Annotated in this window: 45 protein-coding genes (1 of these 45 running past the window's edge); 22 read left to right on the forward strand and 23 right to left on the reverse strand. The window is 54.4% G+C overall.

The genetic code is table 11. From position 1 onward, the window contains the following. Positions 1-305, reverse strand: a 305-nt coding sequence (locus D6C13_RS20425; protein WP_208642924.1) for a transposase, incomplete at its 3' end; no start/stop codon positions are given. Between the two features lie 453 nt (positions 306-758). On the opposite strand from D6C13_RS20425, the gene D6C13_RS20430 reads away from it, so the two are divergent. Beyond that, positions 759-1,457, forward strand: a complete 699-nt coding sequence (locus D6C13_RS20430; RefSeq protein WP_120134495.1) for an oligogalacturonate-specific porin KdgM family protein — start codon at positions 759-761, stop codon at positions 1,455-1,457. Between the two features lie 75 nt (positions 1,458-1,532). Here the strand turns inward: D6C13_RS20430 and D6C13_RS20435 are convergent, their stop codons facing one another. Beyond that, a complete protein-coding gene (locus D6C13_RS20435; RefSeq protein WP_120134496.1) occupies positions 1,533-2,009 on the reverse strand; it encodes an Lrp/AsnC family transcriptional regulator in 477 nt (158 codons plus the stop codon). A gap of 131 nt (positions 2,010-2,140) precedes the next feature. Between D6C13_RS20435 and D6C13_RS20440 the strand changes: the two genes are divergently transcribed. After that, positions 2,141-2,557: a DUF2000 domain-containing protein gene (locus D6C13_RS20440; RefSeq protein ID WP_120134497.1), complete on the forward strand. Its 417-nt coding sequence runs from the start codon at positions 2,141-2,143 to the stop codon at positions 2,555-2,557. 63 nt (positions 2,558-2,620) lie between these two features. Here D6C13_RS20440 and D6C13_RS20445 read toward each other — a convergent pair whose 3' ends face one another. The 4 genes from D6C13_RS20445 to D6C13_RS20460 form a co-directional block, all read right to left on the reverse strand. After that, positions 2,621-3,805, reverse strand: coding sequence for a sugar transporter (locus D6C13_RS20445; protein ID WP_120134498.1), 1,185 nt, complete (start codon positions 3,803-3,805; stop codon positions 2,621-2,623). Positions 3,806-3,967: 162 nt separating this feature from the next. Then, complete coding sequence (locus D6C13_RS20450) at positions 3,968-4,522, reverse strand: GNAT family N-acetyltransferase (RefSeq protein ID WP_120134499.1); 555 nt, start codon at positions 4,520-4,522, stop codon at positions 3,968-3,970. A gap of 51 nt (positions 4,523-4,573) precedes the next feature. Further along, positions 4,574-5,119: a M15 family metallopeptidase gene (locus D6C13_RS20455; RefSeq protein ID WP_120134500.1), complete on the reverse strand. Its 546-nt coding sequence runs from the start codon at positions 5,117-5,119 to the stop codon at positions 4,574-4,576. Further along, positions 5,116-5,946 (reverse strand): gamma-glutamyl-gamma-aminobutyrate hydrolase family protein, encoded by an 831-nt coding sequence (locus D6C13_RS20460; RefSeq protein WP_120134501.1) that lies wholly within the window; start codon positions 5,944-5,946, stop codon positions 5,116-5,118. Before D6C13_RS20460 ends, D6C13_RS20455 begins: the two co-directional genes overlap by 4 nt. A 470-nt stretch (positions 5,947-6,416) precedes the next feature. Here D6C13_RS20460 and D6C13_RS20465 point away from each other — a divergent pair, with 470 nt between their 5' ends. From D6C13_RS20465 to D6C13_RS20480, 4 genes are read left to right on the forward strand one after another with little or no spacing between them, the layout of a single operon-like run. After that, positions 6,417-7,760 carry an MdtA/MuxA family multidrug efflux RND transporter periplasmic adaptor subunit gene (locus tag D6C13_RS20465; protein WP_120134502.1) on the forward strand — a complete coding sequence of 448 codons (1,344 nt, stop codon included), beginning with the start codon at positions 6,417-6,419 and terminating at the stop codon, positions 7,758-7,760. Next, a complete protein-coding gene (locus D6C13_RS20470) occupies positions 7,757-10,948 on the forward strand; it encodes an efflux RND transporter permease subunit (protein ID WP_120134503.1) in 3,192 nt (1,063 codons plus the stop codon). The genes D6C13_RS20465 and D6C13_RS20470 overlap by 4 nt, the downstream gene beginning before the upstream one ends. Beyond that, the gene (locus D6C13_RS20475) at positions 10,949-14,074 is read left to right on the forward strand and encodes an efflux RND transporter permease subunit (RefSeq protein WP_120134504.1); all 3,126 of its coding nucleotides are present in this window, start codon (positions 10,949-10,951) and stop codon (positions 14,072-14,074) included. Positions 14,075-14,108: 34 nt separating this feature from the next. Beyond that, complete coding sequence (locus tag D6C13_RS20480; RefSeq protein WP_244212735.1) at positions 14,109-15,515, forward strand: efflux transporter outer membrane subunit; 1,407 nt, start codon at positions 14,109-14,111, stop codon at positions 15,513-15,515. A 72-nt stretch (positions 15,516-15,587) separates the two neighbouring features. Here the strand turns inward: D6C13_RS20480 and D6C13_RS20485 are convergent, their stop codons facing one another. From D6C13_RS20485 to D6C13_RS20515, 7 genes are all read right to left on the reverse strand, one after another. Continuing rightward, entirely contained in the window at positions 15,588-16,766 is a 1,179-nt protein-coding gene (locus tag D6C13_RS20485) for a c-type cytochrome (protein WP_120134506.1), read from the reverse strand. Further along, positions 16,763-18,673, reverse strand: a complete 1,911-nt coding sequence (locus D6C13_RS20490; RefSeq protein ID WP_120134507.1) for an NAD(P)-binding protein — start codon at positions 18,671-18,673, stop codon at positions 16,763-16,765. Before D6C13_RS20490 ends, D6C13_RS20485 begins: the two co-directional genes overlap by 4 nt. 227 nt (positions 18,674-18,900) lie before the next feature. After that, positions 18,901-19,824, reverse strand: coding sequence for a nucleotidyl transferase AbiEii/AbiGii toxin family protein (locus D6C13_RS20495; RefSeq protein ID WP_120134508.1), 924 nt, complete (start codon positions 19,822-19,824; stop codon positions 18,901-18,903). Beyond that, positions 19,824-20,348: a type IV toxin-antitoxin system AbiEi family antitoxin gene (gene abiEi, locus D6C13_RS20500; RefSeq protein ID WP_120134509.1), complete on the reverse strand. Its 525-nt coding sequence runs from the start codon at positions 20,346-20,348 to the stop codon at positions 19,824-19,826. The genes D6C13_RS20495 and abiEi overlap by 1 nt, the downstream gene beginning before the upstream one ends. Positions 20,349-20,565: 217 nt before the next feature. After that, the gene (locus D6C13_RS20505) at positions 20,566-21,969 is read right to left on the reverse strand and encodes an efflux transporter outer membrane subunit (protein ID WP_120134510.1); all 1,404 of its coding nucleotides are present in this window, start codon (positions 21,967-21,969) and stop codon (positions 20,566-20,568) included. Beyond that, positions 21,962-25,111: an efflux RND transporter permease subunit gene (locus tag D6C13_RS20510; protein WP_120134511.1), complete on the reverse strand. Its 3,150-nt coding sequence runs from the start codon at positions 25,109-25,111 to the stop codon at positions 21,962-21,964. The genes D6C13_RS20505 and D6C13_RS20510 overlap by 8 nt, the downstream gene beginning before the upstream one ends. 9 nt (positions 25,112-25,120) lie before the next feature. Next, positions 25,121-26,254, reverse strand: coding sequence for an efflux RND transporter periplasmic adaptor subunit (locus D6C13_RS20515; RefSeq protein WP_120134512.1), 1,134 nt, complete (start codon positions 26,252-26,254; stop codon positions 25,121-25,123). 616 nt (positions 26,255-26,870) lie between these two features. On the opposite strand from D6C13_RS20515, the gene D6C13_RS20520 reads away from it, so the two are divergent. Beyond that, positions 26,871-28,472, forward strand: a complete 1,602-nt coding sequence (locus D6C13_RS20520; protein ID WP_120134513.1) for a PTS transporter subunit EIIC — start codon at positions 26,871-26,873, stop codon at positions 28,470-28,472. 6 nt (positions 28,473-28,478) lie between these two features. Here D6C13_RS20520 and D6C13_RS20525 read toward each other — a convergent pair whose 3' ends face one another. Together D6C13_RS20525 and D6C13_RS20530 are read right to left on the reverse strand one after the other, a co-directional pair. Continuing rightward, positions 28,479-29,219, reverse strand: coding sequence for a GntR family transcriptional regulator (locus D6C13_RS20525; protein ID WP_120134514.1), 741 nt, complete (start codon positions 29,217-29,219; stop codon positions 28,479-28,481). Positions 29,220-29,392: 173 nt separating this feature from the next. After that, positions 29,393-31,147 (reverse strand): ABC transporter ATP-binding protein/permease, encoded by a 1,755-nt coding sequence (locus D6C13_RS20530; protein WP_120134515.1) that lies wholly within the window; start codon positions 31,145-31,147, stop codon positions 29,393-29,395. Positions 31,148-31,276: 129 nt separating this feature from the next. On the opposite strand from D6C13_RS20530, the gene D6C13_RS20535 reads away from it, so the two are divergent. Continuing rightward, positions 31,277-31,993 carry a tetratricopeptide repeat protein gene (locus D6C13_RS20535; RefSeq protein ID WP_120134516.1) on the forward strand — a complete coding sequence of 239 codons (717 nt, stop codon included), beginning with the start codon at positions 31,277-31,279 and terminating at the stop codon, positions 31,991-31,993. 113 nt (positions 31,994-32,106) lie between these two features. Here the strand turns inward: D6C13_RS20535 and D6C13_RS20540 are convergent, their stop codons facing one another. Continuing rightward, the gene (locus D6C13_RS20540) at positions 32,107-32,976 is read right to left on the reverse strand and encodes an MBL fold metallo-hydrolase (RefSeq protein WP_120134517.1); all 870 of its coding nucleotides are present in this window, start codon (positions 32,974-32,976) and stop codon (positions 32,107-32,109) included. Positions 32,977-33,091: 115 nt separating this feature from the next. Here D6C13_RS20540 and D6C13_RS20545 point away from each other — a divergent pair, with 115 nt between their 5' ends. Both D6C13_RS20545 and D6C13_RS20550 read left to right on the forward strand, forming a co-directional pair. Then, positions 33,092-34,009, forward strand: coding sequence for a LysR family transcriptional regulator (locus tag D6C13_RS20545; protein ID WP_120134518.1), 918 nt, complete (start codon positions 33,092-33,094; stop codon positions 34,007-34,009). A 217-nt stretch (positions 34,010-34,226) separates the two neighbouring features. After that, positions 34,227-35,390: an MFS transporter gene (locus D6C13_RS20550; RefSeq protein WP_120134519.1), complete on the forward strand. Its 1,164-nt coding sequence runs from the start codon at positions 34,227-34,229 to the stop codon at positions 35,388-35,390. A gap of 65 nt (positions 35,391-35,455) precedes the next feature. Here D6C13_RS20550 and D6C13_RS20555 read toward each other — a convergent pair whose 3' ends face one another. Then, positions 35,456-36,379 (reverse strand): LysR family transcriptional regulator, encoded by a 924-nt coding sequence (locus tag D6C13_RS20555; protein ID WP_120134520.1) that lies wholly within the window; start codon positions 36,377-36,379, stop codon positions 35,456-35,458. A gap of 133 nt (positions 36,380-36,512) precedes the next feature. Between D6C13_RS20555 and lysA the strand changes: the two genes are divergently transcribed. Further along, complete coding sequence (lysA, locus tag D6C13_RS20560) at positions 36,513-37,772, forward strand: diaminopimelate decarboxylase (protein WP_120134521.1); 1,260 nt, start codon at positions 36,513-36,515, stop codon at positions 37,770-37,772. Positions 37,773-37,908: 136 nt separating this feature from the next. Here lysA and D6C13_RS20565 read toward each other — a convergent pair whose 3' ends face one another. Continuing rightward, entirely contained in the window at positions 37,909-38,229 is a 321-nt protein-coding gene (locus D6C13_RS20565) for a PTS lactose/cellobiose transporter subunit IIA (protein ID WP_120134522.1), read from the reverse strand. Positions 38,230-38,507: 278 nt separating this feature from the next. Between D6C13_RS20565 and D6C13_RS20570 the strand changes: the two genes are divergently transcribed. From D6C13_RS20570 to D6C13_RS20590, 5 genes are read left to right on the forward strand one after another with little or no spacing between them, the layout of a single operon-like run. Then, positions 38,508-39,851 carry a PTS sugar transporter subunit IIC gene (locus D6C13_RS20570; RefSeq protein WP_120134523.1) on the forward strand — a complete coding sequence of 448 codons (1,344 nt, stop codon included), beginning with the start codon at positions 38,508-38,510 and terminating at the stop codon, positions 39,849-39,851. 23 nt (positions 39,852-39,874) lie between these two features. Beyond that, on the forward strand, positions 39,875-41,311 hold the full coding sequence (locus D6C13_RS20575) for a glycoside hydrolase family 1 protein (protein ID WP_120134524.1): 1,437 nt from the start codon (positions 39,875-39,877) through the stop codon (positions 41,309-41,311). Positions 41,312-41,325: 14 nt separating this feature from the next. Then, the gene (locus D6C13_RS20580; RefSeq protein WP_120134525.1) at positions 41,326-41,643 is read left to right on the forward strand and encodes a PTS sugar transporter subunit IIB; all 318 of its coding nucleotides are present in this window, start codon (positions 41,326-41,328) and stop codon (positions 41,641-41,643) included. A 37-nt stretch (positions 41,644-41,680) separates the two neighbouring features. Continuing rightward, complete coding sequence (locus tag D6C13_RS20585) at positions 41,681-42,454, forward strand: FCD domain-containing protein (RefSeq protein WP_120134526.1); 774 nt, start codon at positions 41,681-41,683, stop codon at positions 42,452-42,454. A gap of 5 nt (positions 42,455-42,459) precedes the next feature. Next, on the forward strand, positions 42,460-42,909 hold the full coding sequence (locus tag D6C13_RS20590) for a GNAT family N-acetyltransferase (RefSeq protein ID WP_120134527.1): 450 nt from the start codon (positions 42,460-42,462) through the stop codon (positions 42,907-42,909). Here the strand turns inward: D6C13_RS20590 and galR are convergent. Together galR and D6C13_RS20600 are read right to left on the reverse strand one after the other, a co-directional pair. Further along, a complete protein-coding gene (gene galR, locus D6C13_RS20595) occupies positions 42,906-43,913 on the reverse strand; it encodes an HTH-type transcriptional regulator GalR (RefSeq protein WP_120134528.1) in 1,008 nt (335 codons plus the stop codon). The two genes, D6C13_RS20590 and galR, sit on opposite strands and share 4 nt — an antisense overlap. Positions 43,914-44,017: 104 nt before the next feature. After that, positions 44,018-44,938, reverse strand: a complete 921-nt coding sequence (locus tag D6C13_RS20600) for a LysR family transcriptional regulator (protein ID WP_120134529.1) — start codon at positions 44,936-44,938, stop codon at positions 44,018-44,020. A gap of 241 nt (positions 44,939-45,179) precedes the next feature. On the opposite strand from D6C13_RS20600, the gene D6C13_RS20605 reads away from it, so the two are divergent. The 4 genes from D6C13_RS20605 to lplT all read left to right on the forward strand — a co-directional run bounded on the left by D6C13_RS20605 (position 45,180) and on the right by lplT (position 52,564). After that, positions 45,180-46,418 carry an MFS transporter gene (locus D6C13_RS20605; RefSeq protein WP_120134530.1) on the forward strand — a complete coding sequence of 413 codons (1,239 nt, stop codon included), beginning with the start codon at positions 45,180-45,182 and terminating at the stop codon, positions 46,416-46,418. A gap of 166 nt (positions 46,419-46,584) precedes the next feature. Next, positions 46,585-48,843 carry a molybdopterin guanine dinucleotide-containing S/N-oxide reductase gene (locus tag D6C13_RS20610; RefSeq protein WP_120134531.1) on the forward strand — a complete coding sequence of 753 codons (2,259 nt, stop codon included), beginning with the start codon at positions 46,585-46,587 and terminating at the stop codon, positions 48,841-48,843. A 347-nt stretch (positions 48,844-49,190) separates the two neighbouring features. Continuing rightward, the gene (gene aas / locus D6C13_RS20615) at positions 49,191-51,356 is read left to right on the forward strand and encodes a bifunctional acyl-ACP--phospholipid O-acyltransferase/long-chain-fatty-acid--ACP ligase (protein ID WP_120134532.1); all 2,166 of its coding nucleotides are present in this window, start codon (positions 49,191-49,193) and stop codon (positions 51,354-51,356) included. Next, the gene (gene lplT, locus D6C13_RS20620) at positions 51,353-52,564 is read left to right on the forward strand and encodes a lysophospholipid transporter LplT (protein ID WP_120134533.1); all 1,212 of its coding nucleotides are present in this window, start codon (positions 51,353-51,355) and stop codon (positions 52,562-52,564) included. The genes aas and lplT overlap by 4 nt, the downstream gene beginning before the upstream one ends. 73 nt (positions 52,565-52,637) lie before the next feature. Here the strand turns inward: lplT and D6C13_RS20625 are convergent, their stop codons facing one another. The 3 genes from D6C13_RS20625 to mutH all read right to left on the reverse strand — a co-directional run bounded on the left by D6C13_RS20625 (position 52,638) and on the right by mutH (position 54,866). Beyond that, positions 52,638-53,678: an NADP(H)-dependent aldo-keto reductase gene (locus D6C13_RS20625; RefSeq protein ID WP_120134534.1), complete on the reverse strand. Its 1,041-nt coding sequence runs from the start codon at positions 53,676-53,678 to the stop codon at positions 52,638-52,640. A 177-nt stretch (positions 53,679-53,855) separates the two neighbouring features. Further along, a complete protein-coding gene (locus D6C13_RS20630) occupies positions 53,856-54,074 on the reverse strand; it encodes a YgdI/YgdR family lipoprotein (RefSeq protein WP_162940790.1) in 219 nt (72 codons plus the stop codon). A 105-nt stretch (positions 54,075-54,179) separates the two neighbouring features. Further along, positions 54,180-54,866 (reverse strand): DNA mismatch repair endonuclease MutH, encoded by a 687-nt coding sequence (gene mutH / locus D6C13_RS20635; RefSeq protein ID WP_120134535.1) that lies wholly within the window; start codon positions 54,864-54,866, stop codon positions 54,180-54,182. A 695-nt stretch (positions 54,867-55,561) separates the two neighbouring features. Here mutH and rppH point away from each other — a divergent pair. Further along, positions 55,562-56,089, forward strand: a complete 528-nt coding sequence (gene rppH, locus D6C13_RS20645) for an RNA pyrophosphohydrolase (RefSeq protein WP_120134536.1) — start codon at positions 55,562-55,564, stop codon at positions 56,087-56,089. An 11-nt stretch (positions 56,090-56,100) separates the two neighbouring features. Continuing rightward, positions 56,101-57,671, forward strand: the 5' portion of a protein-coding gene (gene ptsP / locus D6C13_RS20650) for a phosphoenolpyruvate--protein phosphotransferase (protein WP_120134537.1). 676 nt of this gene lie beyond the right edge of the window; only the first 1,571 of its 2,247 coding nucleotides appear in the window; it begins with the start codon at positions 56,101-56,103; its stop codon lies beyond the right edge, outside the window.

Raw genomic sequence — 57,671 nt, forward strand, 5'->3', positions numbered from 1 at the left:
GACCTGGCCCGTCTGCTGACGCAGGAGTAATCTGGGCACCGGAGTGGGAGCTTCATCAGGGTAAAAATGGAATCAATCAATCCCTGCGCGGCGCGCAGCGTGAGGCGAAAGATGCGTTTGAGCATCAGTACGGTGGTAATAGCGAGCTCAGAATAACGTTGCGGACGACCACGTGAAGACGTGTTGGGCTCGTCATACCAGGCCTGGATGGCTGACTCATCAAGCCAAAATGTCAGTGAGCCCCGGTTGACGAGCGCCTTGTTGTACGTAGCCCAGTTGGTGATTTTGAACTTTTGTTTTGCCACGTGATACCGCTACAGGATTGGGAATATGGTGATCTGATCCTGATTACGGCCAAAAGTTCGATTTATTCAACAAAGCCTCATTAATCGAGTAATTCCCTCTTTCCTGCGATGAACTTACTGTAGGAACTTTCAGGCTATTTATTGTATTAATGGTTTCATCTGTCGGGCTTGCGCAACTGATAATAAAAAACACAGATGAAATCAGCGATTTCTTTAACATTTCATTTCCATAATGACTGAGGCTTGAATACAAGGCTGGGTATAAATCATCCAGCACGGAAATATATCAGGGCTTAATAGACAGATGCCAGGGGTGACGAATTCATTTTTGAACTGAAAAACACGAGATGATATTGAACGAATAGATTTAAATGTGCTGAGTCATTAAGGGTTAAATATCAGTTTATTTACTTTTTTATAAACTCTCACAAGCTCAACGGACCGAGGCTTAGCATGAAAATTATATTCAGCGCATTAGCATTATTAGTGATCTCCACATCAGCATCAGCGGTCACTCTCGATTATCGCCATGAGTACAAAGCCGACAGCAAAACCAATGCTGACCGTCTGAAAATGAGTCACACCACCGAAGGGGGATATTATGCTTCGGTGGAAGGTCGCTTTGCTGAAGGCAGCGAACGACAAAATGACGGTTTCTCAACCGGTTCAGGACATTTTAGCGGCAGTGGCAGCGAATGGGAATTCGGCAGAAACTTTCAGGTGACCGATAAATTAATTCTGGCACCGGGTGTGAATCTGGATATGGGAGATGACTACGTCGGTTATCGCGTACAAATTAAAGCGATTTATAATATTACTGAAAACTGGATGACGACTTTCCGCTGGCGTCCGGGCGTAGATGTTTCTGAAAATCCAAATGAAGATAACCGCAACTATAACCAGTTCAACTGGGAATTCGGTTATGTCAGTGAGAAATTCTCTGTCGTCAGTGACTACGAATATCGCTTCACCAATTATGATGACTATCAGGGTGACCACGATTACTGGCTGTATAACATCGTGGCTTCCATGCCAATAGATAAACACTGGACGCCATATACCGAAATCGGTGTGGTGCCGCGTTATAATATTAATCCGAGCCGGGATGACATGGAAATGCGTTACCGCCTAGGTATTCAGTACAATTTCTGATCTGACCCTAATCTGGCTTTGATCTGACATTCCCCTGCCAAATTGCACATTGGCCGGGAAGTATCGCGAAAACCTTCACATCCCTTCCAGCGGCAGCACATCCAGTGGTTTTACTTCCCTGAGCACAAACGACGTTTGCATCTCTTTAATGCCCGGTAAACGGCGTACGACTTCCATCGCGAAGCTGGAAAAACTGTCGAGATCTTTCGCTACCACCTGCAACAGAAAATCGGCATCACCGGCAATCGCATAACAGGCGATCACCGCAGGCAATGCGCCAACTTCCTGTTCGAAACGCTGCGCATCCTCCTCGCTGTGGCTGTCTATTTTGACCCGGATAAAGGCCAGCAGTCCCAGACCAATCTTTTTACGGTCAATAATCGCCTGATAACCGGTGATCACGCCGCTGTCTTCCAGCTGTTTTGTGCGCCGCCAGCAGGGTGACGCCGCCATACCGACCTTATCGGCGAGCTCCTGATTGGTCATCCGTCCCGAAGTCTGAAGTTGTTTAAGAATGCGAAGGTCTGCCGGTGATATTTCGGATAGAGACATAATCTGCCTTGTTGACGTGTTTTTTAGAAAGGGTTACCCAGATTAGTGCATTTTACCCCGTTAAAAGAAAGCACCTTTCAGCCGCCGCTCTTTATCATGGTTCTCTTACTGATGAACGAAAGGGCGCAAAAATGGCAGACACACTCCGGGTGGCAATTATCCTCAATCCTGAGCTTCCGCCGGGATTACTGGCAAATACGGCGGGCGTGATTGGCATCGGATTAGCGGCAAAATTCCCGATGCTGGCAGGCATTTCGCTGACCGATGCGAAGGGGGTTACGACCGACTCTATCTCGAAAACTCCGCTGCCCATTCTCCAGGCAACGCCTGATCATATTAAGGCACTGATGTTTAAAGCGCTGGACGCCGCAGGCGAGCGCAGCGTGGTGGTGTTTCCGTCCTTTGCGCGCACCATGCATCAGTTCGGGCAGTATGAAATGACGTTTCCGCAGCGGGATTTATACGATGAAGTGCTGGATGGCGTGGGGCTGACCGGGCCGGAGAAGTGGATTAAATCACTGACTGGAAATCTGAAGTTATTGCGATAGATTGCTGAATCTCAGAGTAAAAAAACCGGCAAACGCCGGTTTTTCTGTATCTTCAGCGGGTGACTAGCTCGTCACTTTCAGCTGCGGATAGCGTTTGAAAATCGTCAGACACCAGACGAACGCGACGCAACCGATCAGGCCACCCGCGTAGCCGACATTGCTCATTTCCAGATGCAGACTGACCTGATTGCCGATCAGCGCCCCCGCGCCGATACCGATGTTGTAGATACCGGAAAGCAGCGCCATCGAGACATCCGTGGCATCTGTCGCCAGTGCCAGCACGCGCACCTGCATCGCCAGCCCGATAATCATCATCGCCAGCCCCCAGACGACGCACAGGATGGAAATGCTGATTGGGTTCATGACCGCGACAAACAGCAGCAACATGCTGAGCGTGACCATCAGGATCGGGCCACCGAGCATCGCGGCCGGAAAACGATTCCCCAGCACACTAAAGGCAATACTGCCGAGAATCCCCGCGCCGCCGAAAATCAGCAGCAGGAAGGTGGTGAAATTTTCACCCATATTGGCGACAGTCTGGATAAACGGCTCGATGTAGCTGTACGCCGTGTAGTGAGCAGTCACTATCAGTGCAGTCAGCACATACATACCAACCAGCGCCGGACGGCGGAACAGCATCGGCACACTTTTCAGTGAGCCGGTATGCTCGCTCGGTAACGGTGGCAGCAATTTTATCAGGCAAATCAGCGTCAGCAGCGCGACAACGCCGATACTCATAAACGTAGTGCGCCAGCCGAGGTACTGACCAATCAGACGGCCAAGCGGCAGACCCAGAACCATCGCCAGCGCGGTGCCGGTGGCTAACATACTCAGCGCCTGCGTTTTCTTACCGGCAGGTGCCACGCGGATGGCCAGCGAGGCGGTAATCGACCAGAAAATCGCGTGAGCCAGCGCGATACCGACACGTGAAGCGACCAGGCTCCAGAAATCCCAGGCCACGACCGAGAGAATATGGCTGGCGATGAATATCACAAAGATGATGATCAGTAAGCGCTTTCGCTCGACATTACGGGTGAGCAGCATCAGCGGCAATGACATCAGCGCCACCACCCACGCATAGATAGTCAGCATCAGTCCGACCTGCGCGGTCTGCATGTTGAAACTGGCGGCGATGTCAGACAGAAGTCCGACGGGCACGAATTCAGTGGTGTTGAAGATGAACGCGGCAATAGCCATCATCACAACGCGGAGCCAGGCTGTCCTGCGCGAAACGGTATCTGATTGCATTGAAATTTATGACTTATAAGAAGAGGTGGAAATCAGGCCTCTGTCTGGCAGACGCCTGTTGAGCGCATAGTGTGTTTTATTTGTTCTAAAAATGAAACAGAAAATTGGCCTAACAGATAAATGTTCCGGGGACAATTTTAGTTATGGAAACTGAGACCGGCATCACGGCTTGTTATCGGGGCTGACCAATGATGTCAGAACGTGATCCTGCCACCGACCGGCGATTTTCAGATATGACCGCGCATATCCCTCGCGTTCAAAGCCTAATCGCTGAAGTACACGCTCACTTTTATGATTGTCAGGAATATAGCTGGCCATAATGCGGTGCAGTTTCTGCTCACTAAACAGGAAGTTAATGGCCGTTTCCAGCGCCCGGTGCATCACTCCCTTTCCCTGCTGGTTCTCTGCCACAGAATATCCCAGATGACAGGCCTGAAAAGCGCCCCGGACGATGCCGGTAAAATTGCAGGCACCGAGCATGTCACCGGTTTCCCGACAGATGATGCCAAACTGGAATGCCGTCCCGCAGGCCGCTTCATCAAAGGAATTTATGAGGCGCTGACGAAGCGTTTCGCGGGAATAAAAATCTGCCGGACGCAGGGGTTCCCAGGGAGCGAGATGGTGGACGTTTTCACGAAAATACGCATGAACAATGCCAGTGTCTTCCGGGCCCAAAATCTTGAGGTAAAAACCGGCACCCGTAACGGCGAGTTCCATTGTGATCCCTTAATGCGTGAAGAAAACAGGGCGGTAAGTGTAGAGGATTACTCAGGAATTGGAATGCCAGCACCAGTGCCACGGCTCATAAATAAAGCCCCACGGATTATTCATTGGGAAGGACATCACGAAACCGAAGCGGGCGGCGTGAGATTGCAGCCACTGAAAAGCCTCTGTTTCGCCAAAAACGCCGGTCACTTCGTCGCAGCCGGGGGTATTGATATCCACCGCGCAGCCGGTGTGGTGCTCGCTGCATCCGGGAGGCGCCAGCGAGGTGAAAAACGTTTGCGGCGCGATGCCTGCTTCCTGTTTAGCGCGGATAAGCCCCGCCTGATAATCCAGACTGCGAAAAGCAGAGACCAGATAAATGCCCACCCCGTCGGCGGCAGCCTGCTGTTTCATCTGATGCCAGGCGGTCGCAGCAGGGGAGATCAGCCGGTAAACTTTGCCGGTTTCAGCATCAGTTTCCGTGTCCTCCAGTAAGTGCTCACTTACTTCTTCAAAGTAGGGTAGCGTACGGTGGGCAATGACCTGCGGGTCGATGCCCAGATCACGCAATATCCTTTCAGTTCTGGTTTTCAGCGCGGCCTGATTCATGCCTGTTCGTTTCCCGGACGGGCAATCACGTCGTTCATGGCTTCCGTCATGGCTTTACCTGCTGTGCGCATCGACAGCTGATAGCGTAAGGATGCCGCAACAAAGGCATTCAGCAACTGCGTATCCTGCGCATGTTGCTGATATTCCGGGTGCCATTGCACGCCAAGGCAAAAATCATACTCTTCGCATTCGATGCCTTCGATCACGCCGTCCGGCGCATAAGCATTCACGGTGCACCCGGGACCGACCGATTTCACCGCCTGATGGTGCGAGCTGTTAACCTCATAATGGTCGCGATCGACGCAGCGGCTGAGCAGCGAACCTTCCACAATCTCTACCGGATGACGGGCGCGCTTTTTGCCACCCGCGTTTTCAGTATCGACGGTCGTGCTGTGTTCGAGGGCATCGGGCAATGCGTCGGGAATATGCTGATGCAGCGTACCGCCGGTTAAAACGGCAAGCAGTTGCTGGCCGCCGCAGATCCCCAGCAGCGGCATATTGCGCCGCATGGCACCTTTAACGATGGCTTTTTCAAATTCGGTGCGGGCGGGTTTCAGGCGAACCTGGCTGCTGGTCTGTTGCTCATTAAAGAGTTCGGGCGGCACATCAAACGCGCCACCGGTGACGACAATGCCATCACAAAGGGAGAGATATTCATCCGCCAGTTCGGCGTGATGAGGCAAAGCCAGCGGCACGGCGCCAAGCTCCGCCAGGCTGTTCATATAGTTCTGACGCAGGGCATACCAGGGAAAATCGGCGTAGCCACCGGCTTCCTCGCTGTCCAGTGTTACCCCAATCACTGGTCTGGATTGAAATTTTGTCTGCATTCGACTGAGTTCCTGCATGAAGATGAAAAACAATCAGAAAATGCACCATATCAAGCCGTGGTCGGAGCAAACAATATAAATTATCAATACTTCTAATTTTCAGGATTTAGCGCTGGTTTTCTCACCGGTTAAGGTGACCGGGCAGTGTGTTTTTCACGCTAAGCCTGCGTTTTCCTGACAAAATTCCGGGACAGACTGACACTTCCTGATGCTTTTCTGTCGTCGTCTTCAATATTCATTCTCATTTAGTTCTTAACATTAGCAGGGCGGAAAGGATAAATTAGCGGGTATCATTCATCCTGCTGAATGAAATATAAATTCTTAATTGCTAACAAAATCTTTACGTTGTCCTAAAAACAGCCATCGAAGCTTTTAGGGATAATGTGTTTTTGACTGATATTGAAAATCTCTGGTTGAAGGTCATTTTTCAGCTGTTTTCTCCTCATTAATACTGCGAAACCAAGAAATTTATGCTGCCGACTGCCTCGTCTCGTTCCAAAAAACGCACTTTCGTGTGGGTTATTGTTGCCATTATCGTTGCTGCGATCCTGGTCTGGTTCTTTGCTTTCCGCCAGAGTGCCGCTGAGCCTGCCGCTCATAAGAAGCCGGGGCGCGGCGGTATGCGCGCGATGCGCGGGCAGATGATGGCCGGAATGGCGACACCTGTGCAGGCCGGAAAAGCCGTGCAGGCTGACGTGCCGGTGTATCTGCGCGCGCTGGGTACCGTGGTGGCCAATGCGACAGTCACCGTGACCAGCCGGGTGGATGGTCAGCTGATGAAGGTGTATTTCACCGAAGGGCAGAAAGTCGCACAGGGGCAGTTGCTGGCGCAGATTGACCCGCGCAGCTATCAGGCGACGCTGGAACAGTATCAGGGCGACCTGGCACAGAATCAGGCGCTGGCGAAAAGCGCAGAGCTGACGCTGGCGCGTTACCGCAAACTGTATGCACAGGATTCCCTGGCGCGTCAGGATCTTGAAAGCCAGATTGCCACCGCCGGTCAGTATGCCGGTGCCGTGAAAGCCGATCAGGCGCAAATTGCCGCCGCCAAACTGAATCTTGAGTTCGCCAAAATTACCGCACCGGTCAGCGGCCATGTCGGCCTGCGTCTGGTCGACCCGGGCAATATGGTGACCAGCAGTTCCACCAGCGGCATTGTGACGATTACTCAGACCCAGCCGATTGCCGTAACTTTCAGCGTGCCGCAAAGCAATCTGCAAACCTTGCTCAAAGCGCTGCGCGGCGGCAATCAGTTGCCGACCACCGCTTTTGATCAGGGCGGCAGTGAAGTGCTCGGACAGGGCAAACTGCAATTTATCAGCAACGAAATTGATACCAGCACCGGCAGCATTAAGCTGAAAGCGCTGTTCGATAACGCCGATGAAAAACTCTATCCGAACCAGTTTGTGAACGCCCGCTTACAGGTGGCGACGCTCAAAGACGCCACGGTGATCCCGGCGGCGGCATTGCAGCTGAGCAGCGATGGCGATTTTGTGTATGTGGTGAAAGCCGACAGCACCATCGAGCGCCGCAGTGTGAAATCCGGTCCGGACTTTGGTGACGCACAGGTGGCCATTCTGTCGGGTGTGAAACCGGGCGAGCAGGTGGTAACCACCGGTATCGACCGTCTGAACAACGGCACGAAAGTGGAGATTGTGACGCCAAATACTGGCGAAGTTGTTCCGGCAGGCGGTTCTTCCAAAGAGCGCCAGCAGAGCGGCGGTGTGGATAAAGCCACGACCGGCGCTGACAAAACTGCTGTCGCCCCTGATGCAGCCCCAAATACAGCCGGTAAAGACAGCGGGTCTAAATGAATCCTTCACGCCTCTTTATACTCCGGCCGGTCGCGACCATTCTGCTGATGGTCGCCGTGCTGTTGTCGGGGATTTTCGCCTACAACATGCTGTCGACTTCGGCGCTGCCGCAGGTCGATTACCCGACCATTCAGGTGACCACGCTGTATCCGGGTGCCAGCCCGGATGTGATGGCGTCGGGTATTACCGCGCCGCTTGAGCGTCAGCTCGGGCAGATGGCGGGGCTGAGCCAGATGTATTCCACCAGCGCCAGCGGCTCTTCTATTATCACGCTGAAATTCTCGCTGGATTTGTCCCTCGACGTGGCCGAGCAGGAAGTGCAGGCGGCGATCAATGCCGCCGACAGCCTGCTGCCGAACGATTTACCGAATCCGCCGACTTACAAAAAAGTGAACCCGGCGGATGCCGCAGTGCTGACGCTGGCGGCGACGTCTGAATCCCTGCCGCTGACCAAAGTACAGGATCTGGTGAATACCCGCGTGGCGCTGAAACTGTCACAGATTTCCGGCGTCGGCATGGTCACGCTGGCGGGCGGTCATCAGCCTGCGGTTCGCGTGCAGGTGGATCCGCGTAAGCTGGCGGCGCACAACCTCAGTCTGGAAACCATCAATACGCTGATTGGCAACAGCAACGTCAACGGCTCGAAAGGCGGCTTTGACGGCCCGCATCATTCGATAACCATCGATGCCAACGATCAGCTGCGCACCGCCGATGAATACGGCAACCTGATCGTCAATTACGAAAACGGGGCGGCACTGCGTCTGCGCGATGTGGCGACGCTTTCCGAAGCGCCGGAAAACCAGTACCTGTCGGCCTGGGCGAACAAACAACCGGCCATTATTATCAGCGTGCAGCGCCAGCCGGGTGCCAACGTCATTCAGGTAGTAGATGCGATTAAAGCGCAGCTGCCGAAATTGCAGGAAGCGCTGCCGGAATCGGTCAAAATCAGCGTGATTTCCGACCGTACGCAAACCATCCGTGCCTCGATCAGCGATGTTCAGTTCGAACTGTTGCTGTCTATCGCGCTGGTGGTGATGGTCACCTTCCTGTTCCTGCGCAATGTCGCCGCGACGCTGATCCCAAGCGTGGCCGTGCCGCTCTCGCTGGTCGGCACCTTTGGCGTGATGTACCTGTGCGGATTCAGTCTTAACAACCTCTCGCTGATGGCGCTGACTATCGCCACCGGTTTTGTTATCGATGACGCCATCGTGGTGGTCGAGAACATTTCCCGGCGGCTGGAAGAGGGCGAAACACCGATGCAGGCCGCGCTGAAAGGCTCGCAGCAAATCGGTTTCACCATTATCTCCCTGACCTTCTCGCTGATTGCCGTACTGATCCCGCTGCTGTTTATGGGTGATGTGGTCGGGCGGTTGTTCCGCGAATTCGCCATTACGCTGGCGGTGTCGATTCTGGTGTCGATGGTGGTTTCGCTGACGCTCACACCGATGCTGTGCGCCTATTTACTGCGCCATACGCCGGAAGAAAAACAGAGCAAGTTTTATCGCAAAGGCGGCGAGTTTTTCGACAAGATGATCGCCGGTTACGACCGCATGCTGATCGTGGTGCTCAATCACCAGAAGCTCACTTTACTGGTCGCCGCGGCAACTTTAGTATTCACCGCGCTGCTGTATGTGATTGTGCCAAAAGGCTTCTTCCCGTCGCAGGATACCGGCATGATCCAGGGGATCACGCAGGCGTCGCAGGACGTCTCCTTCAGTGAAATGGGGCGTCGCCAGCAACTGCTGACCGCCGCTATTTTGCAGGATCCGGATGTGGAAAGTGTCTCTTCCACCATCGGCGTGGATGGCAATAACACCAGCCTGAACAGCGGCCGTTTGCAGATCAGCCTGAAATCCTTCGATGAACGCAGCGAGCGCGCACCGGCGATCATTGCGCGTCTGCAACAGGAGACGGCGAATGTGCCGGGCATCGAACTGTATATGCAGGCTTCGCAGGATCTGACGGTTGACGATCAGGTGACGCCGAGCCAGTACCAGTTCACTCTCGATGATTCCGACAGTGAAAATCTGGTGGAGTGGACACCAAAGCTGATTGAAAAACTCAGCGTGCAGCCGGAGTTCAGCGAAGTGGTCAGCAACCTGCAAAATCAGGGGCAGATTGCTTACGTCGAACTGGACCGCGACGCCGCCGCCCGTTACGGCATTACCGCTTCGGATGTGGATACCGCGCTGTACAACGCGTTCGGCCAGCGGCTGGTTTCCACCATCTTTACGCAGGCAAATCAGTACCGCGTGGTGCTGGAAGTCGCGCCGCAGTTCCAGCAGTCCCCGGCCTCTTTCGATGATGTGTATCTGGCGACCAACAACAGTTCGTCGACCAGCGGCACGGTCGCGACCACCACCACCACGACGTCGACGACGTCCGACAGCGGTAACCCGACCACCAATTCCGGTGCGACCAACGGCATGGTGAAACTGACGTCGATTGCCAAAATCCACATGCGCACCGGCGCCCTGTTGCAGGCGCGCCTCAATCAGTTCCCGGCGGTGACCGTCTCCTTTAACCTCAAAGACGGCTATTCGCTGGAACAGGCGCAGCAGGCAATTAAAACCACCGTGGCCGATATCGCCATGCCGGACAGTATCACCCTGCGTTATCAGGGCGCGGCGGCGTCGTTTGAAAGCGCCACCGGCAACACGCTGTGGCTGATCCTCGCCGCGCTGCTGACCATGTATGTGGTGCTCGGCATTTTGTACGAAAGCTTTATTCATCCGGTGACCATTCTTTCCACGCTGCCGTCGGCGGCGGTGGGCGCATTGCTGTCGCTGATATTCGCCGGAACCGAGTTCAGCCTGATCGCGCTGATCGGGGTGATCCTGCTGATCGGGATCGTGAAAAAGAACGCCATTATGATGATCGACTTTGCGCTGGATGCGGAAAACAAACAGGGACTTTCGCCGCGCGAGGCCATTCATCAGGCCTGTTTACTGCGTTTTCGTCCGATCATGATGACCACAATGGCCGCGCTGCTCGGCGCATTGCCGCTGATGCTGGCCAGCGGATCCGGCGCGGAACTGCGTCAGCCGCTGGGGCTGGTGATCGTCGGCGGTCTGATCTTCAGTCAGATCCTGACCCTGTTCTCCACGCCGGTGATCTACCTGATGTTTGACCGGCTTTCTCATCGCCTTAATCCGCGTCATCGCCGTTCAGCGAAGCAGGCGGAATAAATGAATATTTCGCGTTTCTTCATCTTCCGTCCGGTCGCCACGATGCTGCTGACGCTGGCGATACTCCTGCTCGGTTTGCTGGGGTATCGTCTGCTGCCGGTTGCGCCACTGCCGCAGGTGGATTTCCCGACCATTCTGGTCAGCGCCAGTCTGCCCGGTGCCAGCCCTGAAACCATGGCGGCCACGGTGGCGACGCCGCTGGAAAGGGCGCTCGGGCAAATTGCCGGTGTGTCGGAAATGACCTCGCGCAGTTCGCAGAGTTCGACCAGCGTCATTTTGCAGTTCGATTTGGATCGTGACATCAACGGTGCGGCGCGTGACGTGCAGGCGGCGATCAACGCCTCCCGGGCATTGCTGCCAAGCAGCATGCCGTCGCTGCCGACGTATCGTAAAGCCAACCCGTCGGATGCGCCGATCATCATGCTGGCGCTGACCTCGGCCACGCGCAGTAAAGGTGAGTTGTACGATCTCGCCTCCAGCCAGCTGCAACAGAAAATCGCGCAGGTAAACGGCGTCGGGCAGGTTTCTCTGGTGGGTTCTGCGCTGCCGGGCGTGCGTATTGATTTGCGTCCGGAGGCGGTCACTTCATACGGAATTTCTCTCGACACCATTCGCACCGCCATCGCTGACAGCACCAGTAACCTGCCAAAAGGGTTGCTGCAAGGCTCAGATCAGTCATGGATGATTGAAGGCAACGGCCAGCAAAGTACTGCTGCGCAGTACAAAACGCTGATCGTCACCTATATCAACGGGTCGGCCATTCGCCTGAGCGACATCGCTAATGTGTATGATTCCGTAGAGGATAAATACAACGTCGGTTATTACAACAGCACGCCGTCGGTGATGATTGGCGTAACGCGTCAGGCAGGCGCGAACATGCTGGAAACTATCGAGGCCATCAAAGCCGCGCTGCCGCTGATGAAAGAAAGCCTGCCCGGCGACGTGCAGCTGAATCTGGCACTCGACCGTTCGCCTAACGTTTCCGCTTCCCTGCGCGATACAGAAATGACGCTGCTCGAGGCCACGCTGCTGGTGATCGCCGTGGTGTTTGTGTTCCTGCGTAACTGGAACGCGGTGCTGATCCCCGCCGTGGCGCTGCCGGTTTCCCTGATCGGCACCTGCGCGGTGATGTATCTGCTCGGTTACAGCCTGGATAACCTCTCGCTGATGGCGCTGATTATCTCCACCGGTTTCGTGGTCGATGACGCCATCGTGGTGCTGGAAAATATTACGCGGCATATCGAAGAAGGACTGGGGCCGGTGCGGGCGGCGCTGAAAGGCGCGCAGGAAGTCAGTTTTACCGTGCTCTCAATGACGCTTTCTCTGATTGCGGTGTTCATTCCGATCCTGCTGATGGGCAGTATCGTCGGGCGTCTGTTCCGTGAGTTTGCGGTCACGCTCAGCGTGTCGCTGATCATCTCCATGCTGGTATCGCTGAGCCTGACACCGATGCTGTGCGCGCGTTTCCTCAAGCGCAAGCCGCCGGTAGAAAAGCGTCAGCCGCGTATTTACCGCATGATTGAACGCGGCCTGAACAAACTGCTGGCGGCCTATTCTGCGGCGCTCGGCTGGGTGATGCGCCATCAGCTGATCACGCTGGTCGGCCTGTTCCTGACGATCCTGCTTAACTTCTATCTGTATACCGTGGTCGAAAAAGGCTTCTTCCCGGATCAGGACACCGGCATGCTGATGGGCATGTTGCGGGCGGATCAGAATACGTCGTTCCAGTCGATCCAGCCGCAGGTGCTGAAATACAGCAAGATCATTCAGGACGATCCGGCGGTGGATGCCGTGATGAGTTCGGCGGGCAGCGGCGGTTTTGGATCACGTAACACCGCGACGTTCTTCGTGCGTCTGAAAGATTTCGATAAACGTACCGCGACCGCTAATCAGGTGGCTAACCGTCTGATGATGGCGACCGGCAAAGAACCGGGCGCGCAGCTGTTCCTGATGGCCGCGCAAGATCTGCATATCGGCGGGCGCAGCGCTAACGCGCAGTATCAGTACAGTCTGCAATCTGACGATCTTTCCGTGCTGCGTGAATGGGCGCCGAAAGTGCAGAAAGCGCTGGCGAAACTGCCGCAGCTGACCGGTGTGGATTCCGATGCGCAGACCGGCGGTCAGGAGATCATGCTCAATATCGACCGGGATCGCGCGACGCAGCTCGGCGTGAACGTGAAGATGATCGACACGCTGCTCAATAACTCCTTCAGTCAGCGGCAGATCGCCACTATCTACAAAACGCTGAACCAGTATCACGTGGTGATGAATCTGACGTCCGACTACACCAGTAATCCCGATGTGCTGCATCAGCTGTATGTCGTGACCGATTCCGGTAATCAGGTGCCGCTGTCGGCTTTCGCCACGTTCAGCGGAGCCAATGCGCCGCTGTCGGTTTCCCATCAGGGGCAGACCGCGACGACCACCATTGCGTTCAACCTCGCCGACGGTTATGCGCTGGAAGATGCGCAGGCCGCGCTGAAAAAAACGATGGCGCAGATTGGTTTGCCGGATACCGTGCATGGCAGTTATGCCGGTACCGCGCAGGCCTTTGAGGCGCTGGCCAGTTCCATGCCGTGGCTGATCCTGGCTGCGCTGGCGGCGGTGTATATCGTGCTCGGCGTGTTGTATGAAAGTTACATTCACCCGCTGACCATTCTTTCCACGCTGCCGTCTGCCGGGCTTGGCGCGCTGTTGCTGATGCTGGTAACGGGGACGCAGCTGACGGTGATCGCATTGATCGGGATCCTGCTGCTGATCGGCATCGTGAAAAAGAATGCGATCATGATGATCGACTTCGCGCTCGACGCCGAAAGGCGGCTCGGCCTGACGCCGCAACAGGCGATCACTCAGGCCTGTCTGATGCGTTTTCGCCCGATCCTGATGACCACGCTGGCCGCGTTTTTCGGCGCATTGCCACTGGCGCTGGGCAGCGGCGGTGACGCGGATCTGCGCAGTCCGCTGGGGCTGGCAATTGCAGGCGGACTGGCGCTGAGTCAGATCCTGACCTTATTCACCACGCCGGTGGTTTACCTGTATATGGATCGCACCAGCCGCGCAACGCATCGTCTGTGGCACCGTCTGCGCCCTCACGCGACGCCTGTGGAGGCCAGCTCACATGACTAAACAATTTAAAATTAATCACCCTGAAGCGAATCTGATGACTCTGCAAAAAACACGTTCACTGGTGTTCCGACTTGCTCCGCTGGCGCTGGCACTTCTGGTCAGCGCCTGTACTGTCGGCCCTGATTATAAAAGGCCGGATGTCGCCATGCCCACGGCATTTAAAGAAGCCAAAGGCTGGACGGCGGCTATTCCGAAAGACAATCAGGCGAAGGGCGAATGGTGGTCGGTGTATCAGGATCCGGAGCTGTCATCGCTGCTGACGCAGGTGCAGATTTCCAACCAGAACGTCGCGCAGTACGCCGCGCAATATCGTGAAGCGCAGGCGCTGGTGACGCAGGCGCGCTCCGACTTATATCCGTCTGTGGATGCCACCGCCGGCAGCACGCGCAGCGGCACCTCGACGTCCGCCACTAATAAACAAACCGCAGAACTGAGTGCCAGCTGGGAGCTGGATCTGTGGGGCAAACTGCGCCGTACGGCAGAAGAGCAGGACGCCAGCGCGCAGGCCAGCAAGGCCGACCTGGCCGATGCGACCCTCAGTGCGCAATCCGAACTGGCGCAGGATTATTTCCAGCTGCGGGTGATGGATCAGCAAATCGCGCTGTATAAGCAAAGTATCGATGCCTATCAGCGTTACCTCACGGTGATCCAGAACCAGTACGAGGGCGGCAATACTTCACGTGCCACGCTGGCACAGGCGCAAACTCAGCTGGAAAGCACCAAAGCTTCGGCGCTGGACTTGCAATGGCAGCGTGCCCAGCTTGAGCACGCGATCGCCGTGCTGATCGGCAAACCACCGGCGCAGTTCAGCCTCGCCGCGCGGGATGTGAAACTGAACCTGCCCGCGATGCCGGACGCCATTCCGTCGCAGCTGTTACAGCGTCGTCCTGATATTGCCGCTGCCGAACGCACCATGGCGTCTTCCAACGCCGCCGTCGGTGTGGCGACTGCCGCGTATTATCCGGATCTGACCCTGAGCGCCAGCGGCGGTTTCGCCAGTTCCGCATTCCATAACCTGTTCTCGCTACCGAACCGCGTCTGGTCTTTAGGCCCGGAACTCAGTCAGACGGTGCTGGATTTCGGCTCCACCCGCGGCAAAGTGGCGCAGGCCGAAGCCGCGTATGACGCCGACGTCGCCAGCTATCGCCAGAGCGTGTTAACCGCGATGCAGGAAGTGGAAGATTATCTGGTCGAACTGCATACGCTGGACAGCGAACGGGTCGCCCGTCAGAACGCCGCCGATTCCGCCAAAGAATCTGCGCGCGTGACCAACAACCAGTATCAGGCCGGGATGATCGATTATCTGGATGTCGCAACGACCGAGAACACCAGCCTGACCCAGCAGCAAAGCGTCCTGTCGCTGGTCAGCACCCAGATGGTCACCAGCGTCAAGCTGATCGCCGCACTGGGCGGTGGATGGAACGGGGATGTGGGTAAGTAATAAAAACCCGGTCAGCCTCCTCTCTGAGAGGGAACTGACCGGGCCGGGTTTTATCTTTGGTAAAACAAACTCTTATTTCCCGGCTTTCCTCGCCTTCGCCACATCGCCCGGCGTGACTTCTGCGGCCTGATTTCCCCAGCTGGCGCGCAGGGTATTGGTGAGATCAGCGGCCTGCTGATCGGTCAGCGTCCAGCCATAACCTGGCATGGTATTGGACATATGATCTGCCGTCACCGGCGTCTGACCGCCGTAGAGGATCACGCGCAGCAGCGTCTGCGGGTTCTCTGAATTGACGGTCAGATTGCCCGCCAGCGCCGGAATAGCAAACGCTTTGCCGTCGCCTTTCACGCCGTGACAGGTCGAGCAGTAGCGCATAAACGTCTGCTGTCCGGCTTCAGTCGCCATTGCCTTTTTAGTCAGTGCAGGTTGTGCGTCGGCTTTCAGGCTGAGCAGATAAACCGCCATGCTGTTGAGATCGTCATCAGTCATAAACTGCGTGCTGTCGGTGATCACTTCCCCCATCGGACCGCTGACGGCGTCGTGGGTATTGCGACCGGTTTTCAGCAGCGCTACCAGCTCCGGCTGACTGATTTTCAGGCCGCGCAGGGAAGGGGCTGACCAGCCATCCAGTTCGCCGCCGGTGAGAAACGCCATGTCTTTTTCATCGACGGCTTTTTCCTGCTGCGCCCAGCCACGCGGCGTGTGACACGCGCCGCAGTGCCCGGCACCCTGCACCAGATAAGCACCACGATTCCATTGCGCGTTCTTATCCGCCTGCGGTGTAAACTCGCCGTCTTCCAGGAAAATACTGTTCCACACGCGCAGCGGCCAGCGCATCGACATCGGCCAACTGATGTCATTGTCACGGTTCGCGACGGACTGCGGTTGCACCTCTTTCATCAGATAGTCGTACAGCGCGCGCATGTCCTTCGCGCTCATTTTCACGTAAGAGGTGTAGGGCATCGCCGGATAGAGTGCATGGCCGTCCTTAGCAATCCCCTGGCGCATCGCCTTATCGAACTCGTCAAAACTGTAGCTGCCAATCCCGTGCTGAATATCCGGCGTGATATTGGTGGAATAAATCTCGCCGACCGGGGTGGTAAAACGCACCCCGCCGGATAACTCCGCGCCCTGTGCCGACGTATGACAGGCCGCGCAGTCGGCGGATTTCGCCACATATTCGCCCTCGGACATCGCCATGGCCGAACCTGCCGTTGCCATCAGCGTGGCAAAAATCATCAGCTTTTTCATGCACTCACCTTCTTCATGGCCGTCAGTTCATTCACTGCCCGCCAGGCCTGATCGACCGCTGAGTTAGCGTACGGGCTCCAGTCAGAATCCGAATTAGCGATAGTGATAAGCCCGACCGGCGTGCGTGCCAGATGAATGGTTTTCTGGGATTCCTCTTCGTCGTCGAACATTCCGCTGAGGAAGTAGGAATAGCCATGCGACCAGCGGTTAACGGTGATCGCCATGATGTCGCGCTGATGGTCAAAACCGGCTTCACCGAACATGCCCTGTAACTGTTCGCGGATCATCTTTTCATGGGCATCAAAAGAGGTGCCAAGCAGTAACGCACGGCCTTTGCGGGACTGCTCGCGCGGGCTGAGGCCGCTGCCCGGCAGCGTCGGCACATATACCATATGCAGACCAATCGGCTGGTTCGGGTCACGCGGATGCTGATAACCGCCCATATCCACCGGATAATCGAGTTTCACACGGCTGTAAGGCGCCGCCGGGGAGTAAATTTCATGGACGCCGAGTTTGATAAACGGCTGCCAGTTGCGGATCACCACCTTCGAGTAGACCAGCGGTGCTTTGACGTTCTCCTTCAGCGCGGCTTTCTGCGGCTCAGGGATTTCCGGCACCAGATACGGGATCATCATATTGTAACCGGCCATCACCGCCTGTCCGGCGCGTACGCGGTGCAGCGTGCTGCCGGTCATATAGGTCACTTCTACCGCCGGTTTGCCTTCATGCTCCACATTGGCGACGTGCATGCCGGTGCTGTTCAGACGAAGGCGCACCGGCTGCCCGGCTTTATCGAGCTGACTGTAGTCGAATTTCGCCAGCACGATGTCTTCCATCGTGTTTCCCGGTGCGACCTGCGGGATCAGATGGCGCACCATCAGCCGCGCTAAACCGGCATTGCCGTCGGGGAAGTGGAAAATATAGGGCTCGTCGAGATCAGCCAGCGATTCGGCATCCAGCGGCGGTAATCCCATGCCTTCCAGCCCCGGCAGCGCGCAGATACGGGCGTCGCTGCACGAAGTGGCATCGATCCCGACGGCCTGAAAATCATTGGTACGCTGCTGGAAATAGCGGATGGCGATTTCACTCAGGCCGACTTTTTCCCGCAGGAACTGGGTATAACTGTGCCCGTCGACCCAGGCGACTTTATCTTCCTGGCTCATGCCGTGCAGATAATCTTTCGGTTCAGTGTGCAGGGCGATCAGCGCCTGACGGTCAGATTCCGGCAGCGGGAAGTCACTGATAAAGTCTTTGATGTCGCGACCATTGAGGCGCTCCGGCGGAATATCATCCGCCACCGCACGTCCCGGATCGCCGCTGACAATTTTATCGACGCCGAAGTTTTTGCGGTCGAAATACACACCGCGGCTCAGATGTAGATCAGGATAAAACGTCTGGTCGAAGTCTTTCGCCATCTTTTCGATATCGACGTTCAGGGTCTTCAGCAGTCCCATCGCCACTGGACTGAAATTGGTGCGCGGCGACTGGAAAGACTCACTGCCGCCGTAGCCCAGCAGCATTTTATCCTCGACGTGAAATTCATTACGTTTGGCATGCCCGCCGAAATCATCATGGTTATCGAGCAACAGAATACGCTGATCTTTCCCGTGCTGTTCCTGCCAGAAACACGCCGCCGCAAGACCGCTGATCCCGGCTCCGACCACCACCAGATCAAACTCATCCTCCACCGGCAAACCGGAAGACTCGACCTTTTTCCCTTCGCGCCCGAGGATATGCGCCGCCTCATAAGAACCCTGATGATTACCGCGCAAACCGGTGAGAGAAGGAGGGTAATACAACGACTGCGTGGCCGTTTGCGGCGAAGCCTTCAGCGCCTCAAACGGAGTCATACCGGCGGTGACCGTAATAGCCACGCCGTTGAGAAAATCACGACGAGTGATGCCCATATTGTTTCCTTAGAATTTACACCATCAACCCGCACGGAAGCCGCGCGGCAAAAGCTTTTCGCTCAAAAATATCTCAATGTTTTAACAAATTTAACATAAAGAAACACTTAGCGAGCGTGACGGCGGGCGCAAATGAGGAAGTTTGGGATAAGGCAGATAAGTCATCGGTGAGGGGGAATAAGGCGCAACTTTTTTGCCCCCGTTATTGAGGGGGAAATATATGACGATTACATCAAGAATGCATCTTTGTCCTGTTCGTTCCGAACCTCTAAATTGCTGAGCGCTTCTTTCAGAATACTGCTCAGCGTCGTCAAAAAATAACCATTAAATTTTTCCGATTTCAGCGTTCGTTCAAAGATATCTGCCGGGATAAAACGCTTCATTTCGTTATGGAAGACACCATTTCGCATGATTTCTTCCAGTGACTTCAGTTTCTCACGGGTTTTGTCGGCGTAATTCTCCACACGATAGTCGGCAATTTTATTGAGCAGCAGCGATCTGTTTATTCTTGCGCCTTGCTGATAGAGCCACACTAAATCCCACATATCCCGATACCGGATATGTGTCTGAGTAGCGGGAAACGCGACCAGTTTGTCGGCCATAACTTCTTCGAGCGTTTCGACATATATCAGCGTTTCGTTATAACCATCGGGTAAGACAAAATAATTACGCCCGAGTGGCAGGGTATTACGGGTATAAGCCTCAATGTTGGCGATTTCAATTTTGATCCGTTGCCGGGCAATGTTGGATTGCTGAGGAGAGGTCTCAATAGTGATTTGCCAGCGGTCGACATTAATCTGATCGTAATCGGGCAGCAGACGCAGTTCTTCGGGGGCTTTCACCCTGATAGCAAAGCCGTAACGCGCCCCGATATACTCCTCGATGCAGGATTTCATCGCCATTAATTGCGCAGAGCAGAAAGTTTTGCCTCCGGCAAAATCCAAATCTTCGCTGAACCGGTTCGAGTTATAGCAAAGGCGTAGTGAAGTCCCGCCCTGAAAAACCAGCCCATCCAGCAAACCTGCTTTATCCAGACAAAAAAGCACGTCGTAATGCAATAATTCTTTTTCCACTACTGGCCGCATCGTTGCGAGTTCTGCGTTCTGTAGTGCTCTGTTTACCAGTAAATCAAAATCGACCTTCTCACTCATTATTCTTCCTTAAGATCCATCAGATGAGTATTCCTGCCAACACGGCGTAAATCCCTGATTGCCGTGGCGGGTGTCGCTTGTTTTAGGGGGGATTGCGTTTCAAAAGTCGCATCGAGAATATCCAAAATGCTCCGATGGGTATGCGTCAGTTCGATAGTGCCCCAGGGCGTCTGGTATTCGCCTGATCGACCGGTGGTCATCACCGTCAACCTGTCGATAGGGATCTGCGAAATGATGCCATACCCTGACAAAGCAGACTCCAGGCTGACGTAATTGTATTCGCCGCGTCGTAGCGCTTTGACCACAAGCTCGAGAAGGTAACTGTCTTTGGGAGAGAAAATATTGACGTAAACACCCTTGACCGGTCTGCATAAAATTTCTTCATCGATCAGGCGCTTGAGCCCGGCTTTTAATGTCGCGGGGGAATCCTCAGGGAAGACCTTTTGCAGATCCCGCAGCAAAAAAACAGTCCTACCCTGACGACTCAGTGCTTCCAGCTTTCGAATAGCTTCAAATTTTATCATTTTATCTCTACACAAAAGCGATAAAAAAGTATCTTTACTGTATAGATGAAGTGTAGGCGTTTACGCGTAAGGAAGCAAAATAGCTGGTTGAATCAAGGTTTCTGACTGACACTAACTGATGATGAAGATATTTCGCTAAATGCTGTTGTGTGAGACGCCCTCTCTGGTTTACAAACAAAAACGCCGACTCCCGTCGGCATTTCTACTAGTCAAAACCTCACTCCTTCCATCCCCCTCCCAGCGCTTTATACAAGCTGATGTCCTGATTCAGTTGGGCGAGCTGAGTGGTGATCAGCGTTTGTTGGGCGGAATACAGGGAACGCTGTGCAACCAGCACGCTCAGGTAGTTGTCGACGCCGCCCTTGAAACGCATCTGCGAAAGATCGTAATTACGCTGGTTGGCGTCGGCGTCCTGCTGGCGGGCGAGCAGTTCGTCTTTGTAGGTGGCCTGACCGGCTAAGCCGTCGGATACTTCCCTGAACGCCGTCTGAATCGCTTTCTCATAATTAGCGATGTCGATTTTCTTGGTGTCTTTGGCGATGTCGAGATTGGCCTGATTCACGCCGCCGTCGAAGATCGGGATGTTGACTGAAGGCATGAATGACCACGCACCGGTGCCGCCGTCGAACAGTTTACTCAGGCTGCCGCTTTCTGAACCGGCGGTGCCGGTCAGCGTGATGCTCGGGAAGAACGCCGCGCGAGCCGCGCCGATGTTGGCGTTGGCGGCTTTCAGCGTATGTTCCGCCGCAATGATATCGGGGCGTCGGGTCAGCAGATCAGACGGCAAACCGGCCGGAGTCTGCGGGAATTTCCAGTCCTGTTGCAGGGTGGCGTCCGCCAGAAGACGCGGTGGAATGGTCGTCCCGACCAGCAGCGTCAGCGCGTTCACGTCCTGTCGAACCTGACGCGTGAACTGCGCGATATCGGCCTGTGCTGCGCGCACCGTGGTTTCGGCCTGCACCAGATCCTGCGAGGTGCTGATGCCGGAATCGTAGCTGCGTTTGGTCAGTTCGTAGGATTGGTTCTGGCTGCTGGCGGTGTTAATCGCCAGCTTCAGCAGGTCATTATCCGCCGCCAGACTCAGGTAACCGGAAGCGACTTCGGATACCAGCGAGATTTGCGTCGCGCGCTGCGTCGCCTCTGTCGCGAGATAAGTTTCCAGCCCCTGATCACGCAGGCTGCGCACCCGACCAAACAGGTCAACCTCATAAGACGTCACGCCCAGATTGGCGCTGTATTGCTGATACGTCACCGGCCCGGTGTTTTGCGTCGAATACAATCCGCCCGGCAGATGCTGGTTGGTTTCACCGGCGCTGGCGTCGAGCGTCGGCAGCAGTGCGGCGCGATCAATCTGGAAGGCGGCGCGCGCGGTATCGACGTTTAACGCAGCGACCCGAAGGTCGCGGTTGTTTTTCAGGGACAGATCAATCAGCTGGTTCATCGCCGGTTCATTGAAGAACGCTTTCCAGCCGATATCCTCTGCGGCGCCTGTTTTAGCGCCGTCCCAGTTGCTGGCGACCGGCAGCGCCGGGCGCTGATAGTGCGGCTCCATCGTACAGCCCGCCAGCAAAGTGAGTGAAAACGCGCCGATAAGCGACAGCGCGAAATGCGATTTATTCATGGTGTGTTGCCTCAGACGCAGGAAGCGCCTTGTCTTGTTTTTTCGATTTGCGGGTGAACAAATTCACTATCGTGACGTAGAACATCGGAACGAAGAAAATCGCCAGGAAGGTCGCCGTAATCATCCCGCCGACCACGGCGGTACCGATGGAATGCTGGCTGCCCGCGCCCGCGCCGCTGGAAATCGTCAACGGGAACACACCGAGAATAAAGGCCATTGAAGTCATGATGATCGGCCGGATACGCAGTTTGGCCGCTTCAATCGCCGCTTCGGTGACCGACATGCCTTCGTTTTCATGCAGTTCTTTGGCGAACTCGACAATCAATATGGCGTTCTTCGCTGCCAGTCCGACGGTGGTTAACAGGCCGACCTGGAAGAAGACGTCATTCGACAGCCCGCGCAGCAACACAGCGCCAATGGTGCCTAAGATCCCCAGCGGGACGACCAGCATGACTGAGAACGGAATCGACCAACTCTCGTACAGCGCCGCCAGACACAGGAACACCACGATCATCGACAGGCTGTACAGCGCCGGAGTTTGTGAGCCGGAAAGCTTTTCTTCATAGCTCAGGCCGTGCCATGCCACTGTGTAACCCGGTGGCAGTTTGGTTGCGATTTCCATCACCGCGTCGTTGGCGTCACCCGAGCTGTAGCCCGGTGCCGGTGCGCCCATCAGTTCGACGGAAGAGACGCCGTTGAATCGCTCGTAACGCGGCGAACCGTAAACCCATTTGCCGCTGCCAAAGGCGCTCCACGGCACCATATCGCCGCTGGAATTACGGAAATACCAGTTGTTCAGATCTTCCGGCGTGACGCGCGAAGCCGCCTTGCCCTGAATGTAAACGCGCTTCACGCGGTTGTTGTACATGAACTGGTTCACGTACGCCGAACCCCAGGCTGCCGACAAGGTATTGTTGATATCGTCGAGACTCAGACCCAGCGCCTGCGCGCGTTCGTCGTCAATTTCCAGCTGATATTGCGGTTCATCTTCCATCCCGTTCGGACGCACAGCGGTCAGACGTTTGTCCTGTGAGGCCAGTTGCAGGAATTGGTTACGTGCAGCCATCAGGGCGGCGTGGCCTTTGCCGTTGGTGTCTTGCAGGAAGAAGTCGAAACCGGTGGCGTTACCCAACTCCATCACCGCTGGCGGAACGAAAGCAAACACGCGGGCGTCTTTGATGGTGGCGAAATGGGCCATCGCACGACCTGCCAGCGCCTGAACTTTCTGCGCGGCGTCCGGACGTTTCGCCCAGGTTTTCAGCTGCACGAAGGCGATACCGACGTTCTGACCGCGCCCGGCAAAGCTGAAACCGTTGGCGGTGAACACTGAGGAAACAATGCCGCCTTCCTGCGTCATCAGGTATTCACGCACGTTATCCAGCACCTGCTGGGTACGTTCTGCCGAGGCGTTGGCAGGCAAGGTGGCCTGAACCAGCATCACGCCCTGATCTTCATCCGGCAGGAAGGTGGTCGGCACGCGGGTGAACATAAAGCCGGTGGCGATCACGATCAGCAGATAGATGCACATAAACAGGCGGCGACGGGAAATCATTGTGCCGACGGTGCTGGTATAGCCCATCGCGCCTTTGTCGAAATTACGGTTAAACCAGCCCGCAAAGCCTTTCTGCGATTTTTCTTCGTCGTTGTGTCGGATGATGGTGGCACACAGCGCCGGGGTGAAAATCAGCGCCATCAGCACCGAAAGCGCCATCGCGGAAACGATGGTGATGGAGAACTGACGGTAGATGATCCCGGTCGAGCCGCCGAAGAATGCCATCGGCACTAATACGGCACTGAGCACCAGCGCGATACCAAAGAGGGCACCCTGGATCTGTTTCATCGATTTGATGGTGGCTTCTTTTGGCGACAACTTGTCTTGCGTCATCACACGTTCGACGTTTTCCACCACCACGATGGCGTCATCCACCAGCAGGCCTATCGCCAGCACCATCCCGAACATGGTCAGGGTGTTAATGGAATACCCCGCAGCCGCCAGAATACCGAAAGTACCCAGCAGAACGACCGGTACTACCAGCGTGGTCACCAGCGTTGCGCGCAAGTTTTGCAGGAACAGCAACATCACGCAGAACACCAGCACGATGGCTTCGATCAGCGTCTTCACCACTTCTTCAATGGACGCACTAACCACCGGCGCAGTCTGGTACGGGAACTCCACTTTCACGCCCGCAGGCAGGGAATCTTCCAGCCCGGCGACCGTGGCTTTCACTGCTTTGTCGGTATCGAGCACGTTCGCGCCGCTCGCCAGACGCAGGGCGATAGCGGTGGACGGTCTGCCGTTAAAGGTGGAGGAGATGGAATAACTTTCCGGCCCCAGATCCACATTCCCGACATCGCTCAGGCGTACCTGCGAGCCGTCGGCGTTCACTTTCAGCAGCACGTTTTTAAACTGATTAATGCTGTCGAAACGAGTTTTTCCGATGATGGTGGCGCTGACTTTACTGTCTTTGACCGTCGGCAGTCCGCCGAGAGAACCGGAAGACACCTGCACGTTCTGCGCTTCAATCGCCGCGCTGACATCACTTGGGATTAGCTGATATTTATACAGTTTTGCCGGATCGAGCCAGATACGCATCGCGTATTCCGAGCCGAGCACCAGGAAGTCGCCGACGCCTTTGGTACGGACGATCGGATCTTCGAGTTTGGTGACCAGCAGGTTACTCAGATCCGAGTTACTCATTTTGCCATCGGTCGAAATCAGGCTGACCAGCAGCATGAAGTTGGCCTGATATTTGGCAATACGGATCCCCTGATTGACCACTTCGGTCGGCAACTGCGATTCGGCCAGCGACACTTTGTTCTGTACCTGAACCTGCGCGATATCCGGATTGGTGCCCTGATCGAAGGTGGCAATAATGGTGGCGCTGCCGTCGCTGTTACTTTGCGATTCGATGTAGCGCAGGTTATCCAACCCGTTCAGTTGCTGTTCGATCACCTGAACCACGGTGTTCTGCGCGGTTTCTGCCGAAGCGCCCGGATAGGTGACGCTGACTGAAATCGCAGGAGGTGCGATATTCGGGTACTGGTTGATCGGCAGTTTCATGATCGACAGCGCACCGGCGATCATAATGACGATGGCGACAACCCAGGCGAATATGGGGCGATTAATAAAGAAAGTAGACATTCAGCTCACCTATTGCGCGGATGGGTCGGTCATCGCGAGATTAGCCTGTTCGGCAGTGGCACTGGTTTTGCGCCCGGTGGCATTCACTTTGGCGCCCGGCCGGACATTCTGTAAGCCGTCGGTGATCACTTTGTCGCCATCATTTAGCCCCTGATTCACTAACCAGTTGCCATTCATCATCTGACCGGTGGTGACGGAACGCTGTTCGACGGTATTACCGGCTGTCAACACGTACACGTATGGCGCACCTTTCACGTCATGCATGATGGCTTCCTGCGGTACCAGAATGCCTTTGTCATCAATGCCTTGTTGCAGCTGCGCGTGTACAAACATACCCGGCAGCAGTTCGTCGTGCGGGTTGGGGAATGAAGCGCGCAGGGTCACGGAACCGGTGCTTTGCGACACGGTAACTTCAGAGAATTCCAGCTTGCCCGGCAGCGCATATTTACTGCCATCTTCCAGCGTCAGCGTGACCTGTGCGGCGTTATCACCGGCGGATTGCAACTTGCCAGAAGCCAGCGCCTGGCGCAGTTTCAGCAAATCCTGCGAGGATTCATTCACATCGACATAAATCGGATTGAGTTGATCAATGGTGGTCAGATATGCGGTCTGGCCGCTGGTCACCAGCGCCCCTTCGGTATACAGCGAACGGCCGATGTGGCCGGAAATCGGCGCATACACTTTGGTGTATTGCAGATTCACGCGGGCAGTTTCGACATCTGCGGCGGCTTCGCGCTCGGCGGCGACAGCATCGTCATATTGCTGGCGGCTGACGGCCTGTGCTTCGACCAGCGGTTTGTAGCGGCGGGCGGTAGCATCGGCACTTTTCCAGGTCGCCATCGCCCTGTCGAATGCGGCCTGATAGGTCGAAGGATCAATCTGATAAAGCTGCTGACCGGCTTTAACTTCACTGCCTTCCACAAACAGACGTTTTTGGATCACGCCGTTCACCTGCGGACGGACTTCCGCACTGCGAACCGCCGTGGTACGGCCGGGCAGGCTGGTGGTCAGGGCTACGGGCTGGCTGTGTAAAGTGACGACATTGACCGCAGGCACGGGTGCCCCCGGAGATGCAGAACCGGCGGAACCATCACATGCCGAAAGCAGTACGACTGTACTGACAGTAAGAAACTTCAGGCGCATAGAATTCACTCTTATTGGGGAATTGAGAATAACCATTCTCAACAAGTCCTCCACTATACGAGAGCGCCAGAGTTCGCTGTGTAAGGATATTGTCATTACCCATGAGCCGATATTTCGAAGTATGAAGAAAATGTTGCCATATAATCCATTGAATTTATAGGGTTTTAAACTTTTTGTGCAGTGGTAAATGGCAGGGGGGTCATTACTTAGCAAACTAATTGATAGTTCTTAAGAAAGATAACCAGTTAAATATTCTAAAAGTGAATGAATTGTAGGTGATTAGAAAAGTGTGATGCAGATCAAACAAATTTATACATTTTAACCTGCTGCTTACCAGAAAAGGCTGAAGGATCGTGGCAGCAGCCGTTACCTTAAGGGCCGAGAGCGAGCAGTTCTCACATTTGCTTGTTGCCAGCCGTTCTGAATGACGGCCAGTCGCAACCCCCGTGCCCACAGTCCGATGTGGGCTTTTTTTTGTCTGCTATCCCAGTCCGCTTTTCCCCGGCAAAACTGTGATCCCTTTCATACTCCTGGCTGCTATGTCTATACAACTATACATTCTGTGACTTAACTCAATTATCGGCTTATTTTTAGCCAGCTAACTGAGGGACGACAGATGATAAAACTTGGCAGCAAGGTGCATGATCTGGGCAAGGCCCTGATGACGCCTATCTCGGTGATTGCCGCCGCCGGGATTTTCTTAGGGCTGGCGGCGGCGTTGCAGAATCCGGCTGTCACCGGTGAAGCCTTCACGCAGATGAAAACGCTGCAACTGGTGATCGGGTTTATCCGCCAGGTTTCCGGCGCGTTGTTTGCCAATCTTCCGCTGTTCTTTGCCGTCGCTACCGCGATGGGGCTGGCCAATGCAGAGAAAGCCACGGCGGCTTTTTCCGCAGTGATCGGCTTTGTCGGGTTGCATGTCGGCGTTAACTACAGCCTGCTGGCGCAGGGGATTACGCCGGACGCCATTACGGTCGCCAAGCTCATGGCAAAAGGCATGACTGAAAGCGACGCGATGATTTACGCCGCCGAGTTCACCAATACGCTGGGGATTTTCACCTACAACATGAGCGTGCTGGGCGGGGTGCTGGTCGGTTTAATCACCATGTGGCTGCATAATCGCTTTTATATGATTGTGTTACCGACGGCGATCGCGTTTTTTGGCGGACGGCGTTTTGTGCCGATTGTGACCGTGCTGGTGCTGCCAATTGTCGGCGTGCTGATGTCACTGATCTGGCCGACCATTGCCATGGGGATCCAGTGGATCGGAGAGCTTATCGGGCGCACCGGCGAGATCGGCACCTTTATTTATGCCACGTCGGAGCGTTTGCTGATCCCGACCGGATTGCATCACATCATTAACGAAACCGTGCGTTTCACGCCGATTGGCGGGGTCACGACGGTGGATAATCAGAGTATTGTCGGCGCGCTGAATATCTTTAATGCCGCGCTGGCTAATCCCGGCACGATCCCGGATGCGGTGACGCAGCAGGCGACGCGTTTTCTGGCGCAGGGCAAAATTCCGGTGATGATGTTTGGTTTACCGGCAGCGGCGCTGGCGATGTACCACTGCGCCAGACCGGAACATAAGGGGCGCGTAAAAGCGCTGATGCTGGCGGGTGCGCTGGCGTCGTTTACTACCGGCATCACCGAGCCGCTGGAGTTTTGCTTTATCTTCGTCTCGCCGGTGTTGTATATCCTGCACGCGGTGCTGACCGGTCTGTCTTTCGTGCTGATGCAGATGCTGCATGTGATGATCGGTAACGTACAGGGCGGGGCGATCGACTTCCTGATCTTCGGTGTGCTGGGCGGCAGCAAAACGCACTGGTGGTATCCGCTGATCCTCGGGATTATCTATGCGCCGGTTTATTACTTCAGTTTCCGCTGGGTTATCTTGCGCATGCAGATCAAAACGCCGGGGCGCGAGGATGAAAACGATGCCGAAGAACGCGCGAAACCTGCGCAGGGAACCGGAGAGAAAACCAAAAATATCATTATCGGACTGGGCGGCGAGGGAAATATTACGGCGGTTGATTGCTGCTTTACCCGTCTGCGCGTGAAGGTCAAAGATATGGCGCAGGTGCAGGACGGAACGTTAATGAAAACCGGCGCAGCGGGGGTCAGGAAGATAACAGACACCGATGTGCATGTGATTTATGGCCCGCAGGTTGAGCAGGTAGCAAATCTGGTGAAGGCGGAGTTGTCGGGCATCGCCTGACGGCGGTTAACCTTTGACTTTGGCATGGACGCTGAAGCCATAGTTTTTCTGGTTGTAATAGACATCCGACACCTCAAACAGCGAACCGTCAGTGAAAGATACCACCGCGTGCGAGTGCAGCACCGGCTGGTCGCGTGACAGATTCAGCGCGAGGCGGATTTCATTAGAGGGCAGTTCGGCGGAAATCAGTTTGGTGCTTCCGGCAGGCTGAAAACCTTTGGAACGGATATAGGCATATTTCGAAGCGGTCATGGCGGCGCGGTTAATATCCGGAAAATTATCGGCGCGCATCCAGCATTGTTCATACACAAATGGCTCGTCGCCCAGCAGACGCAGGCGGATCATAAAATACACGTCCGTTCCGGGCGGGATATTCAGCTCAATAGCGATGTCTTCGCTGACCGGTATCCGGCGAAACTCCAGCACCTGATTTTCAATCCGCTGGTTATTTTCCTGCGCGACTTCGCTGGCGGTGAGATGCCGGTCGAGCGGTAAGATGATTTTTTGCTGTTTCGGCGCTTCGACCACATAGGTGCCGCGTCCGCGAAAACGGGCCACACGCCCCTGACGTACCAGATAATCGACGGCTTTGCGCGCGGTCATACGTGATACGCCGTAGATTTCGCAGAGCGCTGCTTCGGTTGGGATCGGGTCACCGGGTTTGATTTCACCCGCGCTGATTTTTTCGGTCAGTTGTTGCTCAATTTGCAGGTAAAGCGGGGTGAATGAGTTTTTATCTATTTTCATTAAGCCTGACCTCCGGTTCTTCACTTAAGAATAATTGTATAGTCAGCTATACAAATCAGCCAGCCACCCTGTTGATTTTCTGTCCAAAATGGGTTTCAGCACACAAAAAAGAAAGGTTGCTGACATCAGCAACCTTTCATCATTTTTCAGCCACTTCGCAGCGGCTTCAGGCGTTATTCAGGCAGCAGCGCGCTGGACGTAAATCCACACGGACCGTTTTCCTGTTTTTTGAACCGCCAGCAGTGCTGATGGTATTTCGCCACGGTATTGCGGTGCGCGACGCTGATAACTGACGTTTGCGGCAATTCGCTCAGCAGCAGAGCGTATACCTGTTGCTCGGTTTCGTCATCCAGCGCGCTGGTGGCTTCGTCGAGGAACAGCGTGTCCGGCTGGATCAGCAGGGCGCGGGCGAAGGACAGACGCTGCTGTTCACCCGGCGACAGGCGCTGGCTCCAGTTGGCGTAATCATCAAGGATTTCAACCGAGGCCAGATGCGGCAGACGACACTGTTCCAGAACCTGTTGCAGGCGTTCATCGGTATATTCGCGGCTGGCGTCAGGATAACTCAGCGCATCACGCAAAGTGCCAATCGGGATATAACTGCGCTGCGGCAGGAACAGATAACGCTTACCTTCCGCCAGCGCAATATTGCCGGAGCCGTAAGGCCAGATACCGGCAATGGCGCGCAGCAGAGTCGATTTACCACAGCCAGAAGGACCGGCAATCAGCACGCGCTCACCCGGTTTCATCGATGCAGAAATATCACAAAACAGCGGATTACCGTTCGGCAGATTCAGCGTCAGCTTATCGAGTTGCAGAGCGTGTTCGCTGCTCTGACCGACTTTGATCCCTCGTGGCTGCGCATTGACCTGATCGATAGCGGCGTTGAAACCGGCAAGACGGTTAACCGTAGCTTTCCAGTTCGCCAGATCGGTAAAGGCATCGATAAACCAGGATAATGCCCCCTGTACCTGTCCGAATGCGGAAGCGATTTGCATCAGCGCGCCCATCTGGATGGCACCGGCGAAATAGCGCGGGGAAGCCACCAGAATCGGGAAGATGTTGGCAAACTGCGCGTAAAAGTTGGACGCTACGTTCAGACGACGGGTCACGCGCATGATTGACCACCAGTTGGTTTTGATGGATTCAAACTTGCCGGTCAGCTGGTCGTGCTCGTTTTTCTCGCCGTGATACAGGGCAATAGCGTCGCTGTTTTCGCGGATACGGATCAGGCCAAAACGGAAGTTCGCTTCAAACCATTCCTGATTAAACCCGAGTTTTACCAGGGGTTTACCGATATACCAGATAATGAATGAACCGACGGCGGCGTACAGCAGCGCGAACCACAACATGTAGCCCGGGATTTCAAAGTGATGTCCTGCCAGCATGAAATTCAGCGGGCCACTGATCGACCACAGAATAAACACGAACGAAAACAGCGTCACCACGCTCGACAGCAGCCCGAGCACCAGAGAAAGGGTCCCGCTGGTCAGGGCATTCAGGTCATCTGAAATACGCTGATCGGGGTTATCCACCTGATGCTGATACTCCGTGTAATAATAGGCGTGATTGGTCAGCCACTTCTCCATATACTCTTCGGTCATCCAGCGTCGCCAGCTCATTTGCAGGCCCTGCGTCAGATACACTCTGTAGATGGCAATCACGATGAACAGCAGTGCCAGCCAGGTAAATTTCCACAGCTGGGCTTTGAATACCGGATAGTTTCTGTTTTGCAGCGCGTCATAAAACACGCGGTTCCATTCGTTAAACTGCACGCTGAGATACACGCCAGCCAGCGAAAGGATGATGATAGTGGTCAACATGCCCCAGGCTCGCCACTTTTCTTCTGAGCGCCAGTAAGGCTTAATTAACTGCCAGACGGCGCCCCATTGCGCCGACTTCCCAGGTTTTTTAGTCATAATAGCCATGTGTAATCGATATGTTGTGAAGCCAATCATCCCAGAATGAGTGGCTCAGTGCGATAGGGCAATGAGCTACTTGTAAGGATGTTTTTCCAGCACGAAGCTCTGTAGACCACAAAAGTAGAAGGATGTTTGATGAAAGTCGCAGTGAATTTACTGCTGGTGGCAGGATGTTTTGCCAGTGCTCAGGCGCTGGCCCAGATTGATGAACCTGATATTGATGCGGATTGCGTAAAAGCGGGCATTTATGCCGCTGCCGGAAAAGTTGCGTATCAGCAGGGAGATCTCGCCAATGCGCGGGAAATTTTCCGCAATCAGGTGGCCTGGAGCGAGTTTTGTCACAAGCCGCAGGATCAGATTGCGACTGCGTACAACAACATTGCGCTGACCTACATAAAGCAGGGCGATTATCTGAAAGCCAAAGCCTGGCTGATGCTGGCACCTGCTGACAAAAAATCACAATACAATCTCGGTCTGATCCAGCCAAAACTCGCTGCATTGCCGCAGGCACAAAGTCCGGCAGGCATTTACTGGCAATATGCCGGTTTTGGCAGTTGGAATATCCTGGAAGTCAAAGGCGAAGAAGCGCAGTTCAAAATCGATTTCAGTGGCCTGTATATGGGGCAGATGTCGCTGTACTACGGCCCGAATACCGGCGAGTTTTCGGTGGTGACGGCAGTCAAAGATAACCACGCGATTTACCACGAAGCCGATGATGCCTCTGCCGGTGGTGGCGAGTGCAGCATAGACATGAATTTTGACCCGCATAATGTGAAATTACATACCACCGGCGACTGCGGATTCGGCCACAATGTGCAGGCCGAAGGCGGATTTGTGCGGGTGACGCAGTAGGTCTGAGAAGGTAAGTGGGCGGATCTTGATGTTTTTTAGCTCCTCCCCTTCGCAGGGGAGAGAGCCGATCGAAGTATGCCGTTAGCAGAGGAGGGCGCCGACTGAATTTATATTTACTGCGGCCACTTCATTTCGCCTTTCAATACCTTCGCGCTCAGTTCTAATGACGGCTCATCTTTCAGTTGCGGATAATGTTTTTTCATCGCAGCAATCAGCGCGGCGGAATCTTTCGCTTTCGGCAGTTCTTTTTCCAGTGTCAGCAGGTAATTGCGGGTGAATTTCACCGACTCCAGCGTTTCAGGCGCACCTGGCAGGAAATGCCCCGGCACCACGATTTCCGGTTTCAGGCTGGTGATTTCATCCAGCGCTTCTACCCATTGTTTGCGCGATGTCGGCGTCTGCGTATCCGCCGTCCAGACATGCATATTATTGCCATCCACCAGCACACCGCCGACCACTGCTTTCAGCGACGGGATCCACACGAACGTGCGCTCTTTGTCCACGCCCTTAATTTCAAATTTATGGCCTTCCAGTGTGAATTCATTGCCCTTCAGCGGCTCCGGCGTCGTGACGGATTTCGGCGCGTTGTCCTTGAGCTGAGGTCCCCAGAAAGCGACTTTGCCGTCTTTAGTGGCATTGATCTGATCGACCGTTGCCTGTGTAGCCACCACTTTTGCATCAGGGAACGCGGCGCGGAGGACGTCCAGCCCGAAGTAGAAATCAGGATCTGACTGGCTGATGTACACCGTGGTCAGCTTTTTGCCGGTGGCCTTGATCATCTCCACCAGTTTTTCGGCGTCGTTGCGCTGGAACTGCGCGTCGATCAATACCGCTTCTTTTTCGCCGGTAATAATTTCCGAGGACACCGGGAAAATGCTTTTCTCGCCGGGGTTGTATACGTCCATTTTCAGTGCGCTGGCGGCGTGGGCACTAAGGCTGCTGCCCAGCAGGGCGGCGATTAACGTCAGATGTTTAAGATGCATGGGGTTTCCTCAGAGGTATTAATAATCACATTCAGTAAGTATCTACTGTACGTTGCATAATCCGCGGGAAAAACCAGATAATGCGCAACTGTTTGTTGCATAAACCGGACGAATCATGGACAGAATTACCGCTGCACAAGTGTTTGTTGCCATCGTTGAACGCAAAAGTATGGTCGGCGCCGCCGAATCGCTGAATATGTCGCGGGCGATGGTGACGCGTTATCTGTCGGAGATGGAAAAATGGTCGGGCGCGCGCCTGCTGCACCGCTCGACCCGCAAACTCAGCCTGACGGATGCGGGCGAAAACACGCTGGCACGTTGCCGGAAAATGCTGTCGGTGGCAGCGGAAATGGGCAGCGTGGCGGACACCGGCGATGAAGCGCTGCGCGGTTTGCTGCGCCTCAGTTGCTCGCAATCTTTCGGGCAGGGCGCGGTGGTGATTGCGGTCAGCGAGTTTTTGCGACGACATCCGCAGGTGAGCATTGATTTGCAACTGGAAAGCCGGGCGATCAATCTGGTCGAAGACCGCATTGATCTGGCGCTGCGGATCACCAACGATCTCGATCCTAATCTGATTGCCCGGCCGCTGGCGCTGTGTCCGTCGGTGGTGTGCGCCTCTCCGGCGTATCTGGCGGCGCAGGGTACGCCGCAGCATCCGCAGGATCTGGCGGTGCATAATTGCCTGACGTACACGTATTTCGGCAAAAGCCTGTGGCAGTTTGCGCAGCAGGGCGAACAGGTGGCGATCCCGGTGAGCGGCAACCTGAGCGCCAATGAATCGCTGGTGCTGCTGACCGGCGCGGTGGAAGGGGCGGGGATTGTCATGCAGCCTTATTATTCGGCGGCGCCGCTTTTCGCCCGCGGGCAACTGGTTCCCTTGCTCGAACAGTGGCAGCCACAGGAAATGGGGATTTATGCGATTTATGCCTCACGGCGGCAGATGCCGGCGGCGTTGCGCGCGTTGCTCGATTTTCTGGTGGAGTGGTTTAAAGGGAATCCGCGCTGGCTTTCACTGAAAGAGGAAAAGCGCTGAGCTGGCGGGAAAGAAATCACTGGAATCGGTTCCTTTTCCGCTTTTATCGCATTTTCTGCAATATATTGTTATGTAAAGATTAATCCGGGCGCCGGGTGTTTTTCAGACAGTCAGGGCACAGACTGCGTCTGGTCAAAAGTGTGATCAACGTGGTATTTAAGCCAATCCGGCGACGCGCCGGAGCCTTTACTCATAACTAAAAATATCCGGAGTTTTTATGCCTGTCGCACTCCTGGCACTGGCGCTCAGCGCGTTTGCCATCGGTACCACCGAATTCGTCATTATGGGGTTGCTCCCCAATGTGGCGGGGGATCTGAATGTCAGTATTCCTTCTGCAGGCTGGTTAATCAGCGGATATGCTCTGGGCGTGGCGATCGGTGCGCCGATCATGGCCGTGCTGACGGCAAAACTGCCGCGCAAGAAAACCCTGCTGCTGCTGATGAGCATCTTTATTATCGGCAACGTCATGTGTGCGCTGTCGTACAGCTATAACTTCCTGATGCTGGCGCGTGTGATAACCGCCCTGTGTCATGGCGCATTCTTCGGGATTGGCGCAGTGGTGGCCGCCAGTCTGGTAGCGCCCAACCGCCGTGCTTCGGCGGTCGCGCTGATGTTTACCGGCCTGACGCTGGCTAACGTGCTGGGTGTGCCGCTCGGTACCGCGCTAGGACAGGCTTTCGGCTGGCGTTCTACTTTCTGGGTGGTGGCAGTGATTGGCGTGGCATCTCTGTTCGCGCTGTATAAAAAGCTGCCGGATAAAAAAGAAGAAGAACCGACCGATTTGCGTAAGGAAATCCGCGCGCTGGGCAGCCTCGGATTGTGGTTGTCACTGTCGATCACGATTTTCTTCTCGGCAGCCATGTTTGCGCTGTTCACCTATATCGCACCAATTCTCACCCAAATCACCGGCGTTTCTGAGCACGGCGTCAGCTGGACGCTGCTGCTGATTGGCCTCGGTCTGACTATCGGTAATGTGCTGGGCGGGCGTCTGGCGGACTGGCGTCTGGGCATTTCCCTGACGACGACCTTCCTGATGATCGCGATTTTTTCCGTGCTGTTCAGCTACACCAGCGTTCATCTGGTGGCCGCGGAAATCACGCTGTTTATCTGGGCGATGGTGAACTTTGCCGCCGTGCCTGCGTTGCAGGTGAACGTAGTGACCTACGGCAAGAATGCGCCGAACCTGGTTTCCACGCTGAACATTGCGGCGTTTAACGTCGGTAACGCACTGGGTGCCTGGGTCGGCGGTGCGGTAATTGAACGCGGAATGGGGCTGAGCACCGTGCCCCTGGCAGCGGGCGGACTGGGCGCCATCGGCTTCGTGCTGTGCGTCATCACTTTCCGTCGTGCGGCGAAGAAAGCGGTGAAAGTGGTCGCATAAATCAGATCGCCGAAAAAATAAAAGGCCACACGGAAGGATACCGGCGTGGCCTTTTTTGTTTTTGTTCAGCGCACCAGCGCACTTTCAAGGCGTTTTGCAAAACGCTGCGCCTGCTGATGGCAATGCTCAGTAAACGTGGTGACCAGCGCGGAAGCGGGGCGGTGCAGCGGCCGGATCAGGCTGACGGTAAAGGGCACGGCGACGCTGAATTCACGTAACACCACGCCATTTTCACAATAGTCCAGCGCAGTCAGCGGATTGACGATGGAAACGCCCGCGCCTTCACGCACCATGCTGCACACCGACGCGGCGCTGTGCGTTTCCATCACCAGCCGCCGGTTCACCTGCTGTTCGGTGAACAGCGTATCCAGTAATTGCCGGTAACTGTCGGTCGCTGACAGACTGATAAAATTCAGGCCGCTGAAATCCTGCGGTGTAAGGCGGGATTTCGCCGTCAGCGGATGTCCGGTGGGCAGTACGCACACTTCGTTGAGTGTCAAAAGCGTCTGGCGCTCCGTACCCGCGGGGGTATGGATATTCTCCGTCAGCCCTAAATCATGGCGCTGCGCCGACAGCCACTCCTCCAGCAGCGGTGATTCCTGCGGGACAATATTGAAACTGACATCGGGAAACCGGTCGAGAAAAGGCTTACAGACTGCCGGCAGCAGCGACTGGCTGAACACCGGCAGACAGGCGATCGACAACTGCGCCTGCTCGAACTGGCGGATGCCTTGTGCCGCGCTGACAATCCTGTCCAGTCCGTAATACGAACGCTGCACTTCCTCAAACAACCGCAAACCCTGAACGGTGGGATACAAACGCCCGCGCAGGCGTTCGAACAACTGTAAATCCAGCAGCTTTTCACAGCGCGCCAGTTCGCGGCTGACCGTCGGCTGCGAGGTATTAAGCAATGCGGCGGCTTCGGTCAGGTTGCCGGTGGTCATTACCGCATGAAAAATTTCGATATGGCGCAGGGAAATCGCAGGCATGGTTTATCCGGTGAGCGGAGCGAGTTATCCATATCATAAATGAATAGACTGGCCTGAAATAGATATTTTATCGCCGGTGAGTCACGCGGCATACTGAGGGAAATATGACTGAATTCACCTGACGGAAAATCTTATGCCACGCGCCCTGAACGACCTGTCTACCGCGCTTAATGCCGCGAATTTACTATCTCTGCCGCAACAATTTGGCTGCCCTGTGTGGGCGTATGACGCAGAGATTATCAAAGCGCGCATTGCGCAGTTGCGTCAGTTTGACGTCGTCCGTTTTGCACAAAAAGCCTGTTCCAATATTCACATCCTGCGCCTGATGCGCGAACAGGGCGTGAAGGTCGATTCCGTTTCGCTGGGCGAAATTGAACGTGCGCTGGTCGCCGGTTTTATTCCGGGCCGTGAAGAGAGTGAGATTGTGTTTACCGCCGACGTGCTGGATCAGCCAACGCTTGAGCGCGTGACTGCTCTGGATATTCCGGTCAACGCCGGTTCTATCGACATGCTCAGCCAGATTGGTCAGCATAAAGCCGGGCATCCGGTGTGGTTGCGCGTGAATCCGGGCTTCGGTCACGGGCACAGCCAGAAAACCAATACCGGCGGCGAAAACAGCAAACACGGGATCTGGTATGCCGATTTGCCACAGGCACTGGCGGAAATTGCCCGTTACGGCCTGAAACTGGTCGGCATTCATATGCACATCGGTTCCGGCGTGGATTACGGCCATCTGGAGCAGGTTTGCGATGCTATGGTGCGTCAGGTGATTGAAACCGGACAAGATATTGATGCGATTTCCGCTGGTGGCGGCCTGTCGATTCCGTATCATTTCGAAGAAGAATCCATTGATACCGGCCACTATTTTGGTCTGTGGAACCGTGCGCGTGAGCAAATCGCCGCGCATCTGGGGCATGAGATTAAACTGGAAATCGAACCGGGGCGTTTCCTGGTGGCGGAATCCGGCGTGCTGGTGGCGCAGATCCGCGCAGTGAAAGACATGGGCAGCCGTCACTTTGTTTTGTGCGACGCCGGTTTTAATGACCTGATGCGTCCGGCGATGTACGGCAGCTATCACCATATTTCGCTGTTACCGGCCGATGGTCGTGATGTCAGCGGGCAGCCGCTGACCGATTCTGTGATTGCCGGTCCTCTGTGCGAATCCGGCGACGTGTTTACACAGCAGGCAGGCGGCGGAGTGGAAACCTTCCCGCTGCCGCCGGTACAAATTGGCGATTATCTGGTGTTCCATGACACCGGCGCGTACGGCGCATCGATGTCATCCAACTACAACACCCGACCGCTGTTGCCGGAAGTGTTGTTTGAGAATGGCGTGCCGAGATTGATCCGTCGCAGGCAGACAGTGGAAGAGCTGATCGCTTTAGAACTTTAGTCCCCCGTCATCCTTCGAGCTGACTCTGCGTTGGCTGCCTTTCGCGAACCCCGGTCACATACTTGTGTATGCTCCCGGGGATTCACTCAGTTGCCGCCTTGATTCAGCTTGAATGATTTAGGGGGGTGTGTTGAATTTACTGTTTTTCAAACATCTCTTTTCGCAGTAACACGATCTCTTCGGCCAGATCACGGCACAGCATGGCGGTCATCAGATGATCCTGCGAGTGCACCATGATCAAATTTACCGGGATTTTGCCCACGCCTTCATCCAGCCCAATCAGTTGTGTCTGCACTTTGTGCGCCACACGCGCCGCGTCGTCCGAGGCTTTGAGCATCGCGTCGGCCTGTTCCCATTCTTTTTTACGTGCGTGCTGAATGGCCATCATCGCGTTAGATCGTGCTTCTCCGGCGTTGATCAATAACTCCATCACCGTTTGTTCCAGATCGAATTCCATCGAAAACTCCAAATTGGTATACCAGAAAAGTGTGAATTCATCATATTGGAATTCCAATATTCACATGTGAGAACGCTGTCACAGAAATTAATTCGTATTCCGCTATTTTTTGGCATGCCACATTACGCAAACATCGCCGAAAAGTGGCCGACAGGATAATTAACAGAACCGGATTCTGACTCAGCTTCGGGCGACACCTTTAATCCTCATTCAATATAAAAAGGTGAAGACGAAACCAACACCTGTGAAGTATAGAAAAAAGAAAATGAGGTGCTGTCATGTCACTGAAAGACCGTTTTATCGATTCTCTCGGGGGATTCGCCAATACCTTTAATAGCCTCAGATATATTATGGCTATTAAGGCTTCTTTTATCACATTAATGCCGGTCATTATCGTGGGGGCATTCTCAGTTTTAATTTCTAATATGGTGATGGATCCGAAAAACGGATTAGCTCACTTTGAAATGTTCTCCTGGCTGGCGACGCTCAAACCGATCATGAGCAGCATTAACTACGCCACGCTGAGTTTTCTGACCATCGGCGCCGTCTTTTTAATTGGTATTGAACTCGGGAAAATTAACGGCTCGCGTTCGTTATTTCCGGGCCTGCTGGCGGTGATTTGTTTTATTGCCGTCACGCCGACCACCGTCGATATGATGGTGAACGGCCAGATGCAGGAAGTGAAAGATGTGCTGGCCAAACAATTTTCCGATACCAAAAGCCTGTTCCTCGGCATGTTTATTGCCATTCTTGCGGTCGAGATTTATTCCCGTCTCGAGCGGATAAACGGCCTGCGCATCAAAATGCCGGAAAGCGTGCCGCCTAACGTGTCGGCGTCTTTCTCGGCGCTTATTCCCGCCATTATTACCGTGGTGATCGTCGCATCATTCGGCTTTGTTTTCCATCGCGTCACCGGCATGTATTTGTACGACGCGGTGTATCAGGTTATTCAGCGTCCGCTGGAGTCGGTGATGCAAAGCCTGCCGGGCATCCTGCTGCTGATGTTTGTCGCGCAGCTTTTCTGGGTGATAGGAATTCATGGCAACCAGATGATTAAGCCGATTCGTGAACCCCTGCTGCTCGGCGCGATTATGGTCAACATGACCGCGTTTGAGCAGGGCCATGAAGTGCCGAACATCATCACCATGCCGTTCTGGGATGTGTATATGAGTATCGGCGGTTCCGGCTGCACCATCGGTTTGCTGCTGGCGGTAATGCTTGCCACCCGCCGAAAAGAGATGCGCGAAATCTCCAAACTTTCTCTCGGGCCAGGCTTTTTCAACATCAATGAACCGGTGATTTTCGGTATGCCGATCATGCTCAACCCGATTCTGGCTATTCCGTTCATCATCACGCCACTGATTACCGGCACTATCGGCTATTTTGCAACGAGCCTTGGATTCGCCGGACGCGCCGTGGTGATGGTGCCGTGGACTACGCCGCCGATTATCAACGCCTGGTTATCGACTGCCGGTTCCATGGGCGCGGTCATCACCCAGCTGGGCTGCATTGTAGTGGCGGTGCTGATTTATCTGCCGTTCGTGAAAGTGGCCGCCCGCCGTGCCGAACAGGCGCAACTGGAAGCCATGCGACAAAGCCAGAAACAGGCCGTAACGGCGTAAACCATTCGGAAAAGAGGGACGTTATGAGCAAGGTTTCAATCGCCATTCCTGACGGATTCATTCTCGGCGCTGCGGCTTCTGCGTGGCAGACCGAAGGCTGGAGCGGCAAAAAAGACGGGCAGGATTCGTATCTGGATCTCTGGTACAAAAACAACCGCCACGTCTGGCACAACGGCTACGGCCCGGCGAAGGCCACCGATTTCATCAACCGCTATAAAGAAGATGTGGCGCTGATGAAAGCCAGCGGGCTGACGCATTACCGCACGTCGGTTAACTGGTCGCGCTTTTTCACCGACTACGAACTGGGTACGGTGGATGAAGAATATGCGGCGCACATTGATGACTATCTGGATGAGATGAAACGCAACGGCATCGAACCGATGCTGTGCCTGGAACATTACGAATTACCGGCATTCCTGATCGAAAAATACGATGGCTGGAGCTCGAAAAAAGTCGTCGAACTGTTCGTGCTGTACGCGGAAAAAGTTTTCGAACGTTTTGCCGGAAAAGTCAGCCGCTGGTTTACTTTTAACGAACCGGTGGTGGTACAAACCCGGGTCTATCTGGATGCGATCCGCTGGCCGTTCGAGCAAAACACCGCGAAATGGATGCAGTGGAATCATCACAAAGTGCTGGCAACCGCCAGAGTCGTCGAGCTGTTTTATCGCAAAGGCTATAACACTTCAGGCACCGTCGGGGTGATTTTAAATCCGGAAGTGACTTACGCCCGTTCATCGGCAGCGCATGACCAAAAGGCGGCACATTTATACGATTTATTTTATAACCGCGTATTTCTGGATCCGATGATTAAAGGGGAATATCCGCAGGAGTTGCTGGAATTACTCGAAAAGCACGGCGTGCATTTCGATTATTCAGCATCCGAACTGGCGGTTATCCGCAATAACACCGTAGATGAAGTGGGCATTAACCTATATTACCCGCACCGCGTGAAAGCGCCGTCCCGCGAGTGGAATAAGGAGACGCCGTTCCATCCGGCGTATTACTACGAACATTTCGAACTGCCCGGACGCCGGATGAATAAATCGCGTGGCTGGGAAATCTATCCAAAAATTGTTTATGACATGGCGATGCGCATCAAAACGGAATACGGAAATATTTCGTGGTTTGTGGCGGAAAACGGCATGGGTATCGAAAATGAAGGCCAGTTCCGCGATGCCCAAAGCGGGGAAATTCAGGACGACTATCGTATTGAATTTGTTGCCGAGCATCTTTACTGGACATTAAAGGCGCGGGAAGACGGCGCAAATTGTCAGGGATATATGCTCTGGGCCTTTACCGATAATGTGTCGCCGATGAACGCCTTTAAAAACCGTTACGGGCTGATTGAGATTGATCTTGATAACAACCGTGATCGCCGTCAGAAGAAATCATCGCACTGGTTTAAATCCCTCAGTGAACATGGTGTCTTGTCTTTAACGCTCGATGACCAGGAAAAATAACCTAAGGAAACACTATGAAACGACTCGTTTTAGCCTGTTCGGCAGGGATGTCCACGTCACTGGTGGTCACCAAAATGGAAAAAGAAGCTGCCGCGCGCGGTTTGGAATTTAAGATTTACGCCATTCCGGAAAACAATCTGCGCGACGAACTCGATGCCTATGGCCGCGACATTGTCGCTGTGCTGCTCGGGCCGCAGGTGCGCTTTAAACTGGCAGAAAACAAAAAGTTAACCGATGAGCACGGGATCCCGATCGCGGTCATAGACATGATGGCCTATGGAACTTTAAACGGCGCAAAAGTGCTGGATCAGGCGTTATCTCTGATACAGTAACATCCGGTCTTTATGTTTTATGCATCAGGGTGATTGTGTGGAAAAAGGTGTGGCTTCGCAGGACAGAAAACAGTATCAGGAAATCGGGCACGACCTGCGTGAGCAAATCAAGCAAGGGCATTTCGCCGTGGGATCCCGCCTGCCGCCAGAACGAAATATGGCGGAAACCTACGGTGTCAGCCGGACGATTGTGCGCGAAGCCTTACTGATGCTGGAACTCGAAGGCACGGTGGATATCCGTCAGGGTTCCGGCGTGTACGTGATCCGCATTCCTTCTCAGGAAGAAGGCCAGGACGAACTGATGTACCAGGGGCAAATTGGCCCCTTTGAAATCTTACAGGCGCGGCAGTTGCTCGAAAGTAATATCGCCGCGTTTGCCGCCAAAATGGCCACCAAAGCCGATATCGAAAACCTGCGCCGCACGCTGGAGCAGGAACAAATCGCCATCGTCGCCAACGATGAAAGCGGTGATAACGACAAGCTGTTTCACCTGCTGATTGCCGGTGCCACGCAAAACCAGATGCTGCTCGACTCGGTGAAAAACATCTGGATGCATCGCGATTCCAGCCCTTTGTGGAAACAGTTACACAGTCATATCGCCACGCGCGGTTACCGTCTGAAATGGCTGGCGGATCATCAGAATATTTTGGCCGCACTGCGCCGCCGCGACGTGATGGGGTCTTATCAGGCGATGTGGCAGCACATGGAAAACGTCAAAAATACGCTGATGGAACTGTCCGATGTCGATGCGCCGGAATTTGACGGCTATCTGTTTGAGTCTGTGCCGATTTTTCAGGGCAAAATGGTCTGAGTCGGATGCAAATCATTAATCTCACTGAAAGACCGGAATTTGCTGAAGCCGTGACAGACTGGCAATGGCAGGCGTTCGGCAGCGAAAACAGCCGCGAGTTTTTTTCAAGCGTAGTGAAAAGCTGTCTGACTGGCGCGGATTTGCCGCAAACCTTTATCGCGCTGGATGGTGAGAGATTAGCGGGCACGGTGGGATTGTGGCGCTGTGACCTGATCAGCCGTCAGGATCTTACGCCTTGGCTGGCGGCATTATACGTGGATGAACCGTATCGTTCGCGCGGGCTGGGGCAGCAGTTGCAGAAATTTGTGCTGGAACACAGCCGCCGCAGCGGCTTTCGTGAACTTTATCTGTACGCCGGATTCACCGGCTATTACGAACGTTTTGGCTGGAAATACATCGGCGACGCGCTGGATTATCCGGACAAGCCGGTGCGCTTATATCACCAGTCGCTTTAAGTGTTTGACGGGCTGCTCACCGAATGACGGCGCACCAGCGTCGGGCTGAACATGTGCGTGGTTTCCGGCAGCGGCTGACCGTTTGCCAGCGCTAACGCCAGTTGCGCGGCCTGATTCGCCATCGCCACCACCGGATAACGTACCGTGGTCAGACGCGGGCGCAGGTAACGCGAAATCAGCACATCATCAAAACCAATCAGCGAAATTTCACCCGGCACATCAATGCTGTTATCGCTTAAAACCGATAATGCACCGGCGGCCATCGGATCGTTATAGCAGGTCACCGCCGTAAATCCTTTACCCAATCCGAGTAAATCCGCCATGGCTTTTTCGCCACCGATTTCATCGGGCTCCGCGTAAGCAATCAGTTTGTCATCGACAGGAATATTGTGTTCCGTGAGCGCATCGATATAACCCTGCAAACGGTCGCTGGCGTCGGAAATGCCGTGATTGGAACATAAAATCGCAATGCGCTGATGTCCGGCCTGAATCAGATGGCGGGTCGCCAGCCAGGAACCATAGCGGTCATCGAGGGCCACACAACGCTTTTCGAAGCCCGGCAATGTGCGGTTAATCAGCACCATGCCGGGGATTTGTTGCATCAGGCTGGTCAGCTCATCTTCTGGCAGCATTTTGGCGTGCACCACTAACGCCGCGCAGCGGTGGCGGATTAACTGCTCAATGGCCTGACGCTCTTTCTCAACGTTATGGTAGCCGTTGCCAATCAGCAGGAAGTTACCGGTCGCATACGCCACCTGTTCAACGGCTTTAACCATCGCGCCGAAAAACGGATCAGAAACGTCGGCCACGATCAGCCCCAGCGTTTCGGTCGCCTGCTGGGCGAGTGCGCGGGCGTTGGCATTCGGATGATATTGCAGATGTTGCATAGCGTTCTGTACGGCTTCCCGCGAGCTGTCGCTGGCTTTCGGGGAATGGTTTATCACGCGTGAAACGGTCGCAACCGATACGCCTGCCAGTTTTGCTACATCCTTAATCGTCGCCATAACACTTCCGTTTTTCGTGAGGGTAATCGTTTACACCGCCAGTTTTGCGGAAAAGACCGGTGGCTGCAAGGATGACGATCGCAACTTTGGGATGTAAGAAGGAATTAACCTTTTACTTCCTCCTTAATCCACTGCATAAAATCATCGATAAACACTCTTGTCTTAAGTGGCAGCAGTTTATTTGGCAGGGTGATTGCGTAGATGTTGCGCGGCAGGGGGTTCTCCACTTGCCATTCAGGTAACACGCGTTGCAATTTACCCTTAGCGATATAGCGGTTGGCTATGAAAGTGGGGATCAGCGCAATGCCGACACCCTGCAGGATGGCATCAATCATGGCGTCGCTGTTATTGATCATCAGCCGTGGAACCAGCGTCACCGTCTCCATTATTTCATTGTGCCAAAAACGCCAGGCACCGCGAAATTGCCGTTCATCGGGGAAAAAAATGTTGTGTTTGATGAGTGCCGCCGGAAAATCCGGCAGCACCTGGTCGTAATCCGCAGCACACACCAATACGTAATCGACAGGCATCAGGGCGCGGGCCACCATACTCTCCGGTGGGCTTTCGGTTACGCGCAACGCCAGATCGTAGACGTCCTGCGTCAAATTAGTGACCTGGTCGGTCAGCGACAATTCGACGTTTATTTCAGGATAGCGGCGTAAAAATGCGGGCAGAAAAGGGGTGAGCAGGATCTTACCCAGTGTATTAGGCGCGGTGATCCGCAAAATACCCTGAGGGGTATCGCTGAAGCTCTCCGCACGGGAGAAAAGTGTCTGCGTCGCGGAGAGTACCGTCAGCGCCTGCTGGTAAATTTCCAGTCCGACCTCGGTAGGAGTGACAGAGCGGGTCGAGCGCGTAAATAACACCACATTGAGGCGTTTCTCCAGCCGGTCAATCATCCTGCTCACCGAAGAGGGTGCCAGCGAAGTCTCCCGTCCTGCCGAAGAAAAACTTCCTTTTTCAACCACCTGGATAAGAACGGACAAACTGGGAAGAAGTTCGGCTAACTCATTTGTGCTTTTCACGCATAGCTCATTTGTTTCTGGGATATCTATCCAAATTATCATCAGACCGTATGATGTTCAACGAGGCAATCTCTGATGAGAATCAGCCATAATAGTCAATTTATTGAATGATTTAGCACTGTTAAACCCCTCGGTTATTGAAGGGTTACGACCGCCCGCAGTTTACCCTGCGTCAGATCTGGTATCACCTGAGCCACCTCACTGGTGGTGGCTCCTGAAATCCTTTAAGGAAAGCAATGAAATGAGCAGTGATCGTTTTGGATTAAAACGTTTCGTCTTTTCCCGCTTTGCCGGGTCACTGTGCGATCAGTTTCTGCTGTTTGCCGTGCCGCTGGCGATTTTGAAAGCTACCGGTTCTTTAACCTTTTCCTCGCTGGCATTCGTGATTGAATGGTTGCCGCGCATTCTGTTTTTCCCGCTTTCAGGTTTTCTGGCTGACCGCATTAAGCCCCGTTTTATCTTCTTTAACGTGGAAGCCGGACGCTGCGTGTTAATGTTAGTCGCTTTCCTGACCCTGACCTTTCATCCCGCTGCCACATTCCCGGTGCTGGCGGTCATGATGGCGCTGCTGTCGGTGGCCTATGTCCTGAACTTTGTCGCAACTGAAGCGCTTTTACCGCGCCATATCTCCGCAGAGGCTCTGCCGAAAGCACATTCAATGTTACAGGGGGTCGACCAGACCACGCAGGTTCTCGGCCCTGCGCTGGCAGTGGCAATTTCCGTCTATGGGGGCGTCGGGGCGATTTTAGCCTGTGCAGCCGTACTGTTTGCTGTCTCTGCCATCAACTATCTGTTCCTTGAAACTCATGATCTTGAAGTGGCAGAGAAGATGAGTCTGCGCTCCATTGTGCAATCAAACATTACGGCAATTCAGGTGCTTAAACAGAATAAAATCCTGCTGCATCTGTGTGCGCTGACCTGGGTAGTGAATCTGGTTTACGGTGCAGCACTGGTGGTGAGTGCGGCGGTGATCCTCAAAGAGTTTCATCTGCCTGAGAGTTACTTTGGCGTCTTACAGACTTCGGCTGCGCTTATCACCCTCATTACGTTTTTCTTTGTGCCGCGAATTGCCAAACGCTTCGGGCTTTCCACGCTGGGAACCCTGTCATTTTGCGGCATGATATTGTCAGGTGCGCTGATGTCGCTTTCACTCGATTACGCGATGTATCTGGCAGGTTACGCATTACTGATGGCTTTTGACGGTGCATTCAGCGTCTACCTGCGAACCTTACGCAGCCAGATTATTCCGCAGAAACATCTGGGAAAAACCATGGGGCTTATTGGCCTGATGAACATGTGTTCGGTACCCGTTAGCGGCCTGGCAGTGACAGCGCTGGCAGGCCGCTTTATGCCGTTGCAAATCATCGCCATCATTCTGGTTTTTGCGCTGATATTAGGACTGATGTTGGTCATCATCGGCCGCCGTACCTTCGGCTACAACAGCTGGCTGCCGCCGGTCATCGCTCAGCCACAGGCTTGAAACGCGCATCTCTTTTCAAAACTCTTTTCACTCTATAAATCATGGGGAGCAAATCCCCTTTTCTGTTTATCCAAATTTGTGCTTTGAGTTTTTCTGCCCGTGAATGTTATTTTGGACGCTGCTCACTTGCACACAACACATAATAAAAATCCCACCAGAGAAAAACATGTCTATTAAACGCTATCCGCAACTGGCTCACTGGGGCGCATACACCGCCGTGGTGGAAGATGGCCGGTTGATTCGCTGCGAACCTTATCAAGCCGATGCTGATCCTTCGCCTTTACTCGATTCCATTGCGCCGCTGGTCTATTCCGACAAACGTATTCGTAAACCGGCCGTGCGCCGCTCGTGGCTGAAAAACCGTGAGAACAGCGATCGCTCGCTGCGCGGACGTGAGGATTTTGTCGAAGTGGACTGGGATCTGGCGCTGGATCTGGTGGCCGAAGAGAACAAGCGCGTGCGCGATCGCTACGGTGCTTCCGGCATTTTTAACGGCTCTTACGGCTGGTCATCCGCCGGTCGTCTGCATCACGCCCGTTCTCTGGTGCGACGTTTTTATTTCACCGGCGGCGGTGGTGTGGATCAGCAGGGTAACTACAGCTGGGGCTCGGCGCAGTTTTTTCTGCCTTATGTGATTGGTACGTTTACCCCGCTGACCGGACGTGTGACGTCGTGGCCGAGCGTGGTGGAACATGCGGATATTCTGGTGGCGTTCGGCGGTCTGGCGCTGAAAAATTCGCAGGTGGCTTCCGGCGGAGCGGTGGAACATACGCTGAAACCGGCGCTGGAACAGCTGGCGAAGAAGGGCACCCGCGTCATTAATATCAGCCCGATGCGTGACGACTGTCCGGAATTCGTTAATGCCGAGTGGATCCCGATCCGCCCGAACACGGACGCCGCGCTGATGATGGCGGTGGCGTATGAAATACAGCGCAAAGAAGCGCAGGACAACGCGTTTCTTGCCACCCATTGCGTGGGTTATCCGCAACTGGCTGCGTATCTGCGCGGCGAAACCGACGGTATTGCGAAAACCCCAGACTGGGCGAGCCCTATTACCGGCGTTCCGGCAGAGCGAATTGCGCGACTGGCAGATGACCTGATCGGCGTGCGCAGCTTTATTACCTGTTCGTATTCCGTGCAGCGCGCCCACCGTGGCGAGCAGCCTTACTGGATGATGATTGCTATTTCCGCGATGCTCGGGCAGGTCGGTTTGCCGGGTGGCGGTTTCTCGTTTGGTCATGGTTCGATGAACAGCGTCGGGAATCCGCGTTATGACACGCCGGGACCCGCCGTCAGCGCCGGGCCGAATCCTGCCGGTTTGTCGATTCCGGTCGCGCGCATCAGCGACATGTTACTCAATCCCGGTCAGCCGTATGAATTCCAGGGAGAGACGCTCAGTTATCCGGATATTCATCTGGTGCACTGGGCGGGCGGTAATCCGTTCCATCATCATCAGCAGCTGAATCGGCTGGTCAAAGGCTGGCAGAAGCCAGACACGGTGATAGTGCAGGATAACGTCTGGACGGCAGCGGCGCACATGGCGGATATCGTGCTGCCCGCAACGACTTCGCTGGAACGTAACGATATCGGCGGTTCATCGCGTGACCGTTTCGTGCTGGCAATGCATCAGGCGATTGCGCCTCAGCATCAGGCGCGTAACGATTTTGATATTTTCGCGGATATTGCCGAGCGTCTCGGTTATCGCGAACAGTTCACACAGGGGCGCAATGAAGATCAGTGGCTGCGCCATATTTACCGCCAGTGCGGCGAAGCGCAAAAGGGTACCGGTGTCGAATGGCCGGACTTCGAAACCTTCTGGGAGCGCGGTTTCGTCGAGCTGCCGGTGCCGGAAAAAGATTACGTCTTCTTTGAAGAATTCCGTAAAAGCCCGCGCGCGAATCCGTTAGGGACGCACAGCGGCAAAATCGAACTGTTCTCCGAAACCATCGCCGGTTACGGTTATAAAGATTTTGCGCCGCATCCTGAATGGCAGCCACCGGTCGAATGGCTGGGTGCCGAAAGCGCCAAAGAATGGCCGTTGCACCTGATTTCCATTCAGCCAAAAGATCGCCTGCACAGCCAGCTCGATCAGTCGCCGCTGGCGCAGTCGAACAAAACCGCCGGTAAGGAAACGCTGTTTATGCATCCGGAAGATGCGGGCAGCCGTCAGCTGAAAAACGGCGACCGGGTGAAAGTGCATAATGCGCGCGGCAGCTGCCTCGCGGGGGTTTCGCTAAACGACGGGATCACGCGTGGCGTGGTGCTGATGTCCACCGGTGCCTGGTTTGATCCGGGCTTTGGCGGCAAATGGCAGGAAACCGAGCAGGCGGGGAATCCGAATGTGCTGACACTGGATATCGGCACCTCGCGTCTGACGCAGGGGCCGAATGCGATGAGTTGCCTTGTCGAGGTGGAGGCTTTTTAGGGTAGTATTTAATAAGTTAAGAGAAATCGGGCTCATTTTCACCACTCGTTACACTTTGCGGAATTATGTTTCGATTGCCTGCTGGCTGTGGTTCGTACAAACCAGCTAAATTAAACGTCCCAGAGGTATTGATTGGTGAATCATCAACGTGCTCTGCATGTTGATACCGATTAAATTTGCACCAACCTACGCGGATGCGTAGGTTTTTTTTTGCCTCAATTTCTGCACGCAGCTAAGCAACCTCCTAAACTCTCTCTGACTGGCGTCTTTTACAACGGCTTATAGTATGCTGTTTCCCCAACCTTTTTCTTTCAAGATCAGGGATGACACATAAGGAGATGGCAAACATGTATAACTTTCTTTTCGCCGCATTCAGATGGCTTTTCCGTCTGATGTTTCGGGTCACTGTGACCCCGGCGGAAAACAATTTTAATTACCCGCGTTTAATCCTCACGCCGAACCATGTCTCGTTTATCGACGGCATGCTGCTGGTTCTTTTCCTGCCGATCAAACCGGTTTTCGCGGTCTATTCCAATATTACGGATACCTGGTTTATGCGCTGGCTGAAGCCGTATGTGGACTTCATGCCGCTGGATCCGACCAAACCGATGGCGATCAAGCACCTGATCCGCGAAGTGGAAAAAGGACGTCCGGTGATAGTATTCCCGGAAGGCCGCATTACGGTCACCGGTTCATTAATGAAGATTTACGACGGCGCGGCCTTTGTGGCGGCGAAGTCTCAGGCGACAGTCATTCCGGTGCGCATTGATGGCGCGGAATATACGCCGTTCGGGCGCCTGTTCGGCAGTTTCAAGCTCCGCTGGTTCCCGAAAGTCACCCTCAATCTGTTACCGGCGACGACTATCCCGATGCCGGATGCGCCGCGTTCCCGTGACCGCCGCGTACTGGCCGGTGAACAACTGCATAAAATTATGATGCAGGCGCGCATGGAAACCCGCGAGCCGGAAACCTTGTATCAGGCGTTGCTGTCCGCGCAAACCCGTTATGGCCGCCGCAAACCGTGCATCGCCGATATCGCGTTCAAAGAAGATTCCTATCAGGGGCTGCTGAAAAAATGCCTCGGTGTGAGCCGTATCCTGCAACGTTTTACCCGGGAAGGTGAGCACGTCGGCATGCTGCTGCCGAACGCCACCATCATGGCGGCGGCGCTGTTTGGCGCGTCGATGCGTAACCGTATTCCGGCGCTGCTCAACTACACCGCTGGCGCGAAAGGGCTGCAAAGCGCGATGAAAGCGGCGCAGATCAAAACCATCGTGACGTCCCGGCAGTTTCTTGAAAAAGGTAAGCTGACGCACCTGCCGGAAAATGTACCGGAGGCGAACTGGGTTTATCTGGAAGATCTGAAAGACACGGTGACCACGCAGGATAAGCTGTGGATCCTGTTCCATCTGATTTTTCCGCGTCGGGCGATGCTGCCGCAAAAGCCTGATGACGCGGCGCTTGTGCTGTTTACTTCCGGTTCGGAAGGCAATCCGAAAGGCGTGGTGCATTCACACGCCAGCCTGATGGCGAACGTTGAGCAAATCCGTACCGTCGCTGATTTCACGCCGCGTGACCGCTTTATGTCGTCGCTGCCGCTGTTCCACGCCTTTGGCCTGACCGTCGGATTGCTGACGCCGCTGATGACCGGCGCACGCGTATTTTTATATCCAAGTCCGCTGCATTACCGCATCGTGCCGGAACTGGTGTATGACCAGAACTGTACCGTGCTGTTTGGCACTTCCACGTTCCTGGCGAATTATGCCCGCTTTGCCCATCCGTATGATTTCGCCCGCCTGCGCTATGTGGTGGCTGGCGCGGAGAAACTGGCTGAAAGCACCAAGGAAATCTGGCAGAACAAGTTTGGTATCCGCATTCTCGAAGGCTACGGTGTGACCGAGTGCGCGCCGGTGGTGGCGATCAACGTGCCGATGGCGACCAAAGTGAACACCGTCGGCAAAATCTTGCCGGGGATGGTATCCCGCCTGATTACCGTGCCGGGTATTGAGGAAGGCGGTCGTCTGCAACTGCGTGGGCCAAACATCATGAAAGGCTATCTGCGCGTCGAAAATCCCGGTGTGCTGGAAACCCCGCAGGCCGAAAATGCCGCTGGCGAGATGCAGGCTGGCTGGTACGACACCGGCGATATCGTCACGCTGGATGAAAAAGGTTTCTGCGCCATTCGTGGCCGCGTGAAACGTTTTGCCAAACTGGCGGGTGAGATGGTATCGCTGGAAAGCGTCGAACAGCTGGCAATCAAGGCTTCACCAGATAAACAACATGCGGCGACGTCGCGCAGTGATGCCAGCAAAGGCGAGGCGCTGGTGTTGTTTACCACCGATGCAGAATTACGTCGTGATGCGCTGAGCAAAGCTGCCCGCGAACTGGGGCTGCCGGAACTGGCGGTGCCGCGTGATATTCGTGTCGTTAAAGCATTACCGTTGCTTGGCAGCGGTAAACCCGATTTTGTGACCCTGCGCCAGATGGCAGAAAACCCGGAGAGTGAGGCATGAGTCAGCCTTCAACGGCGGCCGCAGGGCCGCTGATGTCTAAAAGTATGTCTGCGGTGATCGTGGCGCAGTTTCTGTCCGCTTTCGGTGACAACGCGCTGCTGTTCGCGGCGCTGGCGCTGATCAAACAGCAGCTTTATCCCGACTGGAGCCAGCCTGTTTTACAAATGGCGTTTGTGGCGACGTATATTATCCTCGCGCCGTTTGTCGGTCAGTTCGCTGACAGCTTCTCCAAAGGCCGCGTGATGATGGTCGCTAATCTGCTGAAACTGGCAGGCGCGGCGGTGATTTGCGCGGGCATGAATCCTTTCCTCGGTTATACGCTGGTCGGTATTGGCGCGGCGGCATATTCACCGGCGAAATACGGCATTCTCGGTGAAATCGCCAGTGGCGAACAGCTGGTGAAAGCCAACGGCCTGATGGAAGCGTCCACCATTGCGGCGATCCTGCTCGGGTCTGTTGCCGGTGGCGCACTGGCCGACTGGAGCATTCTGGCGGCGCTCGGTATCTGTGTGCTGGCCTACGGCGCGGCAGTGGCGGCAAACTGGTTTATTCCCAAGCTGGATCCGGCGCGTCCGGGGCAGTCGTGGAATCCGGCAAAAATGAGCCGGACGTTTTTCGCAGCCTGCAAAACCTTATGGCAGGATGGCGAAACCCGCTTCTCTCTGGTCGGCACCAGTTTGTTCTGGGGCGCGGGTGTGACGCTGCGTTTCCTGCTGGTGCTGTGGGTACCGGTAGCACTGGGCATTACCGATAACAAAACGCCAACGCTGCTCAATGCGATGGTCGCTATCGGGATCGTGTTTGGTGCGGGCGCTGCGGCGAAATTAATCCGTCTGGAAACCGTGAAACGCTGTCTGCCTGCCGGTGTCGCTATCGGTATCGCTGTCGTCGTGTTTGCGCTGCAAACCAGCATGCTGAGTTCTTACATTGTGCTGGTGGTGGTAGGGATTTTGGGCGGTTTCTTCGTGGTGCCGCTGAATGCCCTGTTACAGCATCGCGGTAAAATTTCTGTCGGTGCGGGTAATGCGATTGCCGTACAGAATCTCGGTGAAAACACCGCCATGCTGCTGATGCTCGGCCTGTATTCGCTGGTGGTGATGGCCGGTGCGCCGGTCGTGGCGATTGGCATCGGATTTGGTGTGATCTTCGCGCTGGCCATTACCGGACTGTGGATCTGGAAGAACATGCAGAAACGCCGTCTGGCGTGAAGGGGTTTTATCAAAAGAAAAGGGCGCTGAGCGCCCTTTTTGCTGTCTGCAATCCGCATTAACTCTGCAGGAATTACGGCGCAGGGATCGTGAAGCGTTTGTGGATATTTTCCAGGTCAGCGAGGATTTCTTCATCAAGCGTCAGATCCTGACTGTCGATGTTGATCTTCAGCTGTTCCAGCGTCGTCGCACCCAGCAGCGTACTGGCTACGAACGGTTGCTGACGCACAAAGGCCAGCGCCATCTGAGAAGGATCCAGATTACGTTTCTTCGCCAGCGCCACATATTCGGCAATCGCCGCTTCTGCCTGTGGTGAAGAATAACGGGTGAAACGGCTGAACAGCGTATTACGCGCACCGGCCGGTTTCGCCCCGTTCAGGTATTTGCCACTCAGCGTACCGAATGCCAGGCTGGAATACGCCAGCAGTTCGACGCCTTCGTGCTGGCTGATTTCTGACAAACCGATTTCAAAGCTGCGGTTCAGCAGGCTGTACGGGTTTTGAATTGAAACGATACGCGGCAGATCGTGTTTCTCCGCCAGTTGCAGGTAACGCATCACGCCCCACGGGGTTTCGTTGGAAACACCGATGTAGCGGATTTTACCGGCACGCACCTGTTCATTTAGCGCTTCAAGCGTTTCCAGCAAGGTCACAGGAGACTGTTCTTCGGTGTACTGATAACTCAGTTTGCCAAAGAAGTTGGTCTGACGCTGTGGCCAGTGCAGCTGGTACAAGTCCAGATAATCTGTATTCAGACGCTTCAGGCTGGCATCCAGCGCTGCACGGATATTTTTACGATCCAGCATCTGGCCAGGGCGGATAGCGTTGTCATTACCACGGGAAGGGCCGGCAACTTTACTCGCCAGAACAATCTTCTCACGGTTGCCACGGGCTTTGAGCCAACTGCCGATATAACTTTCTGTCAGCCCCTGCGTCTCTGGACGCGGCGGAACGGGGTACATTTCAGCGGTATCAATCAGATTGATGCCTGCAGAAACGGCGTAATCGAGCTGCTGATGGGCGTCGGCTTCGCTGTTTTGTTCACCAAAAGTCATGGTGCCAAGTCCCAGTAAGCTCACTTCTAAAGAACTGTGGGGTATACGGTGATATTGCATTGCCGGTTTTCCTTTATATCTGAGAATGTCAGGCTAATGAAAAAGCGCCTCAGCTGACTATATACAAGGGAATCATCAGGGGGAAGTGGCAGAGAGTGCCGGTAATCTGAGCGAGGCGGGGTAAAAGCAAAAGAGCCGGTAAAAACCGGCTCTCATCGGACAGGGTTCAGCCTTGACTTAACGCTTCATGACCTGACTGACGTTATCGTTGTTGATCTGGCGTTCGTTGCCTTGTTCATCTGTGTAGCTCAGCAACCCGGTGGATTTATCCAGCTTTGGCTTGCCATCGGTCAGGATCATGCTGCCGTCTTTGGTCGAGATCACGTAATCGCTGGCGCAACCTGCCAAGGTAAAAACCAGCATTGCAGCACCGGCCATCATCAATGTTTTCTTCATCATTATTATCATTCCTTTTATGCACAACAAGAGTGTCAGATTCTAGCGTAGCAAAAGGTTTGAAAAGTAGCAGAAAAGGTGATTAAAATTTTCTAAAAGTGGTGATTAAAGCAAAAAATGCCGAGCGAGGAGGGCTGCGGTAAAACGCTTCTTAAGATAGAAACCGCGAGGCAGCGTCAGGATCGGTTGCCCGAATTCACCGATGGCTTCGGTCAGCGCTTTACTGTTTGCGGCTTTCGGCCTGATTTGCAAAAACTCACCGTGACGGGCAGTAATACTTTCTACTTTGCCGAGCACAATCAAATCCATCAGCTCTTCCCAGTCCTGACGCAGCTGTTCATCTTCTTCCTGCGAAGGCTGCCACAATAAAGGCGCGCCAATGTGCCGCGCTGCCAGCGGGATCTGACGCTCACCTTCGACGGGTATCCATAATACCCGCGCCAGTTTGTGCCGCACATGGCTGTTTTCCCAGGTGACACCGCTGTTGCCGGTCAAAGGCGCTACGCAGACAAAGGTGGTTTCCAGCGGTCTGCCACGGGAATCAACCGGAATAGTTTTCAGCTCAATGCCGATGTCAGCGAAATCCTGCTCAGGTTTACTGCCGGCTACCGCACCCAGATAAACTTCCAGCAACATGCCAACCCAGCCTTTCTCCCGCTTAAGATTTTCCGGAATAGGTAGTCTTGCATGCGCGGCCAGCTCGCCCAGCGTGTGGCCCGCCAGCGACTGTGCGCGTTGCAGCAGCTCCTGTTGGTGGTGGGGCGGTGTGGTAGCTGGTAAAGGAATAGACATAAAAAACAATGCTCAATTAATAGATTAATTTTTGTACTGCTTTGTGCAGGCACAATGAATAAAAAATTATCCCTGTGGAGTAATGAAATAATAGCATGATTTGCCTTAGGTTTTTTTTTGCTTTCTGGTCTCCGCTGTTCACATTTGATTAGGTTGATCACCTGTTGAAGGCGACAATAAACAGGATCACCCACCTACTTATCCACAGATTTCTTGGATAACCCCACCTTTAACGGATCACTGGTTCGATTTACAGGCTTGACGGAAGGGGTTTTATTCAATTTTTGCCCGGATGGCGTCAACTTTTAAACGATCGCTGTGGATAAAAACGACATTGGTGGATCTTTCACCAGGTCACTGTGCAGTGTGAGATAACTCTCATTTTTGAACGTGGGATAACTTCATTAATTGCAGGTAATATTTTGGTTTATATGGTTTTTGTGTGCGGTGTTTTTTTGCGTCAAAATAAGTTCAGGAGAGTTTTACCCCGCTTACTCTTAAGTTCTTCACATACCTATCCACAGAAAAAGTGAATAAAATCTGGAGTGATTCCCAAAATCTGTTTATAACTTTGAGTATAACTGTGAGTTATCCCATTTTTATTCATGCTCATCGGCATTAACCAGTGGTTTACCGCCTGTTGGTAGTATGAAACAATCAGAACATCTATGATTTTAAGCTATTGAGGTAGTCCGGTGATCGATGATGATGGCTACCGCCCGAATGTTGGTATCGTAATCTGTGACAAGCAGGGTCAGGTATTGTGGGCCAGACGATACGGTCAGCACTCCTGGCAGTTTCCGCAAGGGGGCATAAACCCCGGTGAAACCGCTGAGCAGGCCATGTACCGCGAGCTGTTTGAGGAAGTGGGGCTTGGCCGTAAAGATGTACGTATTCTGGCTTCAACCCGTAACTGGTTACGTTATAAATTGCCAAAACGTTTGGTGCGTTGGGACACAAAGCCGGTTTGTATCGGCCAAAAGCAAAAATGGTTCTTGCTGCAACTGATGTCTAACGAAGCTGATATCAATATGCAGCGTAGCAGTACGCCTGAATTTGATGGCTGGCGTTGGGTGAGTTTCTGGTATCCGGTTCGTCAGGTGGTGTCTTTTAAACGCGATGTTTACCGTCGTGTAATGAAAGAGTTTTCCACCACGATTATGCCGATGCAGGAAGTCTCCCTTCCCAAGACATCGCCCGCCTATCGTCGTAAAAGAGGCTAAGTCACGAAGAGATGCTCACGCGTTTGCGAGAAATTGTTGAAAAGGTAGCAATGGCGTCCAGCCTCAATGATGCGCTGGATGTACTGGTCAATGAAACCTGCCTGGCGATGGACACCGAAGTCTGTTCCGTCTATCTCGCTGACAATGACCGCCGTTGTTATTACCTGATGGCGACGCGAGGTTTGAAAAAACCTCGCGGGCGGACTATTACCCTGGCGTTTGATCAGGGGATAGTCGGTCTGGTAGGGCGTCTGGCCGAGCCCATTAACCTTGCCGATGCGCAGAGCCACCCCAGCTTCAAATATATTCCCGCCGTAAAAGAAGATCTTTTCCGATCTTTTTTAGGTGTGCCGATCATCCACCGGCGTCAGTTACTCGGCGTGCTGGTTATTCAGCAACGCGAACACCGCCAGTTCGATGAAAGTGAAGAGTCATTTTTGGTCACGCTGGCGACGCAGCTGGCTGCAATCCTTTCTCAGGCACAACTGAATGTGCTTTACGGACGCTTTCGTCAGACCCGTGTCCGCGCACTTGCGGCTTCGCCGGGTGTGGCGATTGGTATCGGCTGGCAGGACAGCTCGCAGCCATCGCTCGAGCATGTTTATATGGCGTCCACGCTCGATACGGTGCGTGAACGCGAACGCCTGACCCGCGCACTGGAAGATGCCGGTGCCGAGTTCCGCCGTTTCAGTAAACGTTTTACTGCCAGCGCGCAGAAAGAAAGCGCGGCGATTTTCGACCTCTATTCCCACCTCCTTAACGATGCACGCCTCAAGCGCGAATTGTTCGCCCAGATTGATCAGGGTGCAGTGGCGGAATGGGCGGTCAAAAAGGTGGTTGAAGAGTTTGCCGCTCAGTTTGCCAGCCTGCAGGATACTTATCTGCGCGAGCGCGGCAGCGATTTACGTGCGCTGGGTCAGCGGCTGGTTTTCCACCTCGATGACACCATTCAGGGTAATACGCAGTGGCCTGAGCGCTTTATTCTGGTCGCCGATGAGCTCACAGCCACATTGCTGGCAGAAGTGCCGCAAGACCGCCTGGCCGGTGTGGTAGTTCGTGACGGCGCGGCTAACTCCCACGCGGCGATTTTAGTCCGCGCAATGGGCGTGCCGACCATTATGGGCGCTGACATTCAGCCTGCGCTGCTCAGCCAGCGGCAGCTGATTGTTGATGGTTATCGCGGTGAATTACTGATTGATCCGGAACCCGTGCTGGTTACGGAATACAAGCGTCTGATCAGCGAAGAAATGGAGCTGAGTCAGAAAGCTGAAGATGACGTTGAGCAACCCGCCGCACTGAAAAGTGGCGAACGGGTGAAAGTGATGCTCAATGCCGGCCTGAGTGCAGATCACGAAAAACTCTTCGGCAGCCGCGTCGATGGCGTCGGGCTGTACCGTACTGAAATACCTTTCATGCTGCAAAGCGGCTTCCCTTCTGAAGAAGAACAGGTCGCGCAATATCAGGGCATGTTGCAGCTGTTCCCGCAAAAGCCGGTGACCCTGCGCACGCTGGATATCGGGTCTGATAAACAACTTCCGTATATGCCGATCAGCGAGGAAAACCCTTGTCTGGGCTGGCGCGG

It is taken from the genome of Rahnella woolbedingensis, from assembly GCF_003602095.1.
Lineage (GTDB): Bacteria > Pseudomonadota > Gammaproteobacteria > Enterobacterales > Enterobacteriaceae > Rahnella > Rahnella woolbedingensis.

Bases quoted from the DNA above. Each gene is read 5' to 3' on its own strand.
- D6C13_RS20460 (WP_120134501.1), bottom strand. From the start codon at position 5,946: ATGCAGACAAAATTTCAATCCAGACCAGTGATTGGGGTAACACTGGAC.
- D6C13_RS20525 (WP_120134514.1), bottom strand. From the start codon at position 29,219: ATGAAAATAGATAAAAACTCATTCACCCCGCTTTACCTGCAAATTGAG.
- D6C13_RS20630 (WP_162940790.1), bottom strand. From the start codon at position 54,074: ATGAAGAAAACATTGATGATGGCCGGTGCTGCAATGCTGGTTTTTACC.
- D6C13_RS20575 (WP_120134524.1), top strand. From the start codon at position 39,875: ATGAGCAAGGTTTCAATCGCCATTCCTGACGGATTCATTCTCGGCGCT.
- D6C13_RS20510 (WP_120134511.1), bottom strand. From the start codon at position 25,111: ATGTCTACTTTCTTTATTAATCGCCCCATATTCGCCTGGGTTGTCGCC.
- D6C13_RS20455 (WP_120134500.1), bottom strand. From the start codon at position 5,119: ATGAATCAGGCCGCGCTGAAAACCAGAACTGAAAGGATATTGCGTGAT.
- D6C13_RS20445 (WP_120134498.1), bottom strand. From the start codon at position 3,805: ATGCAATCAGATACCGTTTCGCGCAGGACAGCCTGGCTCCGCGTTGTG.
- D6C13_RS20440 (WP_120134497.1), top strand. From the start codon at position 2,141: ATGGCAGACACACTCCGGGTGGCAATTATCCTCAATCCTGAGCTTCCG.
- galR (WP_120134528.1), bottom strand. From the start codon at position 43,913: ATGGCGACGATTAAGGATGTAGCAAAACTGGCAGGCGTATCGGTTGCG.
- D6C13_RS20490 (WP_120134507.1), bottom strand. From the start codon at position 18,673: ATGGGCATCACTCGTCGTGATTTTCTCAACGGCGTGGCTATTACGGTC.
- D6C13_RS20465 (WP_120134502.1), top strand. From the start codon at position 6,417: ATGCTGCCGACTGCCTCGTCTCGTTCCAAAAAACGCACTTTCGTGTGG.
- D6C13_RS20470 (WP_120134503.1), top strand. From the start codon at position 7,757: ATGAATCCTTCACGCCTCTTTATACTCCGGCCGGTCGCGACCATTCTG.
- lysA (WP_120134521.1), top strand. From the start codon at position 36,513: ATGCCACGCGCCCTGAACGACCTGTCTACCGCGCTTAATGCCGCGAAT.
- mutH (WP_120134535.1), bottom strand. From the start codon at position 54,866: ATGTCTATTCCTTTACCAGCTACCACACCGCCCCACCACCAACAGGAG.
- D6C13_RS20540 (WP_120134517.1), bottom strand. From the start codon at position 32,976: ATGCATCTTAAACATCTGACGTTAATCGCCGCCCTGCTGGGCAGCAGC.
- D6C13_RS20530 (WP_120134515.1), bottom strand. From the start codon at position 31,147: ATGGCTATTATGACTAAAAAACCTGGGAAGTCGGCGCAATGGGGCGCC.
- D6C13_RS20570 (WP_120134523.1), top strand. From the start codon at position 38,508: ATGTCACTGAAAGACCGTTTTATCGATTCTCTCGGGGGATTCGCCAAT.
- D6C13_RS20485 (WP_120134506.1), bottom strand. From the start codon at position 16,766: ATGAAAAAGCTGATGATTTTTGCCACGCTGATGGCAACGGCAGGTTCG.
- D6C13_RS20550 (WP_120134519.1), top strand. From the start codon at position 34,227: ATGCCTGTCGCACTCCTGGCACTGGCGCTCAGCGCGTTTGCCATCGGT.
- aas (WP_120134532.1), top strand. From the start codon at position 49,191: ATGTATAACTTTCTTTTCGCCGCATTCAGATGGCTTTTCCGTCTGATG.
- abiEi (WP_120134509.1), bottom strand. From the start codon at position 20,348: ATGATAAAATTTGAAGCTATTCGAAAGCTGGAAGCACTGAGTCGTCAG.
- D6C13_RS20520 (WP_120134513.1), top strand. From the start codon at position 26,871: ATGATAAAACTTGGCAGCAAGGTGCATGATCTGGGCAAGGCCCTGATG.
- D6C13_RS20535 (WP_120134516.1), top strand. From the start codon at position 31,277: ATGAAAGTCGCAGTGAATTTACTGCTGGTGGCAGGATGTTTTGCCAGT.
- D6C13_RS20610 (WP_120134531.1), top strand. From the start codon at position 46,585: ATGTCTATTAAACGCTATCCGCAACTGGCTCACTGGGGCGCATACACC.
- D6C13_RS20555 (WP_120134520.1), bottom strand. From the start codon at position 36,379: ATGCCTGCGATTTCCCTGCGCCATATCGAAATTTTTCATGCGGTAATG.
- D6C13_RS20545 (WP_120134518.1), top strand. From the start codon at position 33,092: ATGGACAGAATTACCGCTGCACAAGTGTTTGTTGCCATCGTTGAACGC.
- D6C13_RS20475 (WP_120134504.1), top strand. From the start codon at position 10,949: ATGAATATTTCGCGTTTCTTCATCTTCCGTCCGGTCGCCACGATGCTG.
- lplT (WP_120134533.1), top strand. From the start codon at position 51,353: ATGAGTCAGCCTTCAACGGCGGCCGCAGGGCCGCTGATGTCTAAAAGT.
- D6C13_RS20480 (WP_244212735.1), top strand. From the start codon at position 14,109: ATGACTCTGCAAAAAACACGTTCACTGGTGTTCCGACTTGCTCCGCTG.
- D6C13_RS20565 (WP_120134522.1), bottom strand. From the start codon at position 38,229: ATGGAATTCGATCTGGAACAAACGGTGATGGAGTTATTGATCAACGCC.
- D6C13_RS20435 (WP_120134496.1), bottom strand. From the start codon at position 2,009: ATGTCTCTATCCGAAATATCACCGGCAGACCTTCGCATTCTTAAACAA.
- D6C13_RS20625 (WP_120134534.1), bottom strand. From the start codon at position 53,678: ATGCAATATCACCGTATACCCCACAGTTCTTTAGAAGTGAGCTTACTG.
- D6C13_RS20515 (WP_120134512.1), bottom strand. From the start codon at position 26,254: ATGCGCCTGAAGTTTCTTACTGTCAGTACAGTCGTACTGCTTTCGGCA.
- D6C13_RS20590 (WP_120134527.1), top strand. From the start codon at position 42,460: ATGCAAATCATTAATCTCACTGAAAGACCGGAATTTGCTGAAGCCGTG.
- D6C13_RS20450 (WP_120134499.1), bottom strand. From the start codon at position 4,522: ATGGAACTCGCCGTTACGGGTGCCGGTTTTTACCTCAAGATTTTGGGC.
- D6C13_RS20430 (WP_120134495.1), top strand. From the start codon at position 759: ATGAAAATTATATTCAGCGCATTAGCATTATTAGTGATCTCCACATCA.
- D6C13_RS20580 (WP_120134525.1), top strand. From the start codon at position 41,326: ATGAAACGACTCGTTTTAGCCTGTTCGGCAGGGATGTCCACGTCACTG.
- D6C13_RS20605 (WP_120134530.1), top strand. From the start codon at position 45,180: ATGAGCAGTGATCGTTTTGGATTAAAACGTTTCGTCTTTTCCCGCTTT.
- D6C13_RS20495 (WP_120134508.1), bottom strand. From the start codon at position 19,824: ATGAGTGAGAAGGTCGATTTTGATTTACTGGTAAACAGAGCACTACAG.
- D6C13_RS20505 (WP_120134510.1), bottom strand. From the start codon at position 21,969: ATGAATAAATCGCATTTCGCGCTGTCGCTTATCGGCGCGTTTTCACTC.